This window comes from Actinoallomurus sp. CA-150999, assembly GCF_050942425.1.
In the GTDB taxonomy this organism is placed as follows: domain Bacteria; phylum Actinomycetota; class Actinomycetes; order Streptosporangiales; family Streptosporangiaceae; genus Actinoallomurus.
On sequence record NZ_CP192063.1, the window covers coordinates 1,865,046 to 1,920,515 of the forward strand.

The 55,470-nt window shown below is 71.5% G+C and carries 52 protein-coding genes (2 of these 52 running past the window's edge); 34 read left to right on the forward strand and 18 right to left on the reverse strand.

The window, feature by feature from the left end:
• Together ACQP2O_RS08855 and ACQP2O_RS08860 are read left to right on the forward strand one after the other, a co-directional pair.
• A protein-coding gene (locus tag ACQP2O_RS08855) for an ATP-dependent helicase (RefSeq protein ID WP_433181647.1) crosses the window boundary here: on the forward strand, positions 1 to 2,454 show its 3' portion. It extends 762 nt beyond the left edge of the window; the window shows 2,454 of its 3,216 coding nt (coding positions 763-3,216); the start codon falls outside the window, past its left edge; the stop codon is at positions 2,452 to 2,454.
• Between the two features lie 432 nt (positions 2,455 to 2,886).
• On the forward strand, positions 2,887 to 6,231 hold the full coding sequence (locus ACQP2O_RS08860) for an ATP-dependent helicase (RefSeq protein ID WP_433181648.1): 3,345 nt from the start codon (positions 2,887 to 2,889) through the stop codon (positions 6,229 to 6,231).
• Between the two features lie 129 nt (positions 6,232 to 6,360).
• Here the strand turns inward: ACQP2O_RS08860 and cyaB are convergent, their stop codons facing one another.
• The 3 genes from cyaB to ACQP2O_RS08875 form a co-directional block, all read right to left on the reverse strand.
• A complete protein-coding gene (cyaB, locus tag ACQP2O_RS08865) occupies positions 6,361 to 6,918 on the reverse strand; it encodes a class IV adenylate cyclase (RefSeq protein ID WP_433181650.1) in 558 nt (185 codons plus the stop codon).
• A gap of 55 nt (positions 6,919 to 6,973) precedes the next feature.
• On the reverse strand, positions 6,974 to 7,261 hold the full coding sequence (locus tag ACQP2O_RS08870; protein WP_433181651.1) for a hypothetical protein: 288 nt from the start codon (positions 7,259 to 7,261) through the stop codon (positions 6,974 to 6,976).
• A gap of 369 nt (positions 7,262 to 7,630) precedes the next feature.
• Positions 7,631 to 8,425, reverse strand: a complete 795-nt coding sequence (locus tag ACQP2O_RS08875) for a hypothetical protein (protein WP_433181653.1) — start codon at positions 8,423 to 8,425, stop codon at positions 7,631 to 7,633.
• Positions 8,426 to 8,626: 201 nt separating this feature from the next.
• Between ACQP2O_RS08875 and ACQP2O_RS08880 the strand changes: the two genes are divergently transcribed.
• Together ACQP2O_RS08880 and ACQP2O_RS08885 are read left to right on the forward strand one after the other, a co-directional pair.
• Positions 8,627 to 8,755 carry a hypothetical protein gene (locus ACQP2O_RS08880; RefSeq protein ID WP_433181654.1) on the forward strand — a complete coding sequence of 43 codons (129 nt, stop codon included), beginning with the start codon at positions 8,627 to 8,629 and terminating at the stop codon, positions 8,753 to 8,755.
• A 104-nt stretch (positions 8,756 to 8,859) separates the two neighbouring features.
• On the forward strand, positions 8,860 to 9,288 hold the full coding sequence (locus tag ACQP2O_RS08885) for an MmpS family transport accessory protein (protein ID WP_433181656.1): 429 nt from the start codon (positions 8,860 to 8,862) through the stop codon (positions 9,286 to 9,288).
• A 98-nt stretch (positions 9,289 to 9,386) separates the two neighbouring features.
• Here ACQP2O_RS08885 and ACQP2O_RS08890 read toward each other — a convergent pair whose 3' ends face one another.
• Both ACQP2O_RS08890 and ACQP2O_RS08895 read right to left on the reverse strand, forming a co-directional pair.
• Positions 9,387 to 9,497: a DUF397 domain-containing protein gene (locus tag ACQP2O_RS08890; RefSeq protein ID WP_433181657.1), complete on the reverse strand. Its 111-nt coding sequence runs from the start codon at positions 9,495 to 9,497 to the stop codon at positions 9,387 to 9,389.
• 18 nt (positions 9,498 to 9,515) lie between these two features.
• The gene (locus ACQP2O_RS08895; RefSeq protein WP_433181659.1) at positions 9,516 to 10,370 is read right to left on the reverse strand and encodes a helix-turn-helix domain-containing protein; all 855 of its coding nucleotides are present in this window, start codon (positions 10,368 to 10,370) and stop codon (positions 9,516 to 9,518) included.
• 208 nt (positions 10,371 to 10,578) lie between these two features.
• Here ACQP2O_RS08895 and ACQP2O_RS08900 point away from each other — a divergent pair, with 208 nt between their 5' ends.
• The 5 genes from ACQP2O_RS08900 to ACQP2O_RS08920 all read left to right on the forward strand — a co-directional run bounded on the left by ACQP2O_RS08900 (position 10,579) and on the right by ACQP2O_RS08920 (position 13,977).
• On the forward strand, positions 10,579 to 11,064 hold the full coding sequence (locus ACQP2O_RS08900; protein WP_433181661.1) for an ATP-binding protein: 486 nt from the start codon (positions 10,579 to 10,581) through the stop codon (positions 11,062 to 11,064).
• Positions 11,061 to 11,240, forward strand: a complete 180-nt coding sequence (locus ACQP2O_RS08905) for a hypothetical protein (protein ID WP_433181662.1) — start codon at positions 11,061 to 11,063, stop codon at positions 11,238 to 11,240. The genes ACQP2O_RS08900 and ACQP2O_RS08905 overlap by 4 nt, the downstream gene beginning before the upstream one ends.
• 203 nt (positions 11,241 to 11,443) lie before the next feature.
• Positions 11,444 to 12,403 (forward strand): radical SAM protein, encoded by a 960-nt coding sequence (locus ACQP2O_RS08910; protein WP_433181664.1) that lies wholly within the window; start codon positions 11,444 to 11,446, stop codon positions 12,401 to 12,403.
• A gap of 18 nt (positions 12,404 to 12,421) precedes the next feature.
• Entirely contained in the window at positions 12,422 to 13,252 is an 831-nt protein-coding gene (locus tag ACQP2O_RS08915; protein ID WP_433181665.1) for an aminoglycoside phosphotransferase, read from the forward strand.
• Complete coding sequence (locus ACQP2O_RS08920; RefSeq protein WP_433181666.1) at positions 13,252 to 13,977, forward strand: AAA family ATPase; 726 nt, start codon at positions 13,252 to 13,254, stop codon at positions 13,975 to 13,977. The genes ACQP2O_RS08915 and ACQP2O_RS08920 overlap by 1 nt, the downstream gene beginning before the upstream one ends.
• 69 nt (positions 13,978 to 14,046) lie before the next feature.
• Here the strand turns inward: ACQP2O_RS08920 and ACQP2O_RS08925 are convergent, their stop codons facing one another.
• On the reverse strand, positions 14,047 to 15,027 hold the full coding sequence (locus tag ACQP2O_RS08925) for an aldo/keto reductase (protein ID WP_433181668.1): 981 nt from the start codon (positions 15,025 to 15,027) through the stop codon (positions 14,047 to 14,049).
• Between the two features lie 124 nt (positions 15,028 to 15,151).
• Between ACQP2O_RS08925 and ACQP2O_RS08930 the strand changes: the two genes are divergently transcribed.
• Positions 15,152 to 15,520, forward strand: coding sequence for a MerR family transcriptional regulator (locus tag ACQP2O_RS08930; RefSeq protein WP_433181670.1), 369 nt, complete (start codon positions 15,152 to 15,154; stop codon positions 15,518 to 15,520).
• A 3-nt stretch (positions 15,521 to 15,523) separates the two neighbouring features.
• Here the strand turns inward: ACQP2O_RS08930 and ACQP2O_RS08935 are convergent, their stop codons facing one another.
• Positions 15,524 to 18,361, reverse strand: coding sequence for a glycoside hydrolase family 35 protein (locus tag ACQP2O_RS08935; RefSeq protein WP_433181672.1), 2,838 nt, complete (start codon positions 18,359 to 18,361; stop codon positions 15,524 to 15,526).
• Between the two features lie 525 nt (positions 18,362 to 18,886).
• On the opposite strand from ACQP2O_RS08935, the gene ACQP2O_RS08940 reads away from it, so the two are divergent.
• The 3 genes from ACQP2O_RS08940 (at position 18,887) to ACQP2O_RS08950 (ending at position 23,225) form a co-directional block, all read left to right on the forward strand.
• Entirely contained in the window at positions 18,887 to 20,008 is a 1,122-nt protein-coding gene (locus ACQP2O_RS08940) for a HesA/MoeB/ThiF family protein (RefSeq protein ID WP_433181674.1), read from the forward strand.
• Positions 20,009 to 20,012: 4 nt separating this feature from the next.
• On the forward strand, positions 20,013 to 21,269 hold the full coding sequence (locus ACQP2O_RS08945) for a hypothetical protein (RefSeq protein ID WP_433181676.1): 1,257 nt from the start codon (positions 20,013 to 20,015) through the stop codon (positions 21,267 to 21,269).
• 123 nt (positions 21,270 to 21,392) lie between these two features.
• Positions 21,393 to 23,225, forward strand: a complete 1,833-nt coding sequence (locus tag ACQP2O_RS08950) for a serine/threonine-protein kinase (protein ID WP_433181678.1) — start codon at positions 21,393 to 21,395, stop codon at positions 23,223 to 23,225.
• 253 nt (positions 23,226 to 23,478) lie between these two features.
• On the opposite strand, the gene ACQP2O_RS08955 is transcribed toward ACQP2O_RS08950, so the two are convergent.
• On the reverse strand, positions 23,479 to 24,297 hold the full coding sequence (locus ACQP2O_RS08955) for a class I SAM-dependent methyltransferase (RefSeq protein ID WP_433181680.1): 819 nt from the start codon (positions 24,295 to 24,297) through the stop codon (positions 23,479 to 23,481).
• A gap of 83 nt (positions 24,298 to 24,380) precedes the next feature.
• On the opposite strand from ACQP2O_RS08955, the gene ACQP2O_RS08960 reads away from it, so the two are divergent.
• The 3 genes from ACQP2O_RS08960 to ACQP2O_RS08970 all read left to right on the forward strand — a co-directional run bounded on the left by ACQP2O_RS08960 (position 24,381) and on the right by ACQP2O_RS08970 (position 26,011).
• Positions 24,381 to 24,929: an AAA family ATPase gene (locus tag ACQP2O_RS08960; RefSeq protein ID WP_433181682.1), complete on the forward strand. Its 549-nt coding sequence runs from the start codon at positions 24,381 to 24,383 to the stop codon at positions 24,927 to 24,929.
• Between the two features lie 23 nt (positions 24,930 to 24,952).
• Positions 24,953 to 25,327 carry a DUF3761 domain-containing protein gene (locus ACQP2O_RS08965; RefSeq protein ID WP_433181684.1) on the forward strand — a complete coding sequence of 125 codons (375 nt, stop codon included), beginning with the start codon at positions 24,953 to 24,955 and terminating at the stop codon, positions 25,325 to 25,327.
• Positions 25,328 to 25,414: 87 nt separating this feature from the next.
• Positions 25,415 to 26,011 carry a GNAT family N-acetyltransferase gene (locus tag ACQP2O_RS08970; protein WP_433181686.1) on the forward strand — a complete coding sequence of 199 codons (597 nt, stop codon included), beginning with the start codon at positions 25,415 to 25,417 and terminating at the stop codon, positions 26,009 to 26,011.
• A 68-nt stretch (positions 26,012 to 26,079) separates the two neighbouring features.
• Here the strand turns inward: ACQP2O_RS08970 and ACQP2O_RS08975 are convergent, their stop codons facing one another.
• A complete protein-coding gene (locus ACQP2O_RS08975; protein ID WP_433181687.1) occupies positions 26,080 to 26,718 on the reverse strand; it encodes an SRPBCC family protein in 639 nt (212 codons plus the stop codon).
• The gene (locus tag ACQP2O_RS08980; protein WP_433181689.1) at positions 26,715 to 27,074 is read right to left on the reverse strand and encodes an ArsR/SmtB family transcription factor; all 360 of its coding nucleotides are present in this window, start codon (positions 27,072 to 27,074) and stop codon (positions 26,715 to 26,717) included. The genes ACQP2O_RS08975 and ACQP2O_RS08980 overlap by 4 nt, the downstream gene beginning before the upstream one ends.
• A 1,514-nt stretch (positions 27,075 to 28,588) precedes the next feature.
• Here ACQP2O_RS08980 and ACQP2O_RS08985 point away from each other — a divergent pair.
• Positions 28,589 to 29,005 (forward strand): hypothetical protein, encoded by a 417-nt coding sequence (locus ACQP2O_RS08985; RefSeq protein ID WP_433181691.1) that lies wholly within the window; start codon positions 28,589 to 28,591, stop codon positions 29,003 to 29,005.
• A gap of 93 nt (positions 29,006 to 29,098) precedes the next feature.
• Here the strand turns inward: ACQP2O_RS08985 and ACQP2O_RS08990 are convergent, their stop codons facing one another.
• The 4 genes from ACQP2O_RS08990 to ACQP2O_RS09005 form a co-directional block, all read right to left on the reverse strand.
• The gene (locus tag ACQP2O_RS08990) at positions 29,099 to 30,424 is read right to left on the reverse strand and encodes an alanine racemase (protein ID WP_433181693.1); all 1,326 of its coding nucleotides are present in this window, start codon (positions 30,422 to 30,424) and stop codon (positions 29,099 to 29,101) included.
• 126 nt (positions 30,425 to 30,550) lie between these two features.
• Positions 30,551 to 32,551: an IucA/IucC family protein gene (locus tag ACQP2O_RS08995; protein WP_433181695.1), complete on the reverse strand. Its 2,001-nt coding sequence runs from the start codon at positions 32,549 to 32,551 to the stop codon at positions 30,551 to 30,553.
• Positions 32,548 to 34,122, reverse strand: coding sequence for an IucA/IucC family protein (locus tag ACQP2O_RS09000; protein WP_433181697.1), 1,575 nt, complete (start codon positions 34,120 to 34,122; stop codon positions 32,548 to 32,550). The genes ACQP2O_RS08995 and ACQP2O_RS09000 overlap by 4 nt, the downstream gene beginning before the upstream one ends.
• Positions 34,119 to 35,237 (reverse strand): siderophore biosynthesis protein, encoded by a 1,119-nt coding sequence (locus tag ACQP2O_RS09005; protein WP_433181699.1) that lies wholly within the window; start codon positions 35,235 to 35,237, stop codon positions 34,119 to 34,121. Before ACQP2O_RS09005 ends, ACQP2O_RS09000 begins: the two co-directional genes overlap by 4 nt.
• A 235-nt stretch (positions 35,238 to 35,472) precedes the next feature.
• On the opposite strand from ACQP2O_RS09005, the gene ACQP2O_RS09010 reads away from it, so the two are divergent.
• From ACQP2O_RS09010 to ACQP2O_RS09030, 5 genes are all read left to right on the forward strand, one after another.
• Positions 35,473 to 36,252: an ABC transporter ATP-binding protein gene (locus ACQP2O_RS09010; RefSeq protein ID WP_433181701.1), complete on the forward strand. Its 780-nt coding sequence runs from the start codon at positions 35,473 to 35,475 to the stop codon at positions 36,250 to 36,252.
• The gene (locus ACQP2O_RS09015; protein ID WP_433181703.1) at positions 36,252 to 36,848 is read left to right on the forward strand and encodes an HD domain-containing protein; all 597 of its coding nucleotides are present in this window, start codon (positions 36,252 to 36,254) and stop codon (positions 36,846 to 36,848) included. Before ACQP2O_RS09010 ends, ACQP2O_RS09015 begins: the two co-directional genes overlap by 1 nt.
• 181 nt (positions 36,849 to 37,029) lie before the next feature.
• Positions 37,030 to 38,313, forward strand: a complete 1,284-nt coding sequence (locus ACQP2O_RS09020; RefSeq protein WP_433181705.1) for a tetratricopeptide repeat protein — start codon at positions 37,030 to 37,032, stop codon at positions 38,311 to 38,313.
• Position 38,314: 1 nt separating this feature from the next.
• Positions 38,315 to 41,683: a WD40 repeat domain-containing serine/threonine protein kinase gene (locus tag ACQP2O_RS09025; protein ID WP_433181707.1), complete on the forward strand. Its 3,369-nt coding sequence runs from the start codon at positions 38,315 to 38,317 to the stop codon at positions 41,681 to 41,683.
• Positions 41,667 to 42,545 (forward strand): tetratricopeptide repeat protein, encoded by an 879-nt coding sequence (locus ACQP2O_RS09030; RefSeq protein WP_433181708.1) that lies wholly within the window; start codon positions 41,667 to 41,669, stop codon positions 42,543 to 42,545. Before ACQP2O_RS09025 ends, ACQP2O_RS09030 begins: the two co-directional genes overlap by 17 nt.
• Positions 42,546 to 42,635: 90 nt before the next feature.
• Here ACQP2O_RS09030 and ACQP2O_RS09035 read toward each other — a convergent pair whose 3' ends face one another.
• Positions 42,636 to 42,911: a DUF4031 domain-containing protein gene (locus ACQP2O_RS09035; RefSeq protein ID WP_433181710.1), complete on the reverse strand. Its 276-nt coding sequence runs from the start codon at positions 42,909 to 42,911 to the stop codon at positions 42,636 to 42,638.
• Between the two features lie 45 nt (positions 42,912 to 42,956).
• Here ACQP2O_RS09035 and ACQP2O_RS09040 point away from each other — a divergent pair, with 45 nt between their 5' ends.
• The 3 genes from ACQP2O_RS09040 to ACQP2O_RS09050 all read left to right on the forward strand — a co-directional run bounded on the left by ACQP2O_RS09040 (position 42,957) and on the right by ACQP2O_RS09050 (position 46,485).
• A complete protein-coding gene (locus ACQP2O_RS09040; protein WP_433181712.1) occupies positions 42,957 to 44,336 on the forward strand; it encodes a dipeptidase in 1,380 nt (459 codons plus the stop codon).
• A gap of 14 nt (positions 44,337 to 44,350) precedes the next feature.
• Positions 44,351 to 45,253, forward strand: a complete 903-nt coding sequence (gene nudC / locus ACQP2O_RS09045; RefSeq protein ID WP_433181714.1) for an NAD(+) diphosphatase — start codon at positions 44,351 to 44,353, stop codon at positions 45,251 to 45,253.
• Positions 45,254 to 45,321: 68 nt separating this feature from the next.
• Entirely contained in the window at positions 45,322 to 46,485 is a 1,164-nt protein-coding gene (locus ACQP2O_RS09050) for a GDSL-type esterase/lipase family protein (protein ID WP_433190970.1), read from the forward strand.
• 82 nt (positions 46,486 to 46,567) lie between these two features.
• On the opposite strand, the gene ACQP2O_RS09055 is transcribed toward ACQP2O_RS09050, so the two are convergent.
• Complete coding sequence (locus ACQP2O_RS09055; RefSeq protein WP_360900284.1) at positions 46,568 to 46,849, reverse strand: GYD domain-containing protein; 282 nt, start codon at positions 46,847 to 46,849, stop codon at positions 46,568 to 46,570.
• Positions 46,850 to 47,157: 308 nt separating this feature from the next.
• Between ACQP2O_RS09055 and ACQP2O_RS09060 the strand changes: the two genes are divergently transcribed.
• The gene (locus ACQP2O_RS09060; protein ID WP_433181716.1) at positions 47,158 to 47,748 is read left to right on the forward strand and encodes an AAA family ATPase; all 591 of its coding nucleotides are present in this window, start codon (positions 47,158 to 47,160) and stop codon (positions 47,746 to 47,748) included.
• A 32-nt stretch (positions 47,749 to 47,780) separates the two neighbouring features.
• Here the strand turns inward: ACQP2O_RS09060 and ACQP2O_RS09065 are convergent, their stop codons facing one another.
• Positions 47,781 to 48,365: a GNAT family N-acetyltransferase gene (locus ACQP2O_RS09065; protein ID WP_433181718.1), complete on the reverse strand. Its 585-nt coding sequence runs from the start codon at positions 48,363 to 48,365 to the stop codon at positions 47,781 to 47,783.
• Positions 48,366 to 48,390: 25 nt separating this feature from the next.
• Positions 48,391 to 48,765, reverse strand: coding sequence for a nuclear transport factor 2 family protein (locus ACQP2O_RS09070; RefSeq protein ID WP_433181720.1), 375 nt, complete (start codon positions 48,763 to 48,765; stop codon positions 48,391 to 48,393).
• Positions 48,766 to 48,834: 69 nt separating this feature from the next.
• Between ACQP2O_RS09070 and ACQP2O_RS09075 the strand changes: the two genes are divergently transcribed.
• The 8 genes from ACQP2O_RS09075 to ptsP all read left to right on the forward strand — a co-directional run.
• Positions 48,835 to 49,431: a TetR/AcrR family transcriptional regulator gene (locus tag ACQP2O_RS09075; protein ID WP_433181722.1), complete on the forward strand. Its 597-nt coding sequence runs from the start codon at positions 48,835 to 48,837 to the stop codon at positions 49,429 to 49,431.
• Between the two features lie 315 nt (positions 49,432 to 49,746).
• Positions 49,747 to 50,697, forward strand: a complete 951-nt coding sequence (pfkB, locus tag ACQP2O_RS09080; RefSeq protein WP_433181724.1) for a 1-phosphofructokinase — start codon at positions 49,747 to 49,749, stop codon at positions 50,695 to 50,697.
• Positions 50,698 to 50,736: 39 nt separating this feature from the next.
• Positions 50,737 to 51,909, forward strand: a complete 1,173-nt coding sequence (gene mtlA, locus ACQP2O_RS09085; protein WP_433181726.1) for a mannitol-specific PTS transporter subunit IIC — start codon at positions 50,737 to 50,739, stop codon at positions 51,907 to 51,909.
• Positions 51,910 to 51,917: 8 nt separating this feature from the next.
• Positions 51,918 to 52,217, forward strand: coding sequence for a PTS lactose transporter subunit IIB (locus tag ACQP2O_RS09090; RefSeq protein WP_433181727.1), 300 nt, complete (start codon positions 51,918 to 51,920; stop codon positions 52,215 to 52,217).
• The gene (locus tag ACQP2O_RS09095; protein WP_433181729.1) at positions 52,210 to 52,656 is read left to right on the forward strand and encodes a PTS sugar transporter subunit IIA; all 447 of its coding nucleotides are present in this window, start codon (positions 52,210 to 52,212) and stop codon (positions 52,654 to 52,656) included. Before ACQP2O_RS09090 ends, ACQP2O_RS09095 begins: the two co-directional genes overlap by 8 nt.
• Positions 52,653 to 53,687, forward strand: a complete 1,035-nt coding sequence (locus ACQP2O_RS09100) for a zinc-dependent dehydrogenase (RefSeq protein ID WP_433181731.1) — start codon at positions 52,653 to 52,655, stop codon at positions 53,685 to 53,687. Before ACQP2O_RS09095 ends, ACQP2O_RS09100 begins: the two co-directional genes overlap by 4 nt.
• A gap of 12 nt (positions 53,688 to 53,699) precedes the next feature.
• A complete protein-coding gene (locus tag ACQP2O_RS09105) occupies positions 53,700 to 53,984 on the forward strand; it encodes an HPr family phosphocarrier protein (RefSeq protein ID WP_252845789.1) in 285 nt (94 codons plus the stop codon).
• Positions 53,977 to 55,470 carry the 5' portion of a phosphoenolpyruvate--protein phosphotransferase gene (ptsP, locus tag ACQP2O_RS09110; RefSeq protein WP_433181734.1) on the forward strand. The gene runs 189 nt beyond the window's last position, so the window shows 1,494 of its 1,683 coding nt (coding positions 1-1,494); it begins with the start codon at positions 53,977 to 53,979; the stop codon falls past the right edge of the window. The genes ACQP2O_RS09105 and ptsP overlap by 8 nt, the downstream gene beginning before the upstream one ends.

A 55,470-nucleotide genomic window follows, 5' to 3' on the forward strand; every position in this document is an offset into this window, starting at 1 on the left:
GACCCGGCGCAGGAGTACCTCCTCCAGCAGCTGGCCGGGGGCGGGCGGGACCTCATCGCCGTCGGCGACCCCGACCAGTCGATCTACGGCTTCCGGGGCGCGGACGTGCGCGGCATCCTGGAGTTCCCCCAGCGGTTCCGTACGGTGACGGGGGAGGAGGCGCCGGTCGTCTCGCTGCGGACCTGCCGCCGGATGGGCCCGGTGATCCTGGAGGCGTCTCGGCGGGTGGCCGCCCGGCTGCCGCTCGGCGCGCTGGCCGGCGAGCACCGGGAGCTGCTGCCGGCCGAGGCCGCCGACGACGAGGCCGCGGACGAGCGGGCGGTCCGGGTCGTCGAGGCCGACAGCGCCAGCCAGGAGGCCGCGCTGGTCGCCGACGAGCTCCGCCGCGCCCACCTCCTGGAGAACGTCCCCTGGTCGCGGATGGCGGTCCTCGTACGGTCCGCGGTACGCCAGGTGCCGCCGCTGCGCCGCGCCCTGGCCGCCGCCGGCGTGCCCGTCGTCGTGGCCGGCGACGAGGTGCCGCTGATCAACGAGCCCGGCGCGCGGCCGTTCATCGTGCTGCTGCGGGCGGCCCTGCGGCCCGCGCTGCTCGACGAGGAGGCCGCCGAGGAGCTCGTGGTCGGCCCATTGGGTGGCGCGGACGCCCTGGGCCTGCGCCGGCTCCGCCGCGCCCTGCGCGACCTGAACTCCCTGTCCGGTGAGGACACCGGCGACGGGCTGCTCGTCCGGGCGCTGAACGACACCCGCGAGCTGCTGCTCATCAACCCGAAGGTCCGTGAGCCGGCCGAACGGGTCGCCCGGCTCATCGCCCTCGCCCGCGAGACCGTCCGGGGCGGCGGCGGGGCCGAGGACGTGCTGTGGGCGGTGTGGCAGGAGAGCGGCCTCGCCGACCGGCTCCTCGAGCAGAGCGTCCGGGGCGGTGCCCGGGGCGCGGCGGCCGACCGGGACCTCGACGCCGTGGTCGCGCTGTTCGACATGGCCGCGCGATTCACCGACCGGCTGCCGCAGGCGGGCCCGGAGGTCTTCCTCGACGACCTGGCCTCGCAGGAGATCCCCGGCGACAGCCTGGCCGAGCAGGCGCCCCAGGGCGAGGCGGTGCGCATCCTCACCGCGCACCGCTCCAAAGGGCTCGAATGGGACCTCGTCATCGTCGCCGGCGTGCAGGAGGGCGTCTGGCCCGACCTGCGACTGCGCGGCTCGCTGCTGGGCAGCGAGGAGCTCATCGAGGCCGCGACCGGCCTCACCGACCCCGATAACACCGGGGGGTGGTGGGGCGCAGCCACGGGGGTGGAAGCAGGGGCGTCGCTCGCCGCCAAGATGATGGAGGAGGAGCGGCGGCTGTTCTACGTCGCGGTGACCCGGGCCCGGCACCGCCTCATCGTGACCGCCGTCGGCGGAGAGGACACCGAGGACCGGCCGTCGCGGTTCATGCGGGAGCTGGTCCCCGACGCCGCCGAGCACGCCCAGCTCGACGAGCGCACGCGCTGGCTGTCCCTGCGGGCCCTCGTCGCGGACCTGCGCTCCGCGGTCAGCGACCCGAAGACGCCCGCCCCGCTGCGCCGGGCCGCGGCCGGGCACCTCGCCCGCCTCGCGCGCGCCGGGGTGCAGGGCGCCGACCCGCGCGACTGGTACGCCCTGACGGAGCTGTCCGACCCCGGCCCCGCCTTCCGCGAGGACGAGAAGCTCGTGCTCTCGCCGTCGCAGGTCGACACGTTCGAGAAGTGCGGGCTGCGCTGGCTGCTCGCCTCCTGCGTGGGCGCGGAGGACGGCGGCGCGGGGGAGTTCGCGACGATGGGCCGGGTCATCCACGCGGTCGCCGAGCTCGTCGGCACCGACGAGAACGTGAACGACATCGACATCGCCAAGCGGCTCGACGAGATCTGGGACGACCTGGACTTCCGCAGCGTCTGGTACTCCGAGAAACAGCGGAGACAGGCCGAGGAGATGGTCGCCAAGTTCATGGCCTGGCACGAACGCGCCGACGCCCGCGAGCTGGTCTCGATCGAGGAGCCGTTCAGCATCGACCTGGGCCGGGTCGAGATCCGCGGCCGGATCGACCGGGCCGAGCGCGACGGCGACGGCAACGCCTGGATCGTCGACATCAAGACCTCCAGCGCCGTCGTACGCGAGGACGACCTGGCCCGCCACCCGCAGCTCGGCGTGTACCAGCTGGCGGTCATGCTCGGCGCGTTCGCCGACAAGGGCCTGATCGAGCCGGGCGGGGCCGAGCTCATTCAGGTCGGCAAGGCGTCCTACGCGGCCCGGGTGCGCGTCCAGACCCAGCCTCCGCCGTCGGCCGACGAGGACCCGCAGTGGCCGCGCAAGCTCGTCGACCGCGTCGCCGAGGGCATGGCCAGCCCGGTCTTCGAGGCCCGCCGCGACGACCACTGCCGCAACTGCCCCGTACGCGGCTCCTGCCCCGCACACGACGACGGCGGCCAGGTGACGCCGTGACCGCCCCGTACGGCGGCGGTGCCGTGACGCGGCGTCGTCGAGATGCTGCGACCGGTCCGTTCGGCGGCGGTGCCGTGACCCGGCGTCGCCGGGGTGCCGTGACCGGCCCGTGCGACGCCCGTGTCGTGACCCGGCGTCACCGGGGTGGCGTGATCCGCCCGTTCGACGGCGGTGTCGCGACTCCGCGCCGGCGAGACGATGCGACCGGTCCGTTCGATGGTGGTGCCGTGACTCCGCGCCGCCGAGCTGCTGCGACCGGCCCGTGCGACGCCCGTGATGTGACCCGGCGTCGCCGGGGTGGCGTGATCCGCCCGTTCGGCGGCGGTGCTGTGGTCAGGTGCCGGCGAAGTGTCGTGGCCGGTCCGTACGGTGGCGGTGCCACGACCCCGTACCGCCGGGTGCCGTGACCGGACCGAGGGGCGGGGGTGTGCGGTGATCAGTCCGCAGGAGCTGGCGCACCGGCTCGGCGTGCCCGAGCCGACGCCCGACCAGGCCGCCGTCATCGAGGCGTCGCTCGGCCCGATGGCGGTCATCGCCGGGGCGGGGTCCGGCAAGAGCGAGACCATGGCGGCCCGTGTCGTCTGGCTGGTCGCCAACGGGCTCATCCGGCCCGAGCGCGTGCTCGGCCTGACGTTCACTCGCAAGGCCGCGGCCGAGCTCGCCGAGCGCGTACGCCGCCGGCTCGACCAGCTGCGCGAGCACGAGGATCTCATCGACCCGCAGATCCTCGACGGCGAGCCCACCGTGTCGACCTACCACGCGTACGCCGCGCGGCTGTTCGGCGACCACGCGCTGCGCGCCGCGCTGGAGCCCACGATGCGGCTCGTCACCCCGGCGGTGGCCTGGCAGATCGCAGCGCGCGCCGTCGACGCGTACGACGGGCCGATGGACGCCGTCGAGTGGGGGCCCGACACCGTCACCAAGGCGGTCATCGGGCTGTCCGGGGAGTTGTCGGAGCACCTGCGCACCCCCGACGACGTACGGCGGCTGGGCGGCTGGCTGAACGAGCGGTACGCCGAGGTCAAGAAGCCGACCAAGAAGCACCAGGGCTCGATCACGACCGCGCAGGCGGTGCGTGAGCAGCTCATGCCGCTGGTCGAGGCGTACCAGCGGGCCAAGGCCAAGCGGGAGGTGCTCGACCACGGCGACCAGATGGCGCTCGCCGCGCGGATCGCGGCCGAGCACCCCGAGGTCGGCCAGATCGAGCGGTCCCGCTACGCCGCCGTGCTGCTCGACGAGTACCAGGACACCAGCCACGCCCAGCTCGTGCTGCTGAAATCGCTGTTCGGCGGCGGGCATCCGGTCACGGCCGTCGGCGACCCCTGCCAGTCGATCTACGGCTGGCGGGGTGCGAGCGCCGGTAACCTGCTCGGCTTCGTCCGCGACTTCCCGTACGGCGAGCGGCCCGCGCCGATGCGGCAGCTGTCGACCAGCTTCCGCAACGGCGAACGGGTCCTCGACGCGGCCGCCCGCATCCAGGGCGAGCTGCGGGAGGAGGCCAAGGACGTGCCCCGGCTGTGGCCGGGCGCGGCACAGCAGGCGCGCGGGCGCGTCGAGTGCGGGCTGCTCGACACCGTCGAGGACGAGGCCGAGCGGCTGGCCGACCGCATCGTCCGCCTGCTGAGGCAACCGAAGGAGCTCGCCCCGGACGGCGACGTCTGGGAGAAGACGAGCCGGCACGGGCCCGGTCTCCAGCCGTCCGACGTCGCCGTCCTGGCCCGCAAGCGCGCGCAGTTCCCGCTGATCCGGGCGGCGCTGGAGTCCCGTGGCGTCCCCGTCGAGGTGGTCGGCCTCGGCGGGCTGCTCACCGTGCCGGAGGTGCAGGACGTCGTCGCCACCCTCAAGGTCGTGCACGACCCGACGGCCGGAGCGTCCCTGGCCCGCCTGCTCACCGGCCCGCGCTGGCGCCTCGGCCCGCACGACCTGGTCGCCCTCGGCCGCCGCTCCCGAGAGCTGGCCCGGGAGGGCGCCCGCGACCTGGATCCCGACGCCGGGCCGTCACCGGACGCCGGGAGCGGCGACCGGACGGGGGAGGACGGCGCGTTGGGCGACCGCTCATCGCGCTCGCAGTTCGACGCCGCCGACCCGCTCCGGCAGGTGGTCCAGGAGCTGAACGACGAGAACGGCAGCCTCGTCGACGCCCTCGACGACCCCGGCCCGGCCGAGAAGTACAGCGACGAGGGGCACGCCCGGCTCGAACGTCTCCGCGACGAGCTGCGGGTCCTGCGCCGCCACGTCGGCCTGCCACTGCCCGACCTGGTCACCGAGGTGGAGCGCACGCTCGGCCTCGACATCGAGGTCGCCTCCCGGCCCGGCCTGGACCCGGTGACCGCGCGCGCCGACCTCGACGCGTTCGTCGACGCCGCCGCGTCCTTCGCCGGCGACGCGGAGGACCCGACGCTCGGGGCGTTCCTCGCCTACCTGAAGGCCGCCGAGTCCGAGGAGTTCGGCCTGGAGGCGGGCCGCGTGGGCGAGACCAACAGCGTCAAACTCCTGACCGTGCACGCCGCCAAGGGCCTGGAGTGGGACGTCGTCGCCATTCCCGGTCTCGTCTGGAGCCCGACGAAGGACGGCGCGCCCGGCGCCGGATCGGTCTTCCCCGCCCGGCCGCAGAACTCCTCCCGGTGGACCACGAACGCCCGCGTCCTGCCGTACCCGCTCCGCGGCGACCGCGCCGACCTGCCGCCGCTGAACGGCCTGCAGAAGGACGACGTCGAGGAGTTCAACGCCGCCACCGCCGACCGCGACCTGCGCGAGGAGCGCCGCCTCGCGTACGTCGCCGTGACCCGCGCCCGGCACCTGCTGATCGCGACGGGGTACCGCTGGGGCACCGCCAGCCGTCCGCTGCAGCCCTCGCCGTTCCTGGAGGAGATCCGGGAGGCGTGTGAGGCGGGCGCGGGCCAGGTCGGCTACTGGGCCGACGAGCCGGTCGGCGAAGAGAACCCGCTGCTAGCCGAGCAGGACACCGCCTCCTGGCCCGCGCTTCCGGAGGGGGAGCGGTACGACGCGGTCGCCGAGGGCGCCCGGATGGTCGACGACGCGATCCACGGCCGGCTCCGCCTGGGCTACCTCCCGCTCGCGCCGCGCGACCGCCGCCGCGCCTCCGCGTGGGCCCGCGACGTGGAGCTCCTGCTGGCCGAGCGCGACCGTGCGCGCGGCGTCGACGGTCTCGCCGTCGAGCTGCCCGCGCACCTGTCGGTGTCGTCGCTGGTCACGCTGGCCCGTGACCCGGCGGCGCTGGCCCGCCAGATCCGTCGGCCGCTGCCCCGGCCCCCGGCCCCGTACGCCCGGCGCGGCACCGCCTTCCACCGCTGGCTGGAGTCCCGCTGGGGCCAGCAGCGGCTGCTGGACCTCGACGACCTGCCCGGTGCCTCCGACGAGGGCGCGAGCGCCGACACCGAGCTCGAGACGCTGCAGGCGGCGTTCGAGCGCAGCGCCTGGGCCGACCGGGAGCCGCACGACGTGGAGGTGCCGTTCGAGACCATGGTCGGCGACCGTCTGATCCGGGGCCGGATGGACGCGGTGTTCCGCACGGACGACGGCGGCTACGAGGTCGTCGACTGGAAGACCGGCCGCCCGCCCACCGGCGAGGAGGCCCGTGTCGTGTCCGTGCAGCTCGCGGCCTACCGCATCGCCTGGGCGCAGCTCGCGGAGGTCCCGCTCGACAAGGTCAGCGCCGCGTTCCACTACGTCGCCGCGGACCGGACGATCCGCCCCGCCGACCTCCTCGACGCCGACGGCCTCGCAGCCCTCCTCGAACGGATCGCCACGGTCTGACGAGATCGGGATTGGATAAAGGCCGCTGAATCCTGTCCAGCCTTGCCCATGGCTGGCTTGGCTGGACGGGGACGGCCCAGGCACATGGGGTGCTCTGGGCGTGTTGTGGTGGCAGGGCGGTGCTGTGACTCAGCGTTCCCGACCGAGGAGCATGTGGGGGTAGCCCCGGTTGATCCTGTCGCCGAGGCGCACGTCGAGTCCGTCGATGAACTCTTGGAGGCGTGTGATGGCCTCCTCGGCGCTCTCGGCTTCGCCCTTGAACTCGAACTCGACGAAGTGCCCGGCGTCGGCCACGGTGTCGAACGCGACGATGACCTCACCCGGGATGGTCCATTCCTCGCGGGTCTTGTCCACGGTGACCAGCTTCGTGAAGTCGAGGGCGATGAGCGTCCGGCGCAGTGCTTCGACGTCCTCGACGGGCGTCTCGTACTCGTCGCAATGCGTCTTGATTTCGGCGTCCTCGGGAAGCCACCGCTTGTAGTTTACCGAGGCGCCGGTGTCGGTCTCGCGGAGACGTAGCCACTCGGAGATCACGGCGGGGGCGAGGAAGTCACGGTGTGGGGTGTTGTAGTAGGTGTCCACCTGCCGGACGGCCGGGCCGCGCTTGGCGCCGCGTTCCTCTAGCTCCTTCTTGAGCTTGTCCGGCTGGGTGAGCGCGAACTTCTGCTCGACCTCGATGTACTTCACTGTCGCTCTCTCCTCGATGGTGGGTCGTCCCAGTGGGGAGCCTAGGGACGGGAGGTCATGGCGCGTGGCGTTTCGCCGTCCGGGAGGCGAACGCGTCGCGGAGTGGGGCGAGCGATCGGTGCAACCAGGCGATTTCGTCGCCGGTCAGCGGTTCGCCGAGACTCGTGATCGTGGTGTTGATCTGCTCGGCGTCTCGGAAGCCGACCAAGGCGGGGGCGGCCGAGTCACGGGCGAGGGCGTAATGCAGTGCGACGCGCGCCAGGTCCGGCACGGTCGCGCCGAAACGTTCCCGGACGGAGGCGAGGCCGTCGTACACCTCGCGGAGTGCCTTGGGGGTGAACATCGGGTCTTGGCGACGGTGGTCGCCGTGGCCGAACACACGGGGGCGGTCAGGGTGGTGGGTGCCGAGCAGGACGCCTTGTCCGAGCGCGTGCTTGATAATCGGTTGCTGGACCTCGACGACCTGCCGGGCGCGTCCGATGAGGGCGCGAGTGTCGACACCGAGCTCGAGACACTGCGGGCGGCGTTCGAGCGCAGCGCCTGGGCGAACCGGGAGCCGCGCGATGTGGAGGTGCCGTTAGAAGATCCCCACGGCCTGACGAGATCTCTTCCGTCCCACCGGTGGTCAAGGGTGCCTCGGTGCCTCGCGCTCCGGCTGGCGCGGCGAGCGGGTCGCCGGCCGGCTCGGGAGCGCTGCGACGCGACCGGTCCTTCAGCGGAAGACGGGGCGCATGGCGTAGATCCGGTTCGGCTTGTTGTAGCCGAAGAAGACCCGGGTGCCTCGACCCGCGGGCGCGACGGCGAGGCCCTCGCTCTCGCCGGTCAGCGGGATGTCGATCGTGTCGGTGATCTTGCCTCGCCGGTTCAACACGGTGATCTTGTTGTCCGTGTAGTAGAGGATCTTGTCACCGGCCATCTCGAGGCCCTGCGGCACGCCCTGGTACGGCAGGGGGAAGGTCGACCGGACCTTGCCGCGCATGTCGGTGAAGGCGAAGACGAACGGCCCCTGGTCGCCCGGTCCCGCGTGGACGAGCAGACCGTCGCGCCGGGGGTCGACGGCGACGAGCCCGGAGTTGCCCAGCGACGCGAAGTCGATCGTCCGGACGATCTTCGGGTCGTGGGTCGCGATGTTCACGACGTTGACCTTGGTGGGGTTGGTGCCGCCGCCGGTGGCGATGTACAGCATCCCGTCGGCGGGGCGGATGCTGAGCTCGGCGGCGTGGCCGACGGCCAGCGGCTGAGTCTCCTTCAGCTTCTTCCCGGAGCGGTCGTACACCCGGATGACCCCGTTGCCGCCGCCGACGTCGAACCCGACGTAGAAGCGGCCGTGCCGGTAGGCGAGCCCCTGAATGTTGCCGGTGTCGGGCACGTTGAAGACGAGGTCGAACTCGTACGTGCGGGCAGACGCCTGCCCGGCGTCGGCGACTAGCGCCGCGGCGCCGGCCAGCCCGGCGCCTCCGGCGCTCGTGAGCAGCCTCCGCCGGGTCATGGATCGTGCGGGTTCCATGCTCCTCCTGCCTGTCTCTGACATCGCGACGTGGATGCTTATTAACATCCCCATCTGATTAGTTAACGGAGCTTGTAACGGGAGGCTCTTCGCCGTCAAGATCGGACAGCGATCGAGATCACCGACCGAAGCCGCCCGCGTCGTCGAGGCGGTCGCCGAACTCCTCGCCGAGGGCGCCTGCCCGATCTGCGAGCAGCCGCGATGCTTCGCCGTGACACCTGCGGGAGCGTCTCGCTGAAGGCCGGTGCCGTCTGGGTGCTCGCCCGTACCCGCCTGTGGCCGGGCGGCACGATCCTCCTCGCGATCGCCGCGGGCTGGATCTCGCCCTGAGCCCGGCGTTACACCGGATGCTCCGACTGGCCGGAGCAGGTCACCACGCCACCCGTCACTCTGCGCGCTGCGTCCAACACGCGCATCGACCACGGAGGGAACCCATGCGCTTCATCGCTGCCGCCGCCCTGGCCGTCCTCGTCCTCGCGGGCTGCAAGGCCCCCGACGACTCCGACCCGAACCTCGCCACGCCACCCGCAGCCGGCGGCTCCGCTCCCGCACAGCCGACCAAGGTGGCCAAGCCGAAGAGCGACACCCGGGTCATCACCTATCGGGTCGGCGGGTCGGCCGACTCCGCCGACGTGACGTACTCGACGGCCAGTGGCCAAGAGCAGCAGCAGGGCGCGAGCCTGCCGTGGACAAAGTCCTTCAAGGTGAAGCGCGACGCGTTCACGATGGTCGATATCTCGGCGCAGAACCAGGGCAGCGGCACGGTGACGTGCGAGATCGACGTCGACGGCGTCAAGGTCAAGGCCGCGAAGAGCTCCGGGCAGTACGCAGTCGTCTCCTGTGATCACAGCCTGGGCTTCTGATCCACAACCGTCGGCCCGGCGGGGTACGCTGGGCGCGGCTAGGTACGGAAAAGGGGCCACCGGCGTCAGCACCGGGGCCCCTTCTTCCTTCTCTGAGGCTACTCGTCGTCGGAGCGCTCGGTCAGCGTCGCGACTTCAACGCATGCGCCGTTCTGGTTGCTGCGGAGGCTCTTCCTCCACGCAGCACCGGACACATCTCTGGGTGGCATAGGTACGTCTTCCTGATCTCAATGGCTGGACCGTTCGGCCAGCATCGTCAGCGTAACGCTGGGGTTCGCAGCCTGCCCAACGAGACTGATGAATGCATCGTGGTAGGCGCCGACTTCCTCCGGCTCCTCGAGGAACATCTGGCCGACCAGAAGATCGACGTACACCGCATCCCGATCGGTCGGCTCTGGGAACTGCAGGATGTTGAACGAGCCGCTCACGCTGGGGTGCACGCCGGCCTCGAACGGAATGACGTGCAGGGTGACGTTCGGCAGTCGGGTCAGTTTCTGGAGGTGGTCGAATTGGGCTCGCATGGTCTCGTTGCTGCCGACGCGGCGGTGCAATGCGGCCTCATCCATGACGGCGATGACGCGGAGTGCCGGGTCGTTGTGCAGCGCCTCCTGGCGGCGCATGCGGATCTCGACCTTGGCGTCTACCTGCTCGCCACCTGCCGTGGCCCGGCCTCCGCCGATGATCGCCCGCGCATACTCGGGTGTCTGAAGCAGGCCGGGCACGATCAGAGGTTCGAACGCGAGCACGCTGGCAGCCTCGGCTTCCAAACCGATGTAGTTCGACAGCTCCTCCGACAGCCACGCGTGGTAGGGGTCCCACCAGCCTTTCTTGCGACCGTCGCGGGCGAGCTGCATGAGGTGCTCACGTAGGAGATCGTCGGTGCCGTAGATCTCGCAGAGCAGCGCGATGTCGTTGACGTCGTAGCGCTTGCCCTCGTTGCGCTCCATGCGAGTGAGCTTGCTGGGCGCCCACTCCAGCCGGGCGGCGACCTCGGCACTCTTCATGCCGGCATCGTCGCGCAGGCTGCGCAGCTGCTGCGCGAGGCGACGGCGGCGCAGGGTAGGGCTCTCCCGTGTCGGCATGGGTGTCTCCGCTGATTCGAAGTGGCCAGGTGAGGTGATGGTAATGCGCTCCGTAATCACGTTCATGGAAACCTGACATTCGTGACTATAGTCGCGCAACCTAACTTGGGTCTTGCGAGTTAGGTCCGTCGCGAGCATGATGAGCGCGTACCTAGCCGCCACGCCCGGCCTTGCCAGCCAGGCTCCCTACCTGGGGAGATGATCCCCCGTGCCATCCGACCCAGCGGTCATCGCCGACCGCCCCCCATCCCCGCCGTCGTCCTGGCTCGTGCTCCGAGCTCTCCCCGAGTACGCCGCCCGGGCCCGCGCGTTCGCCCGCAGCGAGGTCGACGGATCCCCGCACGACCCGTACGAGGTCGCTCTCCTGGTGAGCGAGATCGTGACGAACGCGATCGTCGCCACCGCCGCCATGCGGGCGTGGCCGTACGACGTGTACCCGATCGGCATGAACCTCGTCGTCACCGACCGGTACATGCACCTGGCCGTCACCGACCCCGACCACCGGCCCCTGCCGGCCTCCGACGAGGGCGGCCAGCTCGCCGAGCACGGCCGCGGGCTTCACATCGTCGACGAGGGAGCTGTCGCCCGGTGGACGGTCTACTTCGAGCACGGCAAGACCGTGCACGTCGTCATCGCCGCACCGGACGTAGTCCTGACGGCCGCCGAGCTCGAGCAGATCGGGGTGCCCACGTGAGCCCCCGCCGCTCGACTTATGCGGAGGAGCTCGAGGCGCTGCTGCTCATCCTGCGCACGGTCTACGTGGTCGGGCAGCCCGCCGGTCAGCGTGGCCCGGACGCGATGCTGTGGCTCATGAAGGTCGACCCGGACTCGGCAGAGAAGGTCCTCGCCCAGTACGGGCAGATCACCTAGACCCCCGCGCGGCCGGTACCCCCTGCGATCGGCCGCGCGAGAAGTCCCGGTAGGAGAGGCCGGACGCCGCGGCCCCGGATGTACTTCGCGGGCGCCGGGGTCACGGCCCATCCCACAGCAGCAAGGCCAACAGAAACGGGGCTGACAGCGTGAACCAGGGCACCGACACTGCATTTTGTTCGCGTTGAGAAAGGAGCGTCACCATGCACCGAAACCAGACGCGGTTCGTGTGGTTAGAGATCACAGGTAAGTGCCAACTGCAGTGCACGCACTGTTACAACGAATCGGGGCCTACCGGCACGCACGGCATGATGACCGTGCCGGACTGGCGCCGGGTCATCGATGAGGCAGCCGAGCTCGGCGTCGAGCTGATCCAGTTCATCGGCGGGGAACCCACTCTCCACCCGGCGCTGCCCGAGCTCGTCGACCATGGCCTGGAGCGAGGCATGGAGGTCGAGGTGTTCAGCAACCTCGTGCATGTCCGCGCCGACCTGTGGGACACCTTCACCCGGCCCGGCGTGAGGCTGGCGACCTCCTGGTACTCCGACGATCCCATCGAGCACGCCGCCATCACCCGGCGGCCGGGCCATCTCCGGACCCGCGCGAACATCGCCGAAGCCGTACGCCGCTCGATCCCGCTGCGGGTGGGCATCATCGGCGTTCTCGACGGCCAGCGCACCCGCCAGGCCGAGGCGATGCTCGCCGACCTCGGCGTCACCGACATCGGGTATGACGACCTGCGACAGATCGGCCGAGGCGTCCGCGACCGCCCACAAGGGGTTGACCAGCTGTGCGGCGCGTGCACGAGCGGCAACGTCGCCGTCGGCCCGGACGGTACTGTGTGGCCATGCGTGATGGCACGCTGGCTTCCGATCGGGAACGTCAACGACAGCACGCTCAGCGACATCGTGGTCGGCCCGCAGACGGCGTCGGTGACCGAATACCTCAACGCGCACTTCGAACCGATCGAGGCGCCGTGTACCCCGAAGATGTGCAACCCGCAGTGCGGACCAAGCTGCAGCCCCGCCTGCAACCCGCAGAACAACTGCCGGCCGAAAGGGAACTGCGCCCCCTCCTATAGCTGCGGGCCGTGTAGCCCGAAGGATCGGACATGCAGCCCTGACATGAGCTGCCGTCCGAACAACTGCAGGCCAACACGCTAGACACGAATCGGGGGATCGATGACCGGCGAGCAGGCCGAGGAGGAGCGGCAACGGTCATTCCTGCGTCGCGTGCTGGCCGAAGCCGCTGACCGGATAGGCGCGCCGCTGGCGGGTGAGGCGGTGTTCGGCTGGCGGGACCGCACGATAGGCGCCCCCGCTCTGAAGGAAGGGAAGCGGTTGTGGCTGCGGGCCACGGCCGAGCATCGCGACTGGACCAGCAGTGAGGAGTGGATCGGTAACCAGGATGCCGCGCACCTGAGCGACATACCCAAGCCCGCGCTGCTGGACCGGATCGAATGGGACGAGGCGGAGGTCATGATCTATGCGGAGCTGATGACCTTCGTATCTGACCGGCCTTGCTCGCCGACACCCGAACTCCACGAACCCCTCGACCTGCCACGCTCGTGGTGGAAGAGCCTGCGTGACGCCCTAGACGCCCTCGCCGGGCAGACAACCCGCCGCGGCGCGGAGAGCCCCGGCTGGTACAAGCCGACGCTACGGGTCTTCTTCGGTGCCCGCGCCGACCACCTGCGCCCGGCATGGAGTACCGAGCACATGGATATGCACTGGGCCAACCTCACCGCACCGCGCCTGTGGGTCCTGGACTGGGAGCACTGGGGCCGCGCCCCGGCCGGGTACGGTGCGGCCAGCCTGTACTGCCACAGCCTGCTCGTGCCGGACATGGCGCGACAGGTGCACGACACCTTCGGCGACGTCCTGGAGCCGCCGGAAGGCCGGTACGCACAGTTGTGCGTGATCGGGCACATGCTCCGCCGCATCGACCGAGGTGACTACCTCGACCTGGCCGTACCGCTGCACGAGCACGCCGACCGCATCCTGGATGCCTGATGCTGCTGACCCGTATCTACCTCGACCCCGACCACCGGCCCGCGTGGCCATTCACCCTGCCGCCGGTCCAGCACCTCGCCGAGCACGGCTTGTCATTCGGGCGACCTGTCACGTTCCTGGTCGGGGAGAACGGTTCGGGCAAGTCCACGATCGTGGAGGCGATCGCCGGCGCCTGCAAGATCTCCTCCCAGGGAGGCAAGGCCGGCACCAAGTACGCCAGCACCGGCGAGTCGACCCCGCTCGGCGAGGTACTACGCACCGACCTGACCTCGAATGGGCTCAGACTCATCAGTGGCCCACGCCGCCGCCGTTCCGGATTCTTCTTCCGTGCCGAGACCCTGTTCAACCTCGGCCAGAACGTCTCGGGGATGTACGGCTTCTGGGAGGAAGACCTCACCGAGCAAAGCCACGGTGAGGGGTTCTTCACGGTGCTGGAGGCCATGTTCAACGAACCGGGCCTGTACCTGATGGATGAGCCCGAGGCCGCCCTGTCCTTCACCTCCTGCCTGCGCCTGGTCGCCCTCATGGACCACCTGGCGAAGATCGGTGGCCAGATCATCTGCGCCACCCATTCACCGGTCCTGGCCGCCACACCCGGCGCCGACATCATCGAACTCGGCGACCACGGCCTCGATCGCACCGCCTGGGACAAGTTGCAGCTCGTCGATCACTGGCGACGGTTCATGGCCAAGCCCAGCCTGTACCTACGGCACGTCACCGGCTGAGAGCGCCAGACGCTCCCGGCTCGCGCTGGTTGGCGGGAAAGACGTCATCAAGATCGGGCAGGAGCGCGGTCACCGATCGAAGCCGTCCGCGTCGTCGAGGCGGTGGCGGAGGTCCTCGTCGAGTTCGAGGTCGGCCGCTGCCAGCGCGTCGTCGAGCTGTTCGACGGAGCTGACGCCGATGACCGGGATGATCGGCGGGTCCCCGCCCATGAGCCAGGCCAGCACCACCTGGTTGACCGTGGCCCCGGTCTTGTTCGCCACCTCCTGGAGCGCGGCGAGCCGTGCCGGGGTGCCCGGGTGGTCGTACGACGGGTGCAGCGGCCGGTCCGGACGGGTGTAGGTGCCGCTCAGCAGCGGGCTGTAGGCCCACAGGCTCATGTCCGGCTCGCTGCGGACATAGTCGAGCGTCTCCGCGTCGACGTTCCCGAACAGGTGGAAGTCCGGGTCGGCGGCGTCGAGGCGGGGGCGCAGGTACGAGTGGCGGAGCTGGAGGCAGGTGTAGGCGGCGCGGCCCTGGTCCCGTCCCATCGACCGGGCCCGCTCGACCTTCCATAGGGCGTGGTTGCTCGCCCCGAGGACCCCGACCTTGCCCTCCTCGACGAGCGAGGCGAAGGCGTCGACGGTCTCCTCGAGCGGTACGGTCCGGTCCTCGACGTGCGCCCAGTACACGTCGACGTGGTCGGTGCCGAGCCGGCGCAGGCTCCCCTCGATCGCCGACCGGATCGCCGCCGGCGAGAGCCCTTCACCGCTCTCCTGCCAGCTCGTGCCGGGAACGGTCGGCTGCGCCCCGACCTTCGTGCTGATCACCACCTGGTCGCGGGTGCCGCGGTCGGCCAGCCACCGGCCGAGCACCGTCTCGCTCTCCCCGCCGGCTCCGCCCTTCTCCCAGAAGGCGTAGTTGTCGGCGGTGTCGATGAGGGTGCCGCCGGCCTCGACGAAACGGTCGAGGAGGGCGAACGCCGTCTTCTCGTCGGTCCGGGTGCCGAACAGCATGGCGCCGAGGCACAGGGCACTGACGCCGGTGCCGTCGGCGAGCGTGAATCGTCGCATCGTCGTGTCCTCTCAAGGAGTCGTCGGGGGACGCGACCGACTCTGCACTCTGGAGCGCACTCCAGGTCAAGCGGGAACACCTGGAGCTTGACCTGGAGTGCGCTCCAGGTGTGATCATCGGTTCGTGACGTTCTACTCACCGGCCCAGGCGTCGGAGAAGACCGGCTTCAGCATCGACACGCTCCGCTACTACGAGAAGATCGGCCTGCTCGACCGGATCGACCGTACGGCCGCGGGCCGTCGCCGCTTCAGCAGCGACGACGTGGGCTTCCTCGGCGTACTGCGCTGCCTGCGCGACACGGGGATGCCGATCGCGGAGATGCGGCGGTACGCCGAGCTCGCGCGGGGCGGTGCGGAGACGGTCGGCGAGCGCGTCGCCGTGCTGGAGACCCACGACGAGCGCATCGACCGGCAGATCGAGGCGCTCCGCGCCCAGCAGGAGCACCTCCGAGGCAAGATCCGCTACTACCGCGAGTCCTTCGACGTGGAGTGACCGCTATCGGGCCCCGTCGGCGCGTTCGAGCGTCACCGTGCCGAGACCGCCGGTGCCGTCGTACGACCAGACTCCGAGCGCGATCGTGTTGACGCCGTTCGTCCGGAGTACGCCGGGCGGGAGCACGAAGTCGTGCTGCGGGCCGAGGTCGGCGACGTACTGGCCGAGGTTCCAGCCGTTGACGAAGATCAGTGCGCGGGCGGCCTGGCCTCCGGCGAACCGCAGGACGAGTGGCGTGTCCTGGCCCTTGGGCAGCGAGAGCCGCACCCGCGTGCGATACCAGGCGATTCCCGGCGCGTGCGCCCCGCTGGGTGACGTCGCCCGCGGCCACGTACGGTCGGCGAAGGAGGGGAGCGTCCAGCCCGCCCGCTCGCCGTGCAGGCCGCCGTTGTTCAGCGGGCCGCGCACCTCGTCGTTCCCGCCGCCCTGGATCCGCCACGCGACCGCCGCGTCGGACCCGGTCAGGGCGGCCGACAGCAGGCCGCGCGGGTTCTTCTGCGCGTCGTTGCTTCCGCCGTCCTCGTTGTGGCCCATGTTCCGGACCAGAACGGAGACGACGTTGTGCGCGCCCAGGGCCTCCGGTGGGAAGGTGAAGTCCCGGCTGGAGTTCTGCCCGCCGGTCCCGGTCGACACCGTGCCGAGGAACGTCCCGTTGAGCCACACCGACCAGACGCCGGCCTTGCCGGTCCCGGCGGTCAGGGAGATGCCCGCCGCGGTGCCGTCGAAGCGCCCGCGGTACCAGACGTCGCCGTGGTGGAAGCCGTAGTCGTCGGCGTACAGGACGGGGAGCGTCTTCGGCTGCGTCGGGTTGTCCGTCGCCTGGTGGTCGGCGGCCGTCCAGCCCGAGTCGTCGAACCCGGGAGCCGCCTCGGGCGTGTCCTCGTGGAACCGCCACGAGTCCAGAGCGGGCAGGCTCACCGCGCGCGGACCGGGCACCGTGGCCAGCAGCGACCCGGACGCCGTACGGGCGGCGCGCACCGGCCGGCCGTTCCACAGGACCGTGCGCACGCCGGGACCCGCGAACACCTCGAGCGGACCGGCCTGCTCGGTCTCGCCCGTGAGCCGCAGCGTCGCGCCGTCGCGCTCGGCCGTCTTGACGAGGTACGGCCCGCGTACGAGGACGTTCCCGCCGGGCCGCCAGAACGTCGACGCGGTGTCGTCGTCGGCCAGCAGCAGGTCGAGCGGGGCGCGCCCGCCGCCGCTGATCCGCACCCGGGCGAGCCCGTCGTGCGTGTAGTTCAGCCGCAGGTCGGACCCGGACCACGTCGCCTGCACGTCGCCCGCCAGGACGTCGACGCGCGGCTGCGAGGCGTACCGCAGGACGGTCTCGCCCGCCTCTCCCTTACGGCCGTGCAGCAGCGCGACGTCCCGGTCACCGAGATCCTCATGGGTCATGATCTCGGACGTGGAGTAGACGAGGCGCTGATGGTCCATCGTGTACCCGGCGGTCAGGATCTTGTAGTCCGGCCCGTTCACGTGGATCGCCGTTCCCGGCTGCTGCGGCACCGTGTACGTCCCGTCGGAGGTCTCGACGCGCAGGGTGGTCGCCTCGTCGGTGGTCTGCTTGAGGTCCTCGTGCCGGAGGAAGTAGAACGTCGTGCCGTCGTCGGGATTGCGGTCGGCGTCCACGTGGACCGCCGCGCCGGAGTGCTCCGGCTGGCCGGGCAGGTCGTCGGTCTTGCGCAACGGCTCGACGGACTGCACGAAGTACCCCTGCTGCTTGAGCACCGGGACCTTGGCGGTGAGCCGCCGCGACTCGTCGAACGCCGCGCCGTAGTCGTACGAGGTGTAGACGACGTTCGGGTCGGCCTGCCAGCCCCAGTTCGTCCCGCCGTACAGCATGTAGAGGTTCTGCAGCGTGAAGTGGTTGTCGATGTTGTTCCCGTACGTGATGCGCTCGAACGACGGGCCGAACTTCGTCCGGTTCTCCTCGTACGACCCGCCGCCCCACGGCTGGAACCAGCCGCCCTGGAACTCCGCCCAGAACAGCGGCCGATTCGGCCCCGTGAAGCTCCGCATGAACGAGTAGTCGGTCACCGACGTGCCGGGGTAGGTGTCGGAGGCGTACAGGTCGGGCGCGCCCGCTCCGGAGGCCCACTTGCCCTGGCGTTTCTTGTCGTTGTGGAAGATCGGGACCGTGATGCCGTCGGCCCTGGCCTGCTCGGCGAGCTGCGTCATGTACGTCGCGTCCGAGCCGTCGTACTCGTTCTCGACCTGGTAGAGGATGACGGACCCGGTCCCGTTCGTCAGCTGGTGCCGGGCGATGATCGGGTCGATGTGCGCGAGCCACTCGCGGTAGGCCGCCGTGTAGTCCGCGGCGGCGCTGCGCGCCCGGCCCTTCTGCGTCAGCAGCCAGCCCGGGTACCCGCCGGCGTCCAGTTCTCCGTTGACGTACGGGCCCGGCCGGGCGATGACGTACAACCCGGCCTGTTCGGCCATCCGCAGCAGCCGGTCCACGTCGCGTACGCCGGTGAAGTCGTACTTTCCGGGAGCGGGGGAGTGGTAGGCCCAGCTGAAGTAGAGGGAGACGGTGTTGAACCCGGACGCCTTGATCTTCTGCAGCATGTCCCGCCACAGCTCCGGGCTCGGCAGCCGGAAGTAGTGGAACTCCCCGGACCAGATGTACTGCCGCTTCCCGTCGATCAGCAGGGAGTAGTGGTCGTAGGTGATCGTGTGCCGGGTCGGCGCCGCGGTCGCGCTCGCTGGAGCCGGGCCGGACACGGACGCACGGGTCGCCGCCGCGCCTGCCGTCGTCGACGTCGCGCCGGCCGCCGTCGCCGAGAGGATCGTGGTCAGGAGGGCGGTCAGGGCGGCCAGGAGCGGCAGGGGTCTTCCGCGCATCGTGGTCTCTCCGCGGGTCGGGGGCTGGCTCGGAACCTAGATCGGAAAACCTTTTCCGTCAACGGTGGCGCCGACGGCCGCAACGAACTCATCACCGCTTTCACCGCGTGACCGTGCGGGAGCGGTCCCCAGAGATATGCCACGTGTCCGCGTCCTTCGCGGACCGAACATCAATGATCAGAGAATGACGGAGCGCCGATCCGTCGGGGCGAATGCCGGTATTTTCGCGCGATGATACTGCCGAGTCGTGAATCGGGATACCCCTCAAAATTAGGGGGTCGTGGCCTTTCGCGGTACGCCATAACTTCGTGACCACGGGGCGGCACGATCGGCCGACGATGTACGGGGATCTGCCCCCTTAACCGTGCTAGTCGGAGGGGAGGCGAAAAATGGTCAAGAAGATCAAGATCAAGGTGCGCAAGCTCGACAAGCTCGAGACCACCGGTGGGCGCCAGGACAACAAGTAGGTGATCCGGCCGGAGCCGCCCGGTCGGGGCGGCTCCGGCCCTTCGAAAAGGGGGCATGATGCTAAAGCCGAGGATCAAGACCGCGCACCATCCCATTCGCCGCCCGGACGGAATGATCTGGATCGGCAGTCAGCAGTACGGCCTGGGAAGCGAACTCGACGACGAGTCGGGCCTGGTCTGGCCGTTGTGCCATCGAATGGACGGGACCCTGACCAGAGAAGAGCTGGTCAGGACGGTGGCCGCCGAGCGCGGCGCCGAACCCGGAGACGTCGTGGACGTCCTGGACTTCCTCATCGAGTCGGGCTGGGTGGAAGACGTGGGTGCCGAGCCGCCCACCTCTCTGTCCGAGCGCGAACTCGAGCGCTACGACCGCAGCGTGCAGTTCCAGGCGTGGATCGACATGACGCCACGGACGCATGCGTACGAGCTGCAGGCGAAACTGAAGGCGAGCACGGTGGCGGTGCTCGGTGTGGGCGGGATCGGCTCCGCCGTCGCCGCGGGCCTGGCCGCCTCGGGAGTCGGCCGGATCCACTGTGTGGACTTCGACACGGTGGAGCTGAGCAACCTGAACCGGCAACTGCTCTACGTCGAATCGGACCTCGGACGGAGCAAGGTCGAGGTGGCCGTCGAGCGGCTGGGGGAGCTCAACCGGGACATCGAGGTGACGGGCTCGGAGCTCCGGCTGTCCGGCCCAGAGGACGTCGTCGACTCGGTGCGGGGATCGGACGTCTTCCTCCTGTGCGCCGACGGTCCGAAGGGGATCGAGCACTGGGCGGATCAGGCCGCGCTACGACTCGGCGTGCCGTGGGTGAATGGTGCCTACGCCGGGCCGATGCTGTGCGTCGGCACCTTCATCCCCGGTGAGACCGGCTGCCAGCAGTGCATGCTCGACGGAGAAAGAGAACGTCGGTCGGCGGCCGGTCACGCCGACCTCCTGGCGACGCGGCGGATCCCCGGATTCCATCCGGTGATGGCGCCGACCGCGCAGATGGCCGGCCACTTCGCCGCGCTGGAGGCCCTCTTCCTGCTGTGGGGCATGCCCGTACAGACGGCCGGCCGGAAGCTTCACCGCAACTTCCTCGACTACGACCACCAGTACTACATCGAAGCCAAGCGGCGTCCGGACTGCCCGATCTGCGGGGACTCACCGCACCCAAGGCCTGCGGTCGAGGAGATCTGAGGGCATGCCGATCACCGCTGACAGCCGGGTCGAGCTGCATCCGCTGCTGATCAAAGACGACGTCGAGCACTGGATCGTGGGCAGAGTCGACACCGGAGAGTTCGTCGAGGTCCCGGCCGAGGCGGTCACGTTCCTGCGCGCGCTGGAGGACGGCGAAGGCGTCGGAAGGGCCACGGACCGCGTCCGCGAAAGACACGGCGAGGAGATCGACGCCGGGGAGTTCGTCGACGACCTGATCGACCTCGGTTTCGTCGCCCGGCTCGACGGTGACCCGGTCGGTACCCCGCCCAGGCCGCCCAGCCTGCGCCGGCTGCGGCCGGCGCACGTTCGCTGGATCTTCCGGGGCCCCACGCTCGTCGCGATCTACGCGTTCGTCGTGGCGGGTCTGGCCACCTCCGCGATCCGCGGTGACCTCGTTCCCGGCTTCCGGGTCTACTTCATCACCGACTCGCAGAGCGTGAACCTGGCCTGGAACACCGCGATGGTCATGGCGGCCATAGCGCTGCATGAGTTCTGCCATCTCGCCGCTGCCCGCGCCGAAGGCGTCTACGCCCGGATCGGCCTCGGGACCCAGTTGCAGTTCCTCGTGGCGCAGACCACGGTTTCGGGTCTCTGGGGCTCGCCCCGGCGGATCCGGCTGCGGGTCTACCTCGCCGGGGTGACCTCCGACCTCGTGATCATCGCGGCCTGCTCCCTGGCCATCACCGCCCTCGAGCCGACCGGCTTCGCGCGCCGGTCGTGCGAAGCGCTCATCCTCAGCCTGCTGCTGTCGATCGCCCACCAGTTCGCGCTGTACATGAGAACCGACATGTACTTCGTGCTCCAGGAGATCCTGCGCTGTAAGAACCTGTACGCCGACAGCCGGGACTTCGCCTGGTACGTCCTGCGGCGGGCCGTGGCCGCCACGGTCGGCAAACGGCCCCCGGCGGATCCCACGGACGACCTGCCATGTCATGAGCGCAGACCCGTCAGGGCCTATTCGGCCCTCATGGTCCTCGGCTCGCTCGTCACCCTCGCTCTCTTCGCCGCTTACACCGCGCCCATCCTGTTCACCTTGTTCTTCCGGGCCGGCTCCGAGGTGTTCGACGGGGCCGCCTCGGGAAGCATCGGTCACGCCGCCGACGGACTCACCGTCTTCGCGGTCGAGGGCACCTTTCAGCTCATCTTCCTAAGGCTCGCCATCGCGAAACACGCCCCGAAAATACGCGCGGCACTCGACGTCCTCTGCCGCAGGAAGGGCCGAGTCCCTGACGGCGCTTGATCGCACAGACGCTGTGTCGCCCGGGCCGCAGGGTGAAGGTGGCATGCGGCACCGCCAGATCTCCCTGCCCCGGTTCCCGGTTTCCGCCTGGCGCGCCCGCGTTGAGTAGATCATTATTGACCTGTGAACGAATGGTCACTTCCCGGATACGTCACCTTGCGGGAGCTGGGACGGGGCGGTTTCGGCCGCGTCGTGCTCGCTCGGCATGAGGCCTCGGGCACGCATGTCGCCATCAAGTACCTGACCGTTACGGACGAGCGCTTCCGCACGGAGTTCCGAGAGGAAGCGCGGATCCTGCGCGGTCTCGACGACCCGAACGTGGTCCGCCTCTTCGAGTACGTCGAGGGGTCGCAGGGTGCGGCGATCGTCATGGAGGCGATCGACGGGGTGTCGCTCAGGGCGCTGCTCGACGAGGGCGGCACGCTGGAACCGGAGGCCGCCCTGGCGGTGCTGAAGGGATCGCTGCTCGGCCTCTGGGCCGCGCACGACGTGGGTGTCGTCCACCGCGACTACAAACCCGCCAACGTCATGGTCGACGGTGACGGCCACAGCAAGTTGATCGACTTCGGCATCGCGGTGCGCTCTGGCGTGGCGGGCCAGATCATCGGCACCCCGGCGTACATGGCACCGGAGCAGTGGGCCGGGGCACCCGCCTCGCCCTCCACCGATGTGTACGCCGCCACGTGCGTCTTCTTCGAATGCGTGATGGGCCGCAAGCCGTACCCGGGCGATACGACCGAGGCCCTTCGCGCCCAGCACACGAGCGGCGAGATTCCCGCTGATCAGGCACCGCCGCCGATCCAGGCGCTGATCTACCGGGGCCTGGCCAAAGACCCGGCCGACCGGCCGCGGAGCGCGCTGAAGTTCGCCGAAGAGCTGGCCATGGCGGCGGCCGCCGAGTACGGGCCCGAATGGGAGTCCAACGGTTGGAGGCGGCTGGCCGAGGCCGCGGCCGGCCTCGCCGCGCTGTTCCCGTTCGCGGCTCTCGTCGCGGGTACGACCCCGGGCGCGGCCGGCCACGCGGGCGGCGCCGCGGCGGGCAAGGCCGCTGCGGCAGGTAAGGCCGGTGCGGTGGGCAAGGCGGGTGCGGCAGGTAAAGCGGCCGCTGGAGGTAAGGCCGCCGCGGCCGGCGGACGCGGCGCGCTCACCAAGGTCCTCGGCACGAACGCCGGGATGAAGGCGGCCGCCATCGCGACCGGCGTCGTGGTGGCAGGTTCGGTGACGACCGCCGCCATCGTTCTGAGCCAGCCGAAGAAAACGAAGACCGCCGCCGCCGCGCCCATCCGGGTCGAGCTGGCCTCCTACAATCGCCCCGTCGCCGGCCTCGACCTGAGCGACGCGCGCTACGCCCACGTGAGCGGCGTCCGGGACGCCGCCGTGCAGCGCAAGATCGATCAGGGGCTGTTCGCTCCACTCGACTGGGCCATCACGGCGATGCAGAAGGCGTCCGCCCAGCATCAACCGCCGTGTACGAAGCCGACCGTCCTGCGTGCACGACCCGAGGTCGGGATGAGCGGGCCGCGCCTGGCCTCGGTCCAGTACGCGCTGCCGATAACGTTCTGCGCCCCCCTCGACTTCCAAATGCCCCGGGTCAACGCCACCGTCGACCTGCGCACGGGGAAGGCGCTGACCGCCGACGACGTGTTCCGGCCCGAGACGCTCACCTCGAGCGGGCTGGCGACGCTGCTGAAGCGGGTGACTCCTCATGTCACCGACCAGGGTCTGTATCAGGTATGTGTTCAGCCGCCGATGCGGCGCGAGGACTTCTTCCCCGGTGCGCCGGTCTTTTCGTCACAGCCGCATCCGGCGCGCGTCTCGGCGTTCTTCACGGCCAAGGGAATGGTCCTCAGCTGGTCGCATGTGGGAAGCGAATGCCCCTACTACGGGATCACCCTGGCGTACTCCGAGGTGCGGGACCTGCTCACCCCACAGATCGCCGCAGCACTACCCGCATAGCCGCTCGGCCGCGGCCGTCGTGCCGGTCGGCGTGGCCGGGAAGTGAGTCCCGAAACCGACGGCCGGTGCGGACGCGGCACCGGCGGAGGCCGGTGCCGACCCGCGTCAACGGCGGGCTCGCTCTCGTCGTGGACGGCGGGCTCGCCCTCGTCGTCAACGGCGGGCTCGCTCTCGTCGCGCGCGCACCCGGGATGACTGCCCGAGGCGTACGAAGTTGCAGGTCCTGACCCTGATCGTCGGGTGGCCGTCGAGATCAGGCGCTCGGTGTCCGGCCGAACGCGATCAGGTGCGAACTCGCGGGAAGGAGAGCGGGGTCGGAGTCGGCGATCCGCGCCGCCATGACGGCGGACGCGACATGCGCCGATCCGGCGAGGGACTCCCCGGTGTGGATGGTGATCCCCCTGAGGGCCGCCCACGCCGGGCCTTCCACCCCGAAGAGGTCGACGTCGGTGAAACCGGCCTCGGTCACTTCGGCCTGGAGCTCGTCCGTCGTGTGAAAGTACGCGGTCGTGAAGCCGAGCTCGCGGCTGTGACGCCCGGTGTCGATCGACTGCCGGACGATCGAAGCGGTGCTCGGCGTGAGGCGAGCGGCCGCCGCCAGGTCGATCAGTGCCGCGTGCCTGCTGATCGCGGCCGCCGCCATCAGCCCGCCGGGCCGCAGGACCCGCCGTGCCTCCCGCAGCGCCTGGACGCGGTCGGCCCGGCGTACCAGGTGGTAGAGCGGGCCGAGCAGGAGGACGACGTCGTAGGACCCGTCCTCGGCGCGCAGGGCGCGGGCGTCCCCGAGTTCGGTGGTGCAGTCGCACCCGGCGCGCGCCTGCCGCAGGTGCCGTTCGACCGGGTCGACCAGGTGGACGTCGTGGCCGTCGGCCACCAGCCAGCGCGCGTGGGTCCCCGGGCCGCCGCCGACATCGAGCACCGAGGCCGGGGGAACGGGCAGATGCCGCCGAAGCAGTTCCTGCGTCCGGATGAACTCCAGCTCGCCCTGCCCCGTCGAGGACAGGCGGGCGGATTCGTCGTATGCCGATGCGTAGAAGTCGATGATCTCCGACGCGACTTGATGTCCCTCCATATTCGGATTCTGCTGACCGCTGCGCTCGACCGCACGCGAATTATCGATCGCGCGAAGAGCCCGGAAGCTGCCACCCTGCGGACATGGATCAGGCGGAGGCACTGCTCATCGGAGGGCGCTCCGGCGTCGGGAAGACGACGATCGGGTGGGAGGTCTCGGCCCGGCTGCGGGCCGCGGCGGTCTCTCACGCGATCCTCGAGGGCGACTTCATGGGGCAGGTGCACCCGGCTCCAGAGGGAGATCCGGACCGTTCGCGGATCACCGCACGCAACCTGGCGGCGGTCTGGGCCAACTTCGCCGAACTCGGCTACCGCCGTCTCATCTACACGAACACGCTGAGCGTCCTTCCGGAGGCGGCGGGCATGTTCCAGCGCGCCATGGGAGCGGACGTGCGAATCGTACGGGTCCTGCTCACCGCCTCCGACGCCACGGCCGGCGAGCGACTGACCGGCCGGGAGCTCGGCTCCGAGCTGGCGGACGGGCTGACGGCCAGCGCTCACAAGGCGCGGCTGCTCGACTCGCGAGCTCCTTCGGACACCGTGCGCGTCACGACCGACGGGCGGACCGTGACGGACATCGCCCGCGAGGTCGTCGCGGCCACCGGCTGGACCGGTGCCCCCGCCGCGTTGTGACGCCGCCGCCGTGTGGCTCTTACTTGACCCTTGCCGCGGCACTGCTGCTCGGCGGATGCGGTACCACCGCGACCGGCGCGGGCGGAGTCGCCACGCCGTCCGTGTCGCCCGGCGAATCCACGGCCCAGGCCGGCTCGCCCACCAGCGGACCGGAGCCGTCCGCGCCGGCGGGATCGTCGACGCCGGCGACCCGGACCGGAGGCGCCCGACCGCACCCGCACCGGCCGCACGCGCCGACGACGCATCGAGCGACCGTACGGCACCATCACGCGGCTCCCAAGGCACCGGATCACCCGGCCGGTGCGACGGCGCGGTGCAACGACGGCACCTACTCGTACGCCGCCCACCACCAGGGCGCGTGCTCACACCACGGCGGAGTGGCGGTGTTCTACCGCTGATCGTGGCCGATGGGCGCCTTTCACGACGCTCCCGGCCGCGCGGGAAATGGGATGCGTCCGGTGGGACCTTTCGGTAGAACGGCTGGCATGCCGATGCTCGTCGCGCCCGCCGAGCGGGTCCACGCCTCCTTCCTCGCCGCGATGGCCGAGTTCCGCGCCGAGGGGCGCGGCGGCCCGGACGACGCGAGCATGGTCGGCCGCGAGATCCGGGAGTTCGGCGGCGGGTGGGAGACGCCCACGGGATTCGCGGAGTACGCGCGGGCGCTCCGCGAGCAGGCCCTGGAGGACACGCCGAGACCGCCCGGGTTCGTGCCCTGCACGACGCTGTGGTGGGTCGACGGCGCGGAGTACCTCGGACGGCTGGCGATCCGGCACCGGCTCACGCCCGGCCTGCGCGAGATGGGCGGCCACATCGGCTACGACGTTCGCCGGTCGGCCCGCCGGCGCGGGCACGCGACGCGGATGCTGCGGGCCGCGCTCCCGGTCGCATGCGACCTCGGCATCGAGTCCGCGCTGATCACCTGCGACGAGGACAACGCCCCGTCGCGCAAGGCGATCGAGAAGAACGGCGGTGTGCTCGAGGACCGGCGGGGCGACGTGCTGCGATTCTGGGTGCCGACGCGTCCGGACGCGGGCGACCGCCCGCGGGCCGAGCGTCAGGAGGCCTCCGGCGAGGCGGGGTAGGCGGCGCTCGGCCGGTGGACCGGGTCGAGCTTTCGCTGCGCCTCAGCCGGTTATGGAGCGAGTCCGCGTCAGGAGGCACCCGGCTGGGCGGTGTAGGCGGCCGTCGTCCGGGCCGCCGCGGCGCGGGCCTCGGCCTCGTCGGCGCCCGCCGCGATGTACGCCTCGCACCACTTCTCGCTGCTGAGCGTCATGAACCGCCGGCCCTCCTCGGATCCGGCCCACGCCATGGCCTCCTGCGGGTCGACGGCCTGCCCGGCCGACAGGTGAAGCGTCAGTCCGATCAGGCCCATCTCCCAGCCGATGCCGACCGCGCCGGGGCCGAACTGCTCCCAGTGGTCGCCGACGTGCGAGGTGTGCTCGAGTTCGAAGCGCGTCCCGCCGTCGGACTCGGTCGTCAGGCGGACCTCGATCCAGCTGACCTGCCCGTCGTACTCCCACGTCGCGGCGAAGCTCTTGGGCGGGTCGCAGCGTTCGATGGTGCCGCCCGCGTTGCCCTCCAGCTGGTAGTGGCCGCCGACGCGCAGGTCGCCCGAGACGGGCAGGAACCAGCGGGGGATGCGCTCGGCATTCGTGCAGGCGTCCCACACGTCGTCGAGGGAGGCGTCGTAGGTCTGGCCGATGGTGACGGTGCGCGCCTCGCCGGCCTCGAGCGTACGGCTGCCGACCTTCCGGCGGACCGAGCTGATCTGATGGGTTACGTCGATCATGGTGATTCGTCCTTATCCTCGGAGTCGCGAAGGCGGCGCTCGCGCTTGCCGCGAGCCAGCTCGGTCGCGAGCGCGTCGAGCGGCGGTGCCCAGAATCGCCGGAACCGGTCGAGCCAGGCGTCGACCTCCTGGAGAGGGCCGGAGCTGACCGTGTAGAGGCGGCGGGTGCCGTCCGGGCGCACGGTGGCGAAGCCGGCGTCTCGCAGCACCTTGAGGTGCTGCGAGACGGCCGGCTGAGAGATGCCGAACTCCTCCTGGATCGCCGCGCAGACCGCCCCGGAGGTCATCTCGCCATCGGCGAGCAACTCGAGGATCCTGCGGCGCACCGGGTCGCCCAGCACATCGAACGCGTGCATCCGTGCACGCTATCGACGGATGCTTATATAAGTCAATCCCTATATTGCCAGGTATGAGAGGCCTGGGCTTCGAGTGCATCGGCGTGGTGGGTGATGTTCCACGCGTACGCCCCGGCGAGATGGCGGAGCCGGTGCGGCGGGGTCACGGTCGTTCGGAAAGCGGCCGGGGTGTTGGACTGGATCAGTGGAATCGGTTGTAGATCGAGTCCACGATGTCCTGGTAATCCCGGTGACCCAGGTCGTTCTGAATGGGCGTTTCACTGAGGTGGCGGGTCTTATCTCCGCTTACTTGATCAAGGGGTTATCGGGCTATTCCTCATGCCGATCGTGGGGTATCAGAGCGCTGCCGTATCTGCGGTCATCCAAGAATTCCGATTCGTTCGGGATATGAGCAGATGTAAGGAAGCGCGTTGAAATCTCGCGGAAGTAAAGGGGCTTCGGGCTGGTTTGTCAGGGGGTACCCCTGGCTGTTCTCGGCCGCGATAGTCAGTGGCCTGTCGATGCTTTATCGGCCGGCGCCGGCCACCGCCGAGCAGCCTTTCAAGGCCCCTCCTGACGGTCGGTTGGTGCCCAGCGCGAAAGTCCTCGATGACCTCGGGTGTCTGTCTCACCGCCGTCACCGCCATCTCTTTCGCTGCCATCACCATCTGTTCTGCCCAGACGGCTTCTGCTTCCGCGGTTTTCGAGGACCAGAAGGACCGGAAGGGGAGAAAGGGGAACAAGGCGAACGAGGGCGTATAGGGCCGCAGGGAGAATCGGGGGCCAGAGGTCTACAAGGAGAACCGGGGGAGATAGGTCCGCGAGGAGAGCGGGGGGCGAGGGGTGCCACCGGTGCGACCGGTGCCACCGGCGCGACGGGTGCCACCGGCGCGACGGGTGCGACGGGTGCGACGGGTGCGACGGGTCCGACAGGTCAGACCGGTGGTACTGGTCCGACGGGGCCGACCGGTGCGACCGGCGCGACTGGAGCCACGGGCGCGACTGGAGCCACGGGGGCGACTGGTGCGACGGGTCCGACCGGTGGTACTGGTCCCACGGGGCCGACCGGCGCGACTGGAGCCACCGGTGCCACAGGCCCCACAGGTCGTATCGGCGCCACTGGCCCCACAGGGGCCACCGGGCCAACCGGCGCGATTGGAGCCACAGGTCCTATTGGTCCCACAGGTGCTACGGGTCCGATTGGTGGTACTGGTCCGACGGGGCCGAGCGGTGCGACCGGCGCGACTGGAGCCACGGGGGCGACCGGTCCGACGGGTCCGACGGGTCCGACTGGTGGTACTGGTCCGACGGGGTCCAGCGGCGCGGCCGGCGCGACTGGAGCCACGGGTCCGACTGGTGCTACTGGTCCGAAGGGGGCCGCCGGTGACGCCGGCGCCACCGGCGCGACTGGAGCCACAGGTCCTACTGGCCCCACAGGTCCGACCGGTCCAACTGGTGCCACCGGTGCCACCGGTGCGACGGGGCCCTCCGTGTGCGTCGCTACGGCGGCGGCCCAGGGTCAGACGAAGGCGGTCGTGGCCGTTCGTAATGGGAAGGTGTTCGGTCAAACGGTCAACGAGGCGACGACTCCACCTACGCCCACGCCGCTCACCGACTTCACCTCGGCCTTCGGCGCCGTGACGGTGGACTGTGCGTCGGTCGCGATCCAGGGCAACGCGAACGTGTTCGCCACCATCCGAACAAACACCAATCAGCTGCTAGAGGTCGGATGCACGCTGAACAACTTCCCGACCAGCTGTGGCGGCACGGTGACCAACCTCGGGACGATCCCCATGGCCGTTCAGGAGCAGGCGGATTTCCTCCGTCGGCTCAAGGCGCGACCGGCGGCCATTCCAGTTCCGGCCAAACCGTCGTCCGCTGGACGTCGAGGTGCTCAGGGCGAGAAACACCCGACGGTCGACCAGCGGGCCGCGCGTAAGGAAGACGGGTAATCCACGTCTTCCACATCGGTAACCGTGGCGTCTTTGGCCTGGATTCCGTATCCAGGCCAAAGACGCGCGGCGGCCGTCAGGTCTTGTTCAGGGTCAGCGGCGGGTCTCGTCGTCGACGTACTCGAAGGCCGGTTTCGGGTGCATCAGGAAGTCGTGGTGGGAGATGTTCCACGCGTACGCCCCGGCGAGGGCGAAGGCCACGACGTCACCGACGGCGAGACGGTCCACCGGAACCTGCCGGGCGAACACGTCCTTCGGCGTGCACAGCTGCCCGACCAATGTCACCTCGCCACTCGTGACCGGTCCGCCGCCCATCGGCAGCACCGCGAACGGCTGGTCGTGGTCCTTCGTCACCGGGGTGCGCAGGTGGTGAGTGCCGCCGCGCAGCACCGCGTACCACTCGCCGTGTGACCGTTTCACGTCGAGTACGTCCGTGACGTACCACCCGCAGTAGGCGGTCAGCGCGCGGCCCGGTTCGATGCGCAACGTCTCGTCGGGGCGTCGCAGTGCCGCCAGGCCCGCACCGTACTCCGCCCAGTCGAAGCGGGCGCCGGGGTTCCGGTAGTCGACGGCCATGCCGCCGCCCAGGTTGACCTCCTTGGGGCCGTCCATCCAGGTCCGGGCCCAGCCCAGGATCTGGGCGGCGACTTCCAGCAGCGGCCCGGCCTCCAGCCCGGACGCCAGGTGCGCGTGCAGGCCGCGCAGGCGCAGCCAGGGCGTGTGCTCCAGGATGTCCAGGCAGGCGCCGAGCGCCTCGGGATCCATGCCGAACGGGCCGCTCATCCGCAGGGCGGCCCCGCTGATCGCGACCGGCAGGTTGACGCGCAGCAGCACGTCCGTCTCCGCGCGCAGGGCGGCGAGGCGCCGCAACTCGTGCGGGCTCTCGACGTGGATCCGGTCGACGCCCGCGTCGACCGCGGACACGAGCTCCTCGTCCGTCTTGCCCGGGCCGCCGAACGCGAGGCGCGCGCCGGGCAGGGCTGCCCGTACGTGGGCGAGTTCGCCGCCGGAGGAGACCTCGACGCCGTCCACGTACGGGGCGAGCGCGGTGAGGAGGCGCGTGTCGGGGTTGGCCTTCGCCGCGTAGAAGATCTCGACCGGGACCGCCGCGCGCACCGACGCCGCATGGGTCCGCAGCGCCCCCAGGTCGTACACGTAAGCCGGCAGCCCCGCCGACAGGGCCCGGTCGCCGACCGCCTCCGGCAGCGGCAGGCCGGTCATGCCCGGTTCTTGGGCGACCGGGTTCGGTGACGGTCGTGTTGGTTGTCCGGGTTCGGCGATGGTCGTGCCCGGTTCTTGGGCGAGTTGGCCTGGCGACGGTCGTGCCGCTTGACCGGGTTCCGGGGCGGTCGTGCCCGGCTCTTGGGCGAGCGGGTTCGGCCTCGACCGTGCCGGTTGTCCGGGTTCCGCGATGGTCATGTCGGCTCCTCGGACGGTGGGTCCGGCGACGGTCGTGCTGGTTGTCCGGGTTCGGCGACGGTCACGCTCGGCTCCTCGGAGAGCGGGCCCGGCGACCGTTGTGCGGGTTCCCCGGTCCCGTGACGGTCATGCCGGAACATCGGCGAGCGGGTTGGGCACGGAGACGTAGGTCGCCTGCCGGTCGGGGTCGCGGGCCCACCGGGTGCGCAGGTTGGCCTTTGCCGGCAGCGGAACACCGGCCAGGAGCGCGCGCAGGCGGGCCGCGCCGGCCGTTCCCGGCGGCGTCTCGTCGGCGCAGCGGGCGACGTGCCGCCGTACCACCCGCCACAGCGCGGGTTCCAGAGATGGGGACAGGTCCGCGAGGGCGGCCGCGACCTCGGCCAGGTGGTTGACGAACAGGCAGTACACGACGCGGTTCCAGCCGTGTTCGGCGTCGTACGTCAGGGCGCGGGCGACGGGCTCGGGCAGGTCGGCGAGGAACGCCGCCCACGGCTCGGGCACGAGCTTGGTGCCCTCCAGGTCCCGGAAGACCGCCCGGATCGGCATGCCGTCGCCGTCGACCGCGACGAGGACGTTCTGCAGGTGCGGTTCGAGGACGACGCCGTGCCGCAGGTAGGCGTGCAGGACCGGGGGCGCCACGTGCCGTACGTAGGCGTCCCACCAGGCCAGCAGCCGGTCCGGCGACACGTCGTCCCCGAGGAGCGTCGCGACGGCGGCGGGGCTGTCGCCGTCCGGGTCGGCGATGGCGGCGGCCAGCAGCGGGGTGCCGGGCAGGCCGCCCACGCCCTCCCGAACGATGACGCCGAGTCCTTCCCGAAGGCGGGTGCCGCCGACGGACACCGTCCGGTAGCCGGGCTCGGTGAGCAGTTCGCAGGCGAGTCCGTCGAACACCGGCCGCAGCGCCCGCGTCAGCGCCACCGCGCCGGACAGCTCGTACCAGGCGTTCTTGCGCACGCAGTTGGTGATGCGGACATCGAGGCTGAACTTCAGGAACGCGTCCGGGACGTACACGGTCCGTACGGACGAGGTCGGCACCGCCTCCGGGCCGTACGGTCCGAGGTCGACGATCGCGTCGGACTCCGGCCGGAGCAGCGCGATCTGCCAGGGGTGCGCCGGGAGGACGCGGTAGCCGGCACGGACGGGCGGGCCCAGCCGGTCCAGGAGGGAGACGTCGCCCTCCTCGGCGACGGCGTCCTCCCGTACGGCGAGCCAGTGCAGCGGGAACCGGGCTCCGGTCTCGGGGGCGTACGCCGGCCAGTCGGCGCCCTGCCGCGACTTGGGGGAGGGATGGAAGCGGTGCCCGGTGACCAGTGACTGCTCCGACCGCAGGAAGGGGTCGGCGTCGCCCGGCCTCCGCTGCCGGGCGATCAGCTCCATGGCGTCATGGCTGGCCGCCACCTGCGCGGCGAACTCCGGGTTCGCCGTCCCCGTCGTCAGTTCCAGCTCCCCGGAGATCAGGTCGGCGAGCCGCCGCCAGTCCACGGGCACCCAGCCGTCGCGCCGCTCCTCGATCGGGCCGGCCAGGCGGGGGCTCATCAGCGGGGGCCGGCGCAGGCGGGCGCGCAGGGTGACGCCGACGCGGGGCAGCCGGGCGGTGAGGTGTGCCTCGCCGACCCGGACCTGGTGCTCGGGCGCGCACAGCTCACGGACCGCGCAGTTGAGCAGGGCGAGGGCGCTGGCCTCGTCCGCGTCGATCCGCCGGGCCGCCGGATCGGAAGAGCCGGGGGCGGTGGCCTCGTCCACGCCGGCCCGCTGGGTCGCTGGATCGGAGGAGTTGGGGGCGGTGGCTTCGCCCGTGTCGATCCGCCGGGTCGCCGGGCCGGAGGAGTCGGGGGCGGTGGCCTCGTCCGTGTCGCCCCGCTGGGTCGCTGGATCGGAGGAGTTGGGGGCGGTGGTTCGGCCCGCGTCGGCCCGCTGGGTCGCCGGGCCGGAGGGCGCGGTGGCTTCGCCCGCGTGGACCCGCTGGGTCGCTGGGTCGGAAGGGTTGGGGGCGGTGGCTTCGCCCGTGTCGATCCGCTGGGTCGCCGGGCCGGAGGAGTCGGGCGCGGTGGCCTCGTCCGTGTCGGCTCGCCGGGTCGCCTGGTCGGGCGAGCGGGGAGAGGCGGTGGGCGGGGCGAGCGGTGTCACGTGGCGGACCTTTTCGCGTTGAGGTAGTTCGGACCGGGCGGGCCGTAGTGCTTGTTGATGTCCTGTGCGCCGGTGCGGTCCTTGCCGACGAGGGTCCCGGCGGTGATCATCGCCTTGACGGTCAGCCGGTCCGCGTCGAGCGTGCGCGCCCGCAGGAAACCGGTGTCGTCGTACGCGTCGAGCGCCGCGCCGAGCCGGTCGCGGATGAGACCGAGGCCCGTGTCCAGGTCGAGAAGGCCGCGCTCGGCGAGGCCGAAGGCGAGCGCGCCGGCGCACAGGTGCACGGTGATCGTGACGAAGACGCGGGCCAGGGCCTCTCGATCGGAGGTGAGCAGGCGCGGGTCGGCGAACTCCTCCGGGCCCGGGGCCTGGCCCAGCGCGCGGGCGAGCCGGTCCAGGTCGATGAGCGCCCCGTCGTTGTCCTTGATGATCAGATGTGGCGGGTCGCCGGGCACGATCGAGACGTTCTGCTGGTGGGCCTCCAGCGCGATGCCGTACCGCGTGGCGAGGAGAACGTTCCAGTCGAACAGCACGCCCAGGTACGCCCCGAAGAACCCGGCGACGTCGCCGGTCAGCTCTTCGATGACGTACGGGCCCTCCGGCGTCCGGGCGAGCAGGGCCGCGACCGGGACGCCGTCGGCGGGCAGCCGCCGCACCAGGTATCCACGCAGCGGGTCGTCGTCCGCGTGGCCGTACGTCTGCTCGTCAGCGAGCAGGATCGGGGCCTTCTCCCGCTCGGCCACGGTGCGCAGTACGCGCTCGACGAGCGCCCCGTCGGAGAGCGTGCCGGGCATGATCACCCGCCGGTTGCGCAGCCCGAGCGTGCTGATCGGCAACGGGAGCTTCACATGCTCGCGGGCGTCCACCGCCACCGTGCGCATCGACAGCGTCGGGCGGACCGTGACGGCCGGCCCCGGCACGGTCGGGACCAGGCGGGCGGTCAGCGGATGGACGGGGAACACGTCGTGTCCCGCGGGCAGGCCCAGGTCGCGCGGGTCGGGCCACCACGCGGGCCGGTCGCCGTGCCGCTCCGAGCGGGCCACAGAGGTCCACGCGAGCCGGAACGACGGCCCGAACTCCGGCGCGTACGCCAGCAGGTCGCGCTCGTCCAGGCCGAGACGGCACCGGGCGGCCGGATAGACCGGGTGGTCGAGGGCCGCGGCGAGGGCGTCGTACCGGGTGATCCCGGCCGGGCGGGTGCGTACCGCCTCGTGCAGGCGCAGGGCCCGCAGCGCCTCCCGGCACTCGCGTTCGAACGCCGCGACGTCGTCGCGCGGATCGGCCAGCGCGCGTACGACGCCGAGCACCTCCTCCAGCCCGACGGCGTCGTCCACGACGCGCTCGGCGAGGAACCCGGGATACCGCCCCCACCGGCCCGCATCCCCCGGCGCCGCCGCGCTCAGCGAGACGGCGCGGCCGCCGGGCAGGGTCAACCGGTCGCCGTCGACACGGCGGGCCAGGCCGCCGTAGTCCTCGCGCAGCAGCGCGTCCAGCACTCGTGCCGCGAGATGGCCCTCCTGGGGAGAACGTCCCGCTGCGACGACACGGCTCGGCGCGGACGGGTGGCTCATGCGTCGATCTCCCAGCGATGCCGCGCGCGGAACCGCCGGATCGCGGCGTCGACGCGGGCGGCGTCCGGGCCGACGGCGCGGATCGTACCGAGATAGTCCCGGTTGGTGCGGCTCCGCGCGATGACGTCACCGGCCGCGTGGACCGGCCAGTAGGCCACCCGCACGCCGTCCTCCTCGAACTCCTGCCGTTCGGGCGCCGCCGTGAGCGTGCCGGACCGGTCCGCGATCACCGAGTCGACCGCCGCGTGGCCGGTGGCGGCCGGCGGCTCGGGCGTCGGTTCGCCCAGGTGGGCGCGGAGCACCCATTCGAAGACTGGCACGCCGAGCAGTTCGCCGAGCAGGAAGTCGCAGTGGTCGCCGATGATCCGGTAGTTCACCTCGACGATCCGCGCCCGGCCCTCGTGGGCGACGTACTCGGTGTGGCAGGCGCCGAAGCCGACCCCGAGTCGATGGAGCGCGTCCAGGACCTGGCCGGCGTACGGTGGCGGCGCCCACTCGAGGCGCTCCTCGATGAAGTGCGGCGGAGGCGACAGCGTCGTACGGAACCCGCCGAGGACCCGGCCGTTCAGCGTCTCCAGGGTGTGCAGGTCGCCGGGGAGGTACTCCTCGGCGACGAGCGCGCCCTGCCGCCGGTCCCAGATCTCGCGGCAGCGCGCGGCGAGCTCGGCCGCGTCCCCGACGAGGAAGACGTCCTCGCTGGCGACGCCCTCGCGCGGCTTGACCACCAGCGGGTACGGGGCGTCGGTGAGGGCGGGGGACTCCTGGCCCGGTAGGAGCTCGACGGCGAAGACGCCGCCCAGCGCGCGGCGCATGAGCGCCTTGTTCTTGGTGCGGAGCGCGGCGCGCCAGTCCTTGCCCGGCAGCCCGAAGTACTCGGCGGCCAGGGCGGTGGGCGCCTGCAGGTGGTCGCTGTTGGAGAAGATCGCGGCAGGGGCCTCGCGCCGGGAGATGGCGTCGACAATGGCCCGGAAGTCGGTGACGTCGCACCGCACCGTCTCCTCCGGCCAGGGCCGGTCCGTGAGCAGGGTGACGTCGAGGCCGAGCGAGGCCGCCGCGGGCAGGAAGCCGTGGACGACGGAGTCGGTCCGCTTGCCCGCCACGATGTAGAGCCGCACGAGTCTCCCGAGCAGTGAGGTTAGGCTTACCTAAGTCGATCGAGTGACCATAGTGGCGCGGCCGGCCGCCGGGCGCAACAAGCCACCCCCGCGCGTGTCGGCCTCCGGCACAACGACTGTCGGCCGTCCTTTTGCCAGGCGCGTCGCCCGTCGGTGCAACGCCCGCTGGCGCGACGTCCGCTGGCCGTCCCCTCGCCAGGCGCGTCGCTTCGGGGGTGCCGTACGCTCGCTCTCGATGACTCCTGTGCTGCGTGTGGAAGACGTGCGCTTCGTCCGGGATCACCGGGCGCTGCTCGACGACGTGTCGCTCACCGTCCACGAGGGCGAGCACTGGGCCCTCCTCGGCGCCAACGGCGCGGGGAAGTCCACGCTGCTCAGCCTCGTCGGCGCCTACCAGCATCCGACGAGCGGGCAGGTGGAGATCCTCGGCCACCGGCTCGGCCGGATCGACGTCCGCGAGCTGCGCGCCTGGATCGGCCACGTCAACCCGCACCACCCGCTCCGGTCCGCCCGTACGGTCCACGAGGTCGTCCTGACCGGCGCGACCGGTTCCATCGAGCTCGTGCCGCACTGGAAGCCCACGCCGGAGCAGTTCGACCGTGCGGACGAGCTGATCGACCTGCTCGGCCTGACCGCCCGTCGCGACGCCCGCTGGCCGACGCTCTCGCACGGCGAACGCGGGCGCACCCTGATCGCCCGGGCCCTCATTCCCCGGCCGAGCCTGCTCCTCCTCGACGAACCGGCCACCGGCCTCGACGTCGCCGCCCGGGAGCAGCTCCTGACCTCCATCGACCAGCTGCGGCGCGCGCAGCCGTCGCTGACCAGCGTCCTCGTCACGCACCACCTCGAGGAGCTGCCCGCCAGCACCACCCACGCGATCCTCTTGCGGCAGGGGCGGGTGCTGGCCTCCGGGCCCGCCGACGACGTGCTGACCACCGACCGGATCAGCGCGTGCTTCGACCACCCCATCACCATCGACAGGTCCGGCGGACGCTGGACCGCGAGGGCGGTGTGATGAGTCTGCTCACCCGGTGGCCCGGCCCCGAGGTCCTCGGCGCGGACCTGATCCGCCGCTACGAGGAGCCGCACCGCCGCTACCACACCGCCGAGCACCTCGCCGAGGTCCTCGACCGGATCGACGAGCTGGCCGGCGAGGCCGGCGACGCCGACGTCGTACGCCTCGCGGCGTGGTTCCACGACGCGGTCTACCAGCCGCTGCACGCCGACAACGAGGAGCGCAGCGCCGTCCTCGCCGAGCGCATGCTCGCCGACACCGACCTGCCGGCCGAGACGGTGGCGGAGGTCGCCCGGCTGGTCCGGATGACCGCGGCGCACGACCCCGAGCCCGGGGACCGCAACGGCGCCGTCCTCAACGACGCCGACCTGGCGATCCTGGCCGCCGACCCGGAGCGTTACGCCGCGTACGCCGCGGCCGTGCGCGAGGAGTACGCCGCCATCCCGGACGAGGCGTTCCGGCAGGGCCGCGCCGACGTGCTGCGCGCCCTGCTCGACGCGCCCGCGCTGTTCCGTACGGCACCGGGCCGCGAGCGCTGGGAGGCCGCCGCCCGCCACAACCTCGAGACCGAGCTCATGCTGCTGGGCCGCGCCTGACCATCGTCGCTCGCGGGCCCTGGCCGGACAGCCGATCCACTTGCCCGGCCGTCGTTCCAGGAGCGCTCGCGGACTCCAGCCGGCACCATGCCGTCGCCGAATTTCGGCATCGATCCGTCCTCGTCGGCCCCCACGGCGGCTCGTCGCTATAAAGACATCTTCGTCTGTTAGGTTGGCGTTCGTGACACCTGAGGAGATGCTGCGCCTGGGGATCGAACGCAACAAGCAGGGCGATCTCTCCGAGGCGGAGAGGCTTTTCAGCGCGGCAGCCGAGGCGGGGAACGTCGAGGCGATGAACTGGTACGGCGTCCTGCTGGGCAAGCGGGATGACTCCGCGGGAGCCGAGGAGTGGTATCGCAAGGCCGCCGCCACGGGGGACGTCCTCGGCGCCTACAACGTCGCCTACACCTTGGGGCAGCGCGGGGACCATGCCGAGGCCGAGGAGTGGTACCGCAAGGCCGCCGATGGTGGCGACGAGGACGCGGTGTGGGGACTGGCCCGCACGCTCTCGGACCTGGGCCGGCCCGACGAGGCCGAGGGCCTGTACCACAGGGCGGCCAGGAGCGGGAACGTGCGCGCGATGAACCGCTACGGACGCTCGATGGAACGTCAGGGAGACGCGGAGAGGGCCGAGCACTGGTATCGCAAGGCGGCCGACGAAGGGAACGTCGACGCCATGTTCAACCTCGGGCTCCTTCTGCGGAAGGGAGGGGACGCGGCTAAGGCAGCGCAGTGGTTCCAGAAGGCCGCCGACACGGGCGACGAGCAGGCGCGAACCGAGCTCGCCCGCACGCGGGAGGCTCTGGAGCAGCGTTCTGCCCCGTCCGCTCCCGCCGCTCCCGCCGCTCCCGCCGGGTCCGCCCCCGTCATCACCTTCGACACGTCCGGGTTCGAGTCGCGCGAGGAAGGCCGATGGTTCGACCCGAAAACGCGTGACGCCGTCGTGCTGAACGTCCGGGACGCGCTGCCGCCCACCCCGGTCTGGCTTGAAAACCTGGATACGCTCCGCCGTGAACTGGCGCGCGCGCACGCCGCGACGGGGGACGGGCGGGGAAGCCGGTCGCCGCGGCTGGTGGAGGCGGACATCGTCTCCCTGGACGGGGTACGAACCCTGTACTCGCTCGTCGCCGAGCCCCTGCCCTCCTCTCCCACCGGACGGCTCTTCCGAGCGTCGTTCGTGCTGGCCAAGGCGTCTCGTACGGTGATCCTGCGGGGGCAGTTCGAGGAGTGGGACATCAGCGGCATACGTGAGACGACGGTGCTGATCCGGCGTGGCATCGCCACCGGCCGGATGTCGCATCCCTACGCCCCGGAACTCCCCTACGAGCCCAGCGACGCGCCCGAGTGGGATTCCCTGATTCCGAGCCACCCGCTGACGAAGGCGCGGGAATGGGTACGGAGCGTCATCGCGTCCGCGGTGGTCGACCGTGACTTCGCGGCGCTGGACGACTTCCGCGCCGCCTGACATGGGCGAGGTTCCGCCGGTCTGGCGAGTCGGGGACGTCATCGCGGACCAGTACGAGGTGACGCACGTCCACTCCAGCGGTGGAATGGGCCTGGTCTACCGGGTTCGGCACCTGCGATGGGACACGGACCTGGCGGTGAAGTGCCCCCGGCCCGAGATGTTCCGCACCCCCGGAGGGCGGAACCTGTTCGTCACGGAGGCCGAGACCTGGGTGTCGCTGGGCCTGCACCCGAACGTGTGCTCCTGCCACTACGTGCGCGTGCTCGGCGGCATCCCACGGGTCTTCGCCGAATACGTCCCCGGCGGCAGCCTGCGGGACCGCATCGACGATCACAGCCTCTACGCCGGTGACGATCGCCGGGCCCAGATCCGGATCCTGGACCTGGCGATCCAGACCGCGTGGGGGCTGCAGCACGCACACGACCGTGGCCTGGTCCACCAGGACGTGAAGCCGGCCAACGTCCTCATCGACGATGACGGGACCGCGAAGGTCACCGACTTCGGGCTCGCCCGCGCCCGCACCGCGGCTGCGGGGGTGGGCGACGGACCGAACCGCGCCGCGGCTGCGGGCGCGGGGGACGGACCGGCCCGCGCCGATGCCAGCGTGCTCGTGTCGACCGGCGGGATGACCAGGGCGTACGCGTCGCCGGAGCAAGCGGAAGGGCTGCCGCTGAACCGGCGGACCGACGTCTACAGTTTCGCGGTCTCGGTGCTGGAGATGTTCACCGGCGGAGTGACCTGGATGTTGGGGTCCGTCGCCGGTGAGGCGCTCGCCGCCTACCGGGCCGAAGGACCGGGCGAGGCAGGACTGCCGGCGATGTGTGAGGGCGTCGCGGAGCTGCTCGAACGCTGCCTCGCGCAGCGGCCGGAGGACCGTCCCCGTTCCATGGCCGACGTCGCCACCGAGCTGCGGGCTCTCTACCGCCGGATCGCCGGTCACGACCACCCGCGCCCCGAACCACGCCCCGCCGACCTGCGGGCGGGCGAGCTCAACAATCGCGCGTTGTCGCTGCTCGACCTCGGGCGGCCGGCCGAGGCCGAGGAGTCGTTCGCGGCGGCGTTGGCAGCCGACCCGCGACACCCCGAGGCCATCTACAACCTGGGCCTGCTCCGATGGCGGCGCGGCGCCATCACCGACGAGGACCTCGTCGCCGACCTCGAGACGGTCCACGCCGACGCGGGCCGCTCCCGGCTGGATCTGCTCACCGAGGTTCATCGCGAACGCGGCGAAACTCCGTCGGACGAGCCCGAGATCCGCCGCATCCCCTGGTACGTCTACGAGCAGTGGGCGGAGTCGTGGCGGGGTGAGCGTGTCCGCCGGTCGCCGCCCGGCATTGAGATCCGTCTCACCCCCGACGGGCGGCTGGCGCTGACGGCCTGCGACGGGACGGTGCGGCTGTGGGAGGTCGCGACCGGCCGATGCCTGTTGGAGCCGGCGGGGGCGACGCATGCCGTCGACATCAGCGCCGACGGCCGCTACGCGGTCGGCGTCGGCTCGGACCAGCTCGTCCGGCTCTGGGATCTGAGGAACGGCCGCGACCTTCGGACCTTCACACCGCACTATCGCTCGGGCGACACGGTCGTACGGTCGCTGCGCCTGGCACTGGACGCGGGCAGCGTCGCCGCGGGAACCAGCGACGGCACGGTCGTGGTGTGGGCGGTCGGCGACGGCCAGGCCCGGCACGTCGTCGAGGGCTACCTGCGGGGACCGGTCGAGGTGAGCTCCGACGGCGGCCTCATGCTCTTCCGTACGCAGGAGGGGATCGCCTGCGTGCCGGAGGCGGCCGCCGGCCGCGACCGGCGGGTTCTGCCGGCCAGCGATCAGCTGGACGTCCCGATCCATCTCGCCGCCGACCGGAGAACCGCCGCCACCGCCCACGTCGGGGAGGTCCGCGTGTGGGACGTGGAGAGCGGCGAGTGCGTCCGCGCCATCGCCTGCTCGGCGGAGAGCCTCGCGCTGAGCGACGATGCGCGGCTGCTGCTGACCGGGGGACGCGACGGCGTGGTCCGGCTGTGGGAGGTCGCGACCGGCCGGTGCCTGCGCAGCCACCGCGGCCACTCGGGCAGGGTGGCCGCCGTCGTGCTGCCGCCCGGCGGCGGCCGGGCGTTGTCGGCGGGTGAGGACGGTACGGCGCGGTGGTGGCGGCTGCCCGCCCCTTACGCCGCACCGCCCCGGCTCAGCCGACCGCGTCGGCACGCGGAGCTCACCGATTCCCAGCGCAGGGTGACCGCGATGGTCGGCGAGGCCGAACGGGCCAGGGCCACCGGGCGCCTGCCCGAGGCCCTCGACGTCCTCACCCGGGCGCGCGCGACGCAGGGCCACGAGCGGACGCCGGAGGTTCTGGCGGCGTGGCGGGCCTTGGGACGCGAACGCGGCGTCGTCCGCACCACGCTGCGCGCGGGCTGGTCGCCGCGGGTCGTCGCGTCCTATGACGCCACCGTCGTCGGCCTCGCCTGCTCGGCCGACGGGGCGGCGCTGGCGGTCAGACTGGGCGACCGCACCAGCCACGTCCTCGACGCCCGCACCGGCGAGAGCCAACTGATCATCGGCGATCTGCCGAACTCGTGGGGACCGGTCGAGCTGACCCCCGACGGGCGGCGCCTGCTGCTGGCGAACCCGGACGGCTCCCTCGACGTGTGGTCGGTCACGACGGGCGACCGCCTCGCCTCGCTCCGGCTCACGCTCGGCGCCGGTTCGGCACGCTTCACGGCGGATGGACGGCTGGCCCTGGTCAGGGGCGGCGACGACACCGTCCGGCTGTGGGACATGGAATCCGGCGAGTGCCTGAGAACCCTCGAAGCGGACCACGACATGACCACCACGCTGTGGCTCGATCCGGACGGCCGCCTCGCCGCGACGAGCGGCTCCGACAATGCCATCCGGCTGTGGGACCTCGATGACCGGCGGCGCCCGCGGGTGTTCCGGGGGCACACGCACGCGATCCACGCGCTCGAGGCGAGCGCCGACCGGCGGTTCCTGCTCTCGACCGGCTGGTACGACGACCGTACGATCCGCGTCTGGGACATCGCGACGGGCGAGTGCGTCCGGGTGCTGGAATCCCCCCGCGGCAACGCGAGGGCGGCCCGGCCGACCGGCGACGGCCGCTTCGTCGTCTCGTGCGGGGACGATTCCACCATCCGCGTGTGGGGGGTTACCAGCGGCCGATGCCTCCGCGCGCTCACCGGGCACACCGGGAGCGTCAACGACGTCGTGCTGGGCCCCGGCGAGAACGTCGCGTTCTCCGCCGGAGCCGACGGGACCGTCCGGGCGTGGGAGTTCGACTGGGACCTGGCCGTGCGCGGACCCTCCGGCGCCGGCCCGAAGACCGATTCCGACGGAAAGGGAGGCGGCCATGCCGTTGTTCCGTAAGCACGACGAGGCCGCGACCGACTCCGCCGCTGCCGCGGTCCCGAGCGTGCCGGGGATGGGACCGCTCATCCGGACCATCCTCGACATGACCGCGAACCCGCAGTTCGACACCGCCGCGGTGAAAGATCATCATGGGGCCGAGTCCGGCGACGCCGATGCCATGATCCGCCAGGGTGCGAGCCTCCTCGCGGAGGGGCGCACCGCCGAGGCCACGGAGGCGTTCCGCCGCGCCGCCGACGCGGGCAGCGCGGTCGCGATGCACAACCTCGCCGTTCTCGCGGTGAAGGCGGGCGATCAGGAGGAGTCGCGGACGTGGCATCGGCAGGCCGCCGAGCGCGGCTACGCGCCCTCCATGGTCGCCGTGGCGTTCGACGCGGTCGACAGGAACGACCTGCCCGAGGCCGAGAAGTGGCTCGGCGCCGCCGCGGAGCAGGGCGATCCGACGGGCATGCTCGTGCTGGGCACGCTCCTGCTGCAGAGCGGGCGCACGGCCGAGGCCGAGCGGTGGCTCCGCCGTGCCGCCGACGCCGGCGATGCGAGCGCCATGTACAACCTCGCCCAGCTCACGGAGGCGGGCGGGCGTCTGCCGGAGGCCGAGCAGTGGTACCGCAGGGCCGCCGAGGCGGACAACCCCCAGGCGATGAACAACCTCGGCAACATCCTCTCCGACACCGGTCGCGCCGCCGACGCGCTTGAGTGGTACCGCCGTTCGGCCGAGGCCGGTGAGCCCATGGGGATGCTCAACCTCGGTGGAATGCTGGAGAACAGCGACGCTCACCAGGCCGCCCAGTGGTACCGGCGCGCCGCGGACGCGGGCCTTTCCAGGGCCGCGGACCGGCTGCGACGGCTCCAAGGACGCTGACCGGGCGGGCGCGTGGCGAGTCGGAGCACCGGGTTCCTTCTCGCGATCGGACCGGCCCGGCCGGAGGCTCGACGAAGATCGAGGCCGAGCTCATGCCGCTGGGCCGCGCCTGACCTTCCGGCGGCGCAGGCCGGCGGCGATGAGCCGTGAGAGCAGCTCCTGGGAGCCGACCGGCGTCGCGCCAAGGTCGATCGCCGCGTCGTACACCTCCGCCGGCACGTCGTAGTGATCCCGGTCGAACGCCCGGCGCGGCACGCCCAGCCGATCGGCGAACGCGTGCAGCTCGTCGTACGACACGTCGCTGACCATGTGCGACCAGAGACGACCACGCGCGGGCCAGAGGGGGCGATCGATGTAGACGGTCACCGGACTAGAGTGCCAGAGGACCTTTTTCCTGCGAGAAAGCTGCTCATGGACGTACGTGCTTACATCGATGCGAATGCGAGCGGGTTCTTCGACGCGCTGAAGGAGTGGCTGGCGATTCCGTCGATCTCCGGAGACCCGGAGCGGCGCGACGACGTACGGCGCTCCGCCGAGTGGCTGGCCGAGCACCTGCGCGGCACCGGCTTCCCGACCGTGGAGGTCTGGGAGACCGGGGGCCTGCCGACGGTGTTCGCCGAGTGGCCGGCCGAGGACGCCGACGCGCCCACGGTCGTCGTGTACGGGCACCATGACGTGCAGCCGGTCGAGCCCCTCGCGGAGTGGGAGACCGCGCCGTTCTCCCCGGTGGAGAAGGGCGAGCAGCTGATCGGCCGGGGCGCGTCCGACGACAAGGGCCAGGTTCTCTTCCACACGCTCGGGCTGCGGGCGAACCTCGCGGCGAGCGGCCGTACGGCCCCGCCCGTCACGGTCAAGATGCTGATCGAGGGCGAGGAGGAGTCCGGCTCCCCGCACTTCGCCGACCTGCTGAAGGCGAAGAAGGACCGCCTGGCCTGCGACGCGATCGTCATCAGCGACACCACGATGTGGTCCGCGGACGTCCCGTCGATGTGCACCGGCATGCGCGGCCTCAGCGAGGTGGAGGTCTCGCTGTACGGCCCGTCGATCGACCTGCACTCCGGCTCCTTCGGCGGCGCGGTGCCGAACCCGCTGCACGCCATGACGGCGCTGCTCGCCGGCCTGCACGACGAGGGGGAGCGCGTCACCCTCGACGGCTTCTACGACGGCATCGTGGAGCTCACCGAGGAGGAGCGGGCGCTGTACGCCAAGCTCCCCTTCGACGAGCAGGAGTGGCTCGCGACGGCGGGCGGGTCCGGCGCCGCGCACGGCGAGGCGGGCTTCACCACCCTGGAGCGCATCTGGGCCCGGCCGACCGCCGAGATCAACGGCATGTGGGGCGGCCACACCGGCCCCGGCGGCAAGACGATCGTGCCCCGCGAGGCGCACGCCAAGCTGTCCTTCCGGCTCGTCGCCGGGCAGGACCCGCGCCAGGTGCACGAGGCGTTCCGCGCGTACGTCGCCGAGCACACCCCGCCGGGCATCCGTGGCGAGGTCCGCGTTCCGGGCCCGGGCGTGCGGCCGTGCTTCTCGCCGATCGACTCGCCCGGCGTGCTGGCGGCCAAGCGGGCGATGGAGAAGGCGTTCGGCACGGAGGTGCTGTTCACCCGCGAGGGCGGCAGCGGCCCGGAGGCCGACCTCGCCGACACCCTGGAATCGCCGCTCGTGTTCGTCGCCGTCGGGCTGGACGAGGACCGCATCCACGCGCCCAACGAGAAGGTCGAGATGCCGCTCCTGCTCAAGGGCGCGGAGGCCGCCGCGTACCTCTGGGACGAGTTCGCCATCAGCCTCTGAGAGAGGGCCCCGCAGTGACCGAACCCCTAAAAGCACTCGACTGGCTGGCGCTCTCCCGCAGCACGCTCGACCGCGTGGGGGAGCGCCGCCGCGACGATCCCTGGCTGGCCGACGCGTGGGCCGACCCGCGGACCCGCGTCCTGGTCGTCGAGCGCGGCACCGCGCTGGTCCGGCCGGGGCCCGCCCTGGTCCTCCTCGGCCCGGGGGAGGCCCCGGAGGGCGAGCGCTACCTGCTCGGGGTCGACGCGGACGGGGTCGCCCACTTCGCGGTGTCCGCCCCGCTGCCCGCGATCGAGGGCTCCGACCCAGCCGACCTGCGTCGCGTGGGGGCCGCGCTCAGCGACCGGGACGCCGGGCTGCTCACCCAGGCCGTCGCCCTGCAGAACTGGCACGCGACCCACACGCACTGCCCGCGCTGCGGGGCGCTCACGAGGCTCGCCTCGGCGGGCCACACCCGGATCTGCTCGGTCGACGGATCCGAGCACTTCCCGCGTACGGACCCCGCCGTGATCATGCTGGTGCACGACGGCGAACGGATCCTGCTCGCGAGCGGCACCCGGTGGCCGGCGGACCGCGTGTCGATCCTCGCCGGGTTCGTCGAGCCCGGCGAGTCGCTGGAGCAGGCGGTCGCCCGCGAGGTCCAGGAGGAGGTCGGCGTCGTCGTACGCGACTGCCGCTACCTCGGCAGCCAGCCCTGGCCGCTGCCGCGCAGCCTGATGATCGGCTTCTTCGCGACGGCCGACCCCGGGCAGGAGATCCGCATCGACGAGGACGAGATCAGCGGCGCCCGCTGGTACACCCGCGAGGAGCTGAAGGCCGCGACGGAGTCGGAGGAGATCCGCCTGCCCGGCCGCGTCTCGATCGCCCGTCAGCTCATCGAGCGCTGGTACGGCGGCCGGCTCCCCGGCGACTGGTGACCCACCGCCGTAGAGATCGAGGGATGGAAATCGTGAACCATCAGGACGACGCCGCGCCCGGGGACTGGATGACCACGCCCGTCACCGCGGAGCTCCTGCGCGGCGCGCTCGAGGTGGAGCGCACCGAGCACGGCGTGCTGCCGCACCGGCTGCCCGCCCGGGCCCGCGCGCAGGGCGCCGATGGGCAGCTGACCATGGCGGAGGCCCAGCCCTCCGGCGTACGGGTGGTGTTCCGCACCCGGGCCACCGTCGTCGAGCTGGACGCGCTCCGCACCAAGATGGCCTACGAGGGCGCCCCGCCCCGTCCGGACGGCGTGTACGACCTGCTCGTCGACGGCCGCCTGGCGGGCCGGGCCGGCGTGACCGGCGGCAACGTCATGGTGGTGGACATGATCACCAGGTCCGGGGAGACCCGGCCCGGCCCGGTCGGCACCGTCCGGTTCACCGATCTGCCCGAGCGGCTGAAGGACGTCGAGATCTGGCTGCCGTACAACGAGATCACCCAGCTGGTCGCCCTGCGCACCGACGCCCCCGTCGAGCCCCTGCCGCAGGGGAGCCGCCGGGTGTGGCTGCACCACGGCAGTTCGATCAGCCATGGCTCCGACGCCGAGAGCCCCACCACGACCTGGCCGGCGCTGGCCGCCTCCCTCGGCGACGCGGAACTCATCAACCTGGGCTTCGGCGGCAGCGCCCTGCTCGACCCGTTCACCGCCCGCGCCATGCGCGATGTCTCCGCGGACCTGATCAGCGTCAAGCTCGGCATCAACCTGGTCAACACCGACCTGATGCGCCTGCGCGCGTTCACCCCGGCCGTGCACGGCTTCCTCGACACCATCCGCGAAGGCCACCCCACCACGCCCCTGCTCGTGGTCTCGCCGGTCCTCTGCCCCATCCACGAGGACACCCCCGGCCCCACCCTCCCGGACTTCAGCAGCCTCAGCGAGGGAAGGCTGCGGCTGCGGGCCGGCGGCGACCCCGCGGAGGTCGCCGCCGGCAAACTGACCCTGAACGTCATCCGCGAGGAGCTCTCCCGCATCGTGAAGCAGCGTGCGGCCGACGACCCTCACCTGCACTACCTCGACGGCCGCGAACTCTACGGAGAGGCGGACTCCGCCGAGCTGCCGCTACCCGACCAGCTCCACCCGGACGCCGCCACGCACCGCCGCATGGGCGAACGCTTCGCCAAACTGGCATTCGGCGCAGGCGGGCCGTTCGCCACCCGGCGCGCCTGAACCGCACGCGTCGCCCGGCGCGCCGCACATGGCGGCTCGCGCCGGGTGACCGCGCGGCGAGGCGCGAGCGCCGCCGATTGGTCTAGATGAGGCCGCGCATCTCGTTCATGGAGAAGCAGCGCAACGTCTCGGTCTCGGCGAAGCCACGCCCGGCGACGAAGACGGCGAACTTGGCGGCGACCTCATCGTCGGGTGCCTCGATGAGGACGACCTGGTCGTACCGCCCCATGCTCAGGTAGGCGCCCAGGACCTTCCCGCCCGTCTCCTCGAAACTCTTGGTGACCTCGGTGACCCGGTCGGGCAGCGTCGCCACCTCGCGGCGTCCCAGGTCCGTCCACTTGCAGAGCAGCATGTACGTAGCCATGACAATGATCCCCCGATCAATGCGCTCACCAGGTCACATTCCCGCCTCTTATGCCGTCAACCCGGCGGTATGGCAGTCGACTGTGACGTCGGGCCGGGTGGGTGGCGCGAGCGCGTGAAGGGGCCCGCCGTTGGCCGTACCGCGGTAGCAGCGCATCCACATGTCGATGCCGTCGTCGACGATCGTGCCGATCTCGTCAGTGGACAGCGGCGTCAGCCCGTAGCGGGACCGGGCGACGGTCCTGCTGACGATGAGAAGTCGGACACGGATTGCGCGCTCCTTCTAGCCCCGCGCGGCATGCTGTGCAGGTGCACTACTGCCAGTCCTGCGAAACGCCGGTCGCCATGGAGCCGCGCAACGGGCACGCCGTCTGCCCCGAGTGCGGCCGCGCGGATGACGTTGCCGCACCCGGGCCGCTGTTCGTCGTCACCGGCGCTTCCGGCTCGGGTAAAACCGCCGTCCTCGCCGGGCTCGCCCGCAGGCTGCAAGGCCGCTGTGTCACCTTCGACGCCGACTTGCTCATGGACGCCGCAGGCGCGCTCAGCGGCAGCCGGCCGATCGACTGGCCCGCATTCCGTGACGCATGGCTGGCCGTTGCTCACGGCGTCGCCCAGTCGGGGATGCCCACCGTACTGCTCGGGCCGTTCATCCCCACGCACCTCCAGGAGCTTCCCGCCCGCCGCTGGATCGGGGACATCCATTTCATCGTCCTCGACTGCCCGGATGAGCTGCGGCGCGCCCGCATCAACGCCCGCCCTCCCTGGCGAAGCCGCGACATTGAAGAACAAGTCGAATTCGGTCAATGGCTACGCCGCAACATCGCCGACCGCGTCGACACCAGCAGCGAACTCCAGAAGACACCGCGGCGGCCATCACCGCATGGATCGACCGCCATCTAGCAGGTGCCAGGTAACGATCTATTGCTGGAGTGCTAAGCGTCGGAATCCCGCAGGCCTACGGCATCATGTCGCCAGAACGTTTCCGCGTAGACCAGTGTCCCGGTCATCCATGGCTCGTAGGCCGGAAGCCGGATTGCCTGGAAGGCCGCGTCGGGAATGCGCAGGGACGGCTTGCGGAAACCCTGCTCGCCGCCGGCGGTGAACCCGAAGCGGGCGTAGTAGTCCGGCGAGCCTTCCAGGAAAACGACCGGGACGGATCGCTCGGCCATGACCTTCAGGCCGCGTCGGACCAGCGCGGAGCCGATGCCCCGCCCCTGGCGGTCGGGCCGTACGGCCAGCGGGCTGAGTACCCGAACCTCGACCAGCCGCCGCGGAGCATCGAGCAGGCTGCGGGTGAACATCACGTGCCCGGCGACTTGGCCTGCGTCTTCCGCGACGAGCGAGAGCGGCTCCTCTGATTCGACAGTCGCCCGGAGCGCGTCGACCAGTTCGGCCACCGTCTTCCCGTGATCGCCGAACGCGCGCAGATGAAGGTTCCGCACGGCTTCTCGGTCGCCTGGCTGCTCTATGCGGAGGGTCACGCCCGGCAGCGTAGATATCCGCTCCGCAGCACGCACGCCATTTTCTTCCCAGGGCGTTGGTCTATTCGGACGGGATGGTCCGTGTGGCCTGGACGGCGCGGCGCAGTCGGCCGTCGGCGGCGAGCTCGCCGAACAGGTAGATCTCCGTCCTGATCGTGCCGCCCTTTCGCAGCTCCGCGATCAGCCGGTACCGGGCGGCGACCTGGTCGCCGTCCACCAGCGCCTGCTCCACCTCGACGCGGAGGCTTGCGGCCCGCTTGCGGGCCGGGCCGATGTGGTTAAGCAGCCGCTCCCGGTCCAGCAGCACACCGTCGTTGACCAGCTCGTAGTCCGGCGTGTGGTAGCGGTCGAGTACGGTCGCCGGGTCCTCGTCGCCAAGCCCTGCCTCCTGCGGGTAGCGGGTCAGATAGCCGGTCAGATCGGTACGGGGTGTCATCGGATCTCCCTGCGTCGACTTATCTTTGACACGGTGTCTACGTTAACCCGATCCGATAGATTAGACAACGTGTCAGAGAAAACCGGTGAGCGGCGCCGCCGGCGGCGTTCGGACGCCGAGCGCAGTGCCGCCGCCGTACTCGACGCCGCCGTCCAGGTGCTCGGCCGGCATCCGGACGCGAAGGTGGAACAGGTCGCCGCGGCGGCCGGTGTCACCCGCCAGACCGTGTACGCCCACTACCCGTCCCGGCCGCTGCTGGTCGCCGCGGTCGTCGACCGCATCACCGGCGAAGCCGTCGCCGCCCTCGACGCCGCCGACGTGGACGGTGGCACCGTCACCGAGGCGCTGCTGGGCTGGCTGGACGTCACCTGGCGGCTGTTCGACCGGTACCCGCTGCTCCTGCACCCCTCGGTGACCGCCATCGACCAAGAGGACTCCGACCGCCTGCATCTCCCGATCGTCGAGCGCCTGGAACGGCTGATCAGGCGTGGCCAGGACAACGGCGAGTTCGACCGTGCCCTCGACCCGGTCTGGTTGGTCTCCGCGACCATCGCGCTCGGACACGCGGCCGGTGGCGAGGTCGCCGCCGGCCGCATGACCACCGCGCGGACGGCGGCGGCGCTCCGCCAGAGCATCCTCCGCGTGTACGGCGCCCGCGAGCGCTGATCGGCGACGCACTCCGCGACGCTCTGCTGCCACTCCCGCATCGGCGACGCACTCCGCGACTCTCTGCTGCCACTCTCGCGCCCATGCGATGCCCTGCGCTTCAAGCAATGCGAGCGCGCCGGCCGCGGCGCCGTAGCGCGATGACGCCGGCGCCGCCTCCCCGGTGATGGACACCCCTGTCCCCGCGCGGACCGGCAGGTGACGGGCCCCGGGCTCGATGCATCGCCGCCTCCCCACAGGGAAGACGTATGCCCTGACCCCTTGACGACCCCACGCAGTTGGGCGTAAACACATGAAAACAAAGACGAAACGGCGGTGAACCAACACGTGATCGTCACGCTGACGCTCAACCCGAGCCTGGACCGCACGATCGAGGTAGACCGCCTCGTCACCGGTGCGGTGATCCGTGCCACCTCCGTACGGCTCGACCCGGGCGGCAAGGGGGTCAACGTCTCCCGCGCGCTGCTCGCGAACGACGTGCCGACGGTCGCGGTCGTGACCGCGGGCGGGGCGGACGGGGATCAGCTCGTCCACCTGCTGGAAACCGACGGCATACCGCTCCGCGCGGTGCCGGTGGCCGGCCGGAGCCGTTCGAACGTGACGATCGTCGAGCCCGACGGCGTCGTCACCAAGCTGAACGAACCGGGCGAGCCCCTGTCCCGGGCGGAGCTGGACGCCGTCGCCGACATGGTGCTCGCCGCGACCGAAGGCGCGAGCTGGGTGGTGACGTGCGGCAGCCTGCCGCCGGGCGTGCCCACCGAGATCTACGCCCGGTTGTGTGAGTTCTTCACCGCCGCGGGGGTGCGGGTCGCCGTCGACACCAGCGGTCCCGCCCTCCTCGCGGCGTTGGAGGCGAAGCCCGTTCTCGTCAAACCCAACCGCGAGGAACTGGCCGAGGCCGTCGGGCGCCCGGTCGGCAGCCTGGGCGACGTCATCGAGGCGGCGGAGGAGCTGCGCGATCGCGGCGCCCGGACCGTGCTCGCGAGTCTCGGCGCCGACGGCGCCGTGCTCGTCGAAGAGGAAGGAGTGACGATCGGCGAGGCGCCGGTCGCCGCGCCGCGGAGCACCGTGGGCGCGGGCGACGCGCTGCTCGCCGGATTCCTTGCCGCCGGAGCTCGGGGGGCCTCGGCACTCGCCGAAGGGCTGGCGTGGGGGGCCGCCGCCGTGTGCCTGCCCGCCAGCCGGATGCCGCGCCCCGAGGACATCCGGCGCGACATCGTCCGCATCCATACGCGTCCGGACCTCGGCCGGTCGCTCATCGCCTGATCGACGTTACGCAGATCTCGATTCATTAGGAGGCCCTTCATGGCCACTGCGTATACCCCCGCCGTCACCGGTACCGGCGTGAAGGCCCAGATTCAGCGTCTGGGTGGCTATCTGGCCGGGATGGTGATGCCCAACATCGGGGCGTTCATCGCCTGGGGCCTGATCACCGCCCTGTTCATCCCGACCGGCTGGCTGCCCGACAAACAGTTCGCCGCCCTGGTCGACCCGATCATCACCCTGCTCCTGCCCGTCCTCATCGGCTACACCGGCGGCCGGATGGTCCACGGACAGCGCGGCGCCGTCGTCGGTGCGGTCGCCACCGTCGGCGTCGTCGTCGGCGCCAAGATCCCGATGTTCCTCGGCGCGATGATCCTCGGCCCGCTCGCCGCCTACGTGCTGAAGAAGGTCGACGAATTCACCGCTGACCGGACCAAGTCCGGCTTCGAGATGCTGGTGGACAACTTCACCGCCGGCATCATCGGCGGAGCCGCCGCCGTCTTCGGCGTCTGGGGCGTCGCCCCCATCGTCCGCACCATCACCTCAGCCGCCGGCCACGGCGTCGAATGGCTCATCCACCACCACCTCCTCCCCCTCGCCTCCGTCCTGATCGAACCCGCCAAAGTCCTGTTCCTCAACAACGCCGTCAACCACGGCGTCCTGGGCCCCCTCGGCGTCGCCGAAGCCGTCAACCACGGCAAGTCGATCCTGTTCATGCTCGAATCCAACCCCGGCCCCGGCCTCGGCGTCCTCCTCGCCTACCTCCTCTTCGGCCCCAAGGCGCTACGGCCGAGCGTCCCCGCCGCCATCGTCATCCAATTCCTCGGTGGCATCCACGAGATCTACTTCCCCTACGTCCTGATGAAACCCCGCCTCATCCTCGCCTCCATCGCCGGCGGCGCCGCGGGCATCGGAACCTTCATGATCACCGGCGCGGGTCTGGTCGCCACTCCGTCGCCGGGCAGCATCTTCGCGTACGCGGCCGAGACTCCGAAGGGCGGCTGGTTCGGCGTCTTCGCGGGTGTGCTCGTCGCCGCCGGCGTGTCCTTCGCCGTCGGCTCGGCGCTGCTGGGCTTCGGCCGGCTCGCCGAATCCGAGTCCGAGGAGGAGACCGCCGAAGATGGGACTGCCGCGGTGAGTGAGGAGCCGGCCCTGGAGAACACGGCCGGTGACGTCGAGCGGCCCGCGGCCCGCACCGAACCCCAGGAAGCGTGAGGACGAAAATGAACGGTAAGGACGTCAAGAAGCTCGTGGTGGCCTGCGACGCGGGCATGGGCAGCAGCGTCATGCTGGCCAGTCAGCTGCGCAAGGAACTGCGGAAGTTCTCGGTCGAGGTGGAGCACACCCCGGTCAACTCCATCCCCGGCGACGCCGACGTCGTGGTCTGCCACTCCGGTCTGGGCGCGCGGGCCAAGGCATCGGCCCCCGACACCCCGATCGTGACCTTCCAGGTCTTCCTCGGCGACCCGGCGGTGACCCGCCTGGTCACCGCGATCAAGAACGGGAGCGAGTTCAATGCCTGACCTGCTCGATCGTGCCGCGATACGCCTGGACGCGGTCGCGGCCGACCGGGACGAGGCGATCCGCCAGTGCGGACACGCGCTCGTGGGCGTGGGGGCGGTCGACGCCGCGTACGTCGAGGCGATGGTCGAACGCGAGCGTTCGGTCCCGACCTACGTGGGGGAGGGCGTGGCCATTCCCCACGGCACGCTCGAAGGCAAGGACGCCGTACGCCACGACGCGATCTGCGTGCTGCGCTTCCCCGACGGAGTCGACTGGGACGGGCACCTGGTGAAGCTGTGCGTCGGGATCGCCGCCAAAGGTGACGGGCACGTCCGGCTGCTCTCGGAGCTGGCCCAGATCCTGCTCGACCCGGACCGTGCCCGCGCGCTGCGAGAGAGCGCGAACGTCGATGAGGTGATCCGGCTGCTGCAGCCGGCCGCACAGGAGGTTACTCAGTGAAGGTCGCCCGATTCCACGCCCCCGGAGACATCCGCCTGGAGGATGCGCCCGAGCCGTCGCCGGGGCCCGGTGAGGTCAAGATCCGGGTGCGGAACTGCTCCACCTGCGGCACCGACGTCAAGATCTCCAAGTACGGCCACCACCACATCCGCCCGCCCCGCGTCATGGGCCACGAGATCGCCGGCGAGATCGCCGAGGTCGGCGACGGCGTGACCGGGTGGCAGCCCGGGGACCGGGTGCAGGTGATCGCCGCGATCCCCTGCGGGCACTGTGAGGAGTGCCGCCGCGGGCACATGACCGTGTGCCCGAACCAGGAGTCGATGGGCTACCACTACGACGGCGGCTTCGCCGAGTACACCATCGTGCCCGCCAAGGTTCTGGCCGTCGACGGCCTGAACCGCATCCCCGACGGCGTCGGGTTCGCCGAGGCCTCCGTCGCCGAGCCGCTCGCCTGCGTCCTCAACGGCCAGGAGCTGGCCCGGGTGGGGGAGGGCGATGACGTGGTGGTGATCGGCGCCGGGCCGATCGGCTGCCTGCACGTCCGCCTGGCCCGCTCGCGGGGAGCGGCGCGGATCTTCCTGGCCGACCTCAACGCCGAACGCCTGGCCATGTCCGCCGAACGGGTGCACCCCGACGCCGCGCTGACCGGCACCGACGTCGTCGATCAGGTGCTGAAGCTGACGAACGGCCGGGGCGCCGACGTGGTGATCACCGCCGCGGCCTCCGGCGCCGCCCAGGAGCAGGCCCTGCAGATGACCGCACGCCAGGGCCGGATCAGCTTCTTCGGCGGGCTGCCCAAGGACAACCCGATCATCGCCTGCGACTCCAACCTGGTGCACTACCGGGAGCTGACGATCGTGGGCGCCAACGGGTCCAGTCCCGCCCACAACGCCCGCGCCCTGGACCTCATCGCCACCGGCGCCGTGCCCGTCACCGACCTGATCACCCACCACCTCCCCCTGACCGACGTGTTGAAGGGCATCGACATCGTGTCCCAAGGCACCGCGATCAAGGTCACCATCGAGCCCTGACGAGGAGCAGACATGTCGACGCGTACCGTGGCCATCGCCTCCCGCACCGGCCTGCACGCGAGGCCGGCGGCGCTGTTCGTCAAGGCCGCCGCCGACCAGGACGTACCCGTGCGCATCCGAGTCGGGGACGGCCCGGCCGTACCGGCCGCCAGCATGCTCGCCGTGCTGTCCCTCGGCGCCGGGCACGGCACCGAGGTCACCCTCGAGGCCGACGGGCCGGGTGCCGACGCGGCCCTCGACTCGCTCGCGGCCCTGCTCGCCCGGGACCTGGACGCCGAGGAAGCGGCCGATGCCTGACCTCGACGTCCCGGTCGGCGCGCCGCCGCGGACCCTCCAGGGCATCGGGGTCGGCCCCGGCCTGGCCGCCGGCCCGGTGGCGCAGATGGCGTCCCCACCCGCGCTGCCCGATCCCCGCCCCATCACAGACCAGGACCGCGAACTCGCCGACGCCGTACGGGCGCTGGAGGCCACCGAGGCCGACCTGCGGGCCCGCGCCGGCGCGGCCACCGGCGAGGCCCGCGACATCCTGGCCGCGCAGGCGATGATCGCCGCGGATCCGACCCTGCGGGATGGGGTGGCCGAGTGCGTACGGGCCGGGGAGGACGCTCCGCACGCGCTGCGGATCACCTTCGACCGGCAGCGGGAGATTCTCGCCGCGCTCGGCGGGTACCTCGGCGAACGCGCGGCCGACCTCGACGACATCGCGCACCGGGCGATCGCCGCCGCTCTCGGCCGGCCGATGCCGGGCCTGCCGGCGCCCGGGCACCCGTTCGTGCTGGTCGCCGACGACCTGGCGCCCGCCGACACGGTCGGGCTCGACCCGGAGACCGTGCTCGCCCTGGTCACCGAGCGCGGCGGACCGACCAGCCATACCGCGATCCTCGCGCGGGCGCTCGGCCTGCCCGCGGTCGTCGGCTGCGCCGGGATCCTCGACGTGCCCGACGGCACGCTGGTGACGGTGGACGGCACCTCCGGGGGGATCCGCGCGGGCGTCGGCGACGAGGAGGCGGCGGAGGTACGCGCGCGGGCGGACGACGAGCGGGCCAGGCTCGCCGCCGGGCGCGGCCCCGGGCGTACGGCGGACGGGCATTCCGTCGACCTCATGGTCAACATCGGGTCCGCCGCCGATCTCCGGGGAGCGGACCTCGACGGGGTGACCGGGGTCGGCCTGTTCCGCACCGAGTTCCTCTTCCTGGACCGCAGGGACGCGCCCGGCCTGGACGAACAGGTCGCCGCGTACGCCGAGGTGTTCGCCCTCTTCCCGGAGGGCACCGTCGTCGTACGGACGCTGGACGCCGGTGCGGACAAGCCGCTGCCCTTCCTCGGCCTTCCGGAGGAGCCGAATCCGGCGCTCGGCGTGCGCGGCCTGCGGGTGGCCCGAGACCAGCCGCACATCCTGGAAACCCAGCTGGAGGCGATCGCGCGGGCCGCCGAGTGCACGACCACGGACGTGTGGGTCATGGCCCCCATGGTGTCGACCCCCGTGGAGGCGGCGGACTTCGTTGAGCGGGCCCGGGCGTACGGCCTGCGCACGGCCGGCGTGATGGTCGAGGTACCGGCCGCCGCCCTGCGGGCCGAGCGCCTTCTCGAGGTCGCCGACTTCCTCAGCATCGGCACCAACGACCTCAGCCAGTACACCCTGGCCGCCGACCGGCAGTCGGGCGCCCTCGCCGACCTGCTCGATCCGTGGCAACCGGCCCTGTTGCAGCTGATCGCGGCCTGCGCGGCCGCCGGTGGGCGCGGCGGCAGGCCGGTCGGGGTGTGCGGTGAAGCCGCCGCCGAT

What these genes read in the sequence shown, in the direction of transcription:
- ACQP2O_RS08990 (WP_433181693.1), bottom strand. Translation starts at nt 30,424, where the DNA reads ATGACCATCGCGGAACCCGGACAACCGGCACGGTCGAGGCCGAACCCG.
- ACQP2O_RS08980 (WP_433181689.1), bottom strand. Translation starts at nt 27,074, where the DNA reads ATGCACGCGTTCGATGTGCTGGGCGACCCGGTGCGCCGCAGGATCCTC.
- ACQP2O_RS08870 (WP_433181651.1), bottom strand. Translation starts at nt 7,261, where the DNA reads ATGTTCACCCCCAAGGCACTCCGCGAGGTGTACGACGGCCTCGCCTCC.
- ACQP2O_RS08970 (WP_433181686.1), top strand. Translation starts at nt 25,415, where the DNA reads ATGCCGATGCTCGTCGCGCCCGCCGAGCGGGTCCACGCCTCCTTCCTC.
- ACQP2O_RS09030 (WP_433181708.1), top strand. Translation starts at nt 41,667, where the DNA reads ATGCCGTTGTTCCGTAAGCACGACGAGGCCGCGACCGACTCCGCCGCT.
- ACQP2O_RS08945 (WP_433181676.1), top strand. Translation starts at nt 20,013, where the DNA reads ATGCCGATCACCGCTGACAGCCGGGTCGAGCTGCATCCGCTGCTGATC.
- ACQP2O_RS08920 (WP_433181666.1), top strand. Translation starts at nt 13,252, where the DNA reads ATGCTGCTGACCCGTATCTACCTCGACCCCGACCACCGGCCCGCGTGG.
- ACQP2O_RS09010 (WP_433181701.1), top strand. Translation starts at nt 35,473, where the DNA reads ATGACTCCTGTGCTGCGTGTGGAAGACGTGCGCTTCGTCCGGGATCAC.
- ACQP2O_RS08895 (WP_433181659.1), bottom strand. Translation starts at nt 10,370, where the DNA reads ATGCCGACACGGGAGAGCCCTACCCTGCGCCGCCGTCGCCTCGCGCAG.
- ACQP2O_RS09095 (WP_433181729.1), top strand. Translation starts at nt 52,210, where the DNA reads ATGCCTGACCTGCTCGATCGTGCCGCGATACGCCTGGACGCGGTCGCG.
- ACQP2O_RS09000 (WP_433181697.1), bottom strand. Translation starts at nt 34,122, where the DNA reads ATGAGCCACCCGTCCGCGCCGAGCCGTGTCGTCGCAGCGGGACGTTCT.
- mtlA (WP_433181726.1), top strand. Translation starts at nt 50,737, where the DNA reads ATGGCCACTGCGTATACCCCCGCCGTCACCGGTACCGGCGTGAAGGCC.
- ACQP2O_RS09050 (WP_433190970.1), top strand. Translation starts at nt 45,322, where the DNA reads ATGACCACGCCCGTCACCGCGGAGCTCCTGCGCGGCGCGCTCGAGGTG.
- ACQP2O_RS09090 (WP_433181727.1), top strand. Translation starts at nt 51,918, where the DNA reads ATGAACGGTAAGGACGTCAAGAAGCTCGTGGTGGCCTGCGACGCGGGC.
- ACQP2O_RS08880 (WP_433181654.1), top strand. Translation starts at nt 8,627, where the DNA reads ATGCTTCGCCGTGACACCTGCGGGAGCGTCTCGCTGAAGGCCGGTGCC.
- ACQP2O_RS09055 (WP_360900284.1), bottom strand. Translation starts at nt 46,849, where the DNA reads ATGGCTACGTACATGCTGCTCTGCAAGTGGACGGACCTGGGACGCCGC.
- ACQP2O_RS08915 (WP_433181665.1), top strand. Translation starts at nt 12,422, where the DNA reads ATGACCGGCGAGCAGGCCGAGGAGGAGCGGCAACGGTCATTCCTGCGT.
- ACQP2O_RS08875 (WP_433181653.1), bottom strand. Translation starts at nt 8,425, where the DNA reads ATGGAACCCGCACGATCCATGACCCGGCGGAGGCTGCTCACGAGCGCC.
- ACQP2O_RS08935 (WP_433181672.1), bottom strand. Translation starts at nt 18,361, where the DNA reads ATGCGCGGAAGACCCCTGCCGCTCCTGGCCGCCCTGACCGCCCTCCTG.
- ACQP2O_RS08940 (WP_433181674.1), top strand. Translation starts at nt 18,887, where the DNA reads ATGCTAAAGCCGAGGATCAAGACCGCGCACCATCCCATTCGCCGCCCG.
- ACQP2O_RS09040 (WP_433181712.1), top strand. Translation starts at nt 42,957, where the DNA reads ATGGACGTACGTGCTTACATCGATGCGAATGCGAGCGGGTTCTTCGAC.
- ACQP2O_RS08910 (WP_433181664.1), top strand. Translation starts at nt 11,444, where the DNA reads ATGCACCGAAACCAGACGCGGTTCGTGTGGTTAGAGATCACAGGTAAG.
- ACQP2O_RS08925 (WP_433181668.1), bottom strand. Translation starts at nt 15,027, where the DNA reads ATGCGACGATTCACGCTCGCCGACGGCACCGGCGTCAGTGCCCTGTGC.
- ACQP2O_RS09105 (WP_252845789.1), top strand. Translation starts at nt 53,700, where the DNA reads ATGTCGACGCGTACCGTGGCCATCGCCTCCCGCACCGGCCTGCACGCG.
- ACQP2O_RS09015 (WP_433181703.1), top strand. Translation starts at nt 36,252, where the DNA reads ATGAGTCTGCTCACCCGGTGGCCCGGCCCCGAGGTCCTCGGCGCGGAC.
- ACQP2O_RS08955 (WP_433181680.1), bottom strand. Translation starts at nt 24,297, where the DNA reads ATGGAGGGACATCAAGTCGCGTCGGAGATCATCGACTTCTACGCATCG.
- ACQP2O_RS08975 (WP_433181687.1), bottom strand. Translation starts at nt 26,718, where the DNA reads ATGATCGACGTAACCCATCAGATCAGCTCGGTCCGCCGGAAGGTCGGC.
- ACQP2O_RS08960 (WP_433181682.1), top strand. Translation starts at nt 24,381, where the DNA reads ATGGATCAGGCGGAGGCACTGCTCATCGGAGGGCGCTCCGGCGTCGGG.
- ACQP2O_RS08885 (WP_433181656.1), top strand. Translation starts at nt 8,860, where the DNA reads ATGCGCTTCATCGCTGCCGCCGCCCTGGCCGTCCTCGTCCTCGCGGGC.
- ACQP2O_RS09070 (WP_433181720.1), bottom strand. Translation starts at nt 48,765, where the DNA reads ATGACACCCCGTACCGATCTGACCGGCTATCTGACCCGCTACCCGCAG.
- ACQP2O_RS08890 (WP_433181657.1), bottom strand. Translation starts at nt 9,497, where the DNA reads ATGCCACCCAGAGATGTGTCCGGTGCTGCGTGGAGGAAGAGCCTCCGC.
- ACQP2O_RS09025 (WP_433181707.1), top strand. Translation starts at nt 38,315, where the DNA reads ATGGGCGAGGTTCCGCCGGTCTGGCGAGTCGGGGACGTCATCGCGGAC.